Annotated in this window: 54 protein-coding genes, 1 tRNA gene and 2 pseudogenes (1 of these 57 only partly in view); 42 read left to right on the forward strand and 15 right to left on the reverse strand. The window is 72.6% G+C overall.

Annotated features, from left to right (window positions below; all coding sequences use genetic code 11):
• Window positions 1–352: 352 nt before the first annotated feature.
• The 7 genes and pseudogenes from RT054_RS01995 to RT054_RS16480 all read left to right on the forward strand — a co-directional run.
• Window positions 353–1,129 (forward strand): hypothetical protein, encoded by a 777-nt coding sequence (locus RT054_RS01995; RefSeq protein WP_312719749.1) that lies wholly within the window; start codon window positions 353–355, stop codon window positions 1,127–1,129.
• Window positions 1,126–2,562 (forward strand): TadA family conjugal transfer-associated ATPase, encoded by a 1,437-nt coding sequence (locus RT054_RS02000; protein WP_313021890.1) that lies wholly within the window; start codon window positions 1,126–1,128, stop codon window positions 2,560–2,562. Before RT054_RS01995 ends, RT054_RS02000 begins: the two co-directional genes overlap by 4 nt.
• Window positions 2,559–3,356, forward strand: a complete 798-nt coding sequence (locus RT054_RS02005; RefSeq protein WP_313021891.1) for a type II secretion system F family protein — start codon at window positions 2,559–2,561, stop codon at window positions 3,354–3,356. Before RT054_RS02000 ends, RT054_RS02005 begins: the two co-directional genes overlap by 4 nt.
• Before the next feature lie 31 nt (window positions 3,357–3,387).
• Entirely contained in the window at window positions 3,388–3,966 is a 579-nt protein-coding gene (locus tag RT054_RS02010; RefSeq protein WP_313021893.1) for a type II secretion system F family protein, read from the forward strand.
• A 219-nt stretch (window positions 3,967–4,185) separates the two neighbouring features.
• The gene (locus RT054_RS02015) at window positions 4,186–4,437 is read left to right on the forward strand and encodes a DUF4244 domain-containing protein (protein ID WP_313021895.1); all 252 of its coding nucleotides are present in this window, start codon (window positions 4,186–4,188) and stop codon (window positions 4,435–4,437) included.
• A gap of 157 nt (window positions 4,438–4,594) precedes the next feature.
• Window positions 4,595–4,945, forward strand: coding sequence for a TadE family type IV pilus minor pilin (locus tag RT054_RS02020; protein WP_313021898.1), 351 nt, complete (start codon window positions 4,595–4,597; stop codon window positions 4,943–4,945).
• A pseudogene (locus RT054_RS16480) lies at window positions 4,935–5,348 on the forward strand (Rv3654c family TadE-like protein); the annotation flags it as partial. The gene RT054_RS02020 and the pseudogene RT054_RS16480, both read left to right, overlap by 11 nt.
• Window positions 5,349–5,558: 210 nt before the next feature.
• Here RT054_RS16480 and RT054_RS02025 read toward each other — a convergent pair.
• Together RT054_RS02025 and RT054_RS02030 are read right to left on the reverse strand one after the other, a co-directional pair.
• Complete coding sequence (locus RT054_RS02025; RefSeq protein ID WP_313021900.1) at window positions 5,559–6,449, reverse strand: hypothetical protein; 891 nt, start codon at window positions 6,447–6,449, stop codon at window positions 5,559–5,561.
• A 531-nt stretch (window positions 6,450–6,980) separates the two neighbouring features.
• Window positions 6,981–9,308, reverse strand: coding sequence for a DEAD/DEAH box helicase (locus RT054_RS02030; protein ID WP_313021901.1), 2,328 nt, complete (start codon window positions 9,306–9,308; stop codon window positions 6,981–6,983).
• 196 nt (window positions 9,309–9,504) lie between these two features.
• Between RT054_RS02030 and RT054_RS02035 the strand changes: the two genes are divergently transcribed.
• The 5 genes from RT054_RS02035 to topA all read left to right on the forward strand — a co-directional run bounded on the left by RT054_RS02035 (window position 9,505) and on the right by topA (window position 18,197).
• Window positions 9,505–9,876, forward strand: coding sequence for an STAS domain-containing protein (locus RT054_RS02035; RefSeq protein ID WP_312719736.1), 372 nt, complete (start codon window positions 9,505–9,507; stop codon window positions 9,874–9,876).
• Between the two features lie 186 nt (window positions 9,877–10,062).
• Entirely contained in the window at window positions 10,063–10,833 is a 771-nt protein-coding gene (locus tag RT054_RS02040; protein WP_312719734.1) for a sigma-70 family RNA polymerase sigma factor, read from the forward strand.
• 245 nt (window positions 10,834–11,078) lie between these two features.
• Window positions 11,079–13,337, forward strand: coding sequence for an alpha-amylase family glycosyl hydrolase (locus RT054_RS02045; RefSeq protein ID WP_313021903.1), 2,259 nt, complete (start codon window positions 11,079–11,081; stop codon window positions 13,335–13,337).
• A gap of 117 nt (window positions 13,338–13,454) precedes the next feature.
• A complete protein-coding gene (locus RT054_RS02050; protein WP_313021904.1) occupies window positions 13,455–15,167 on the forward strand; it encodes an SAM-dependent methyltransferase in 1,713 nt (570 codons plus the stop codon).
• A 156-nt stretch (window positions 15,168–15,323) separates the two neighbouring features.
• Complete coding sequence (gene topA / locus RT054_RS02055; RefSeq protein WP_313021905.1) at window positions 15,324–18,197, forward strand: type I DNA topoisomerase; 2,874 nt, start codon at window positions 15,324–15,326, stop codon at window positions 18,195–18,197.
• Between the two features lie 212 nt (window positions 18,198–18,409).
• Here the strand turns inward: topA and ykgO are convergent, their stop codons facing one another.
• The 4 genes from ykgO to rpmB form a co-directional block, all read right to left on the reverse strand.
• A complete protein-coding gene (gene ykgO, locus RT054_RS02060) occupies window positions 18,410–18,532 on the reverse strand; it encodes a type B 50S ribosomal protein L36 (RefSeq protein ID WP_312719727.1) in 123 nt (40 codons plus the stop codon).
• Window positions 18,533–18,623: 91 nt separating this feature from the next.
• Complete coding sequence (rpsN, locus tag RT054_RS02065) at window positions 18,624–18,929, reverse strand: 30S ribosomal protein S14 (protein WP_313021907.1); 306 nt, start codon at window positions 18,927–18,929, stop codon at window positions 18,624–18,626.
• A 1-nt stretch (window position 18,930) separates the two neighbouring features.
• Window positions 18,931–19,101, reverse strand: a complete 171-nt coding sequence (gene rpmG, locus RT054_RS02070) for a 50S ribosomal protein L33 (protein WP_312719762.1) — start codon at window positions 19,099–19,101, stop codon at window positions 18,931–18,933.
• Window positions 19,098–19,334 (reverse strand): 50S ribosomal protein L28, encoded by a 237-nt coding sequence (gene rpmB, locus RT054_RS02075; RefSeq protein WP_313021908.1) that lies wholly within the window; start codon window positions 19,332–19,334, stop codon window positions 19,098–19,100. The genes rpmG and rpmB overlap by 4 nt, the downstream gene beginning before the upstream one ends.
• 53 nt (window positions 19,335–19,387) lie before the next feature.
• Between rpmB and RT054_RS02080 the strand changes: the two are divergent.
• The 8 genes and pseudogenes from RT054_RS02080 to RT054_RS02115 form a co-directional block, all read left to right on the forward strand.
• A pseudogene (locus RT054_RS02080) lies at window positions 19,388–19,627 on the forward strand (type B 50S ribosomal protein L31); the annotation flags it as partial.
• A gap of 95 nt (window positions 19,628–19,722) precedes the next feature.
• The gene (locus tag RT054_RS02085; RefSeq protein WP_313021913.1) at window positions 19,723–20,802 is read left to right on the forward strand and encodes a GTP-binding protein; all 1,080 of its coding nucleotides are present in this window, start codon (window positions 19,723–19,725) and stop codon (window positions 20,800–20,802) included.
• Window positions 20,803–20,996: 194 nt separating this feature from the next.
• Window positions 20,997–21,176, forward strand: a complete 180-nt coding sequence (gene rpmF, locus RT054_RS02090; RefSeq protein ID WP_312719718.1) for a 50S ribosomal protein L32 — start codon at window positions 20,997–20,999, stop codon at window positions 21,174–21,176.
• Between the two features lie 210 nt (window positions 21,177–21,386).
• Window positions 21,387–22,148 (forward strand): nucleoside phosphorylase, encoded by a 762-nt coding sequence (locus RT054_RS02095; protein WP_312719717.1) that lies wholly within the window; start codon window positions 21,387–21,389, stop codon window positions 22,146–22,148.
• 267 nt (window positions 22,149–22,415) lie between these two features.
• Entirely contained in the window at window positions 22,416–23,090 is a 675-nt protein-coding gene (locus tag RT054_RS02100; RefSeq protein WP_313021916.1) for a response regulator transcription factor, read from the forward strand.
• Complete coding sequence (locus RT054_RS02105) at window positions 23,087–24,394, forward strand: HAMP domain-containing sensor histidine kinase (RefSeq protein ID WP_313021917.1); 1,308 nt, start codon at window positions 23,087–23,089, stop codon at window positions 24,392–24,394. The genes RT054_RS02100 and RT054_RS02105 overlap by 4 nt, the downstream gene beginning before the upstream one ends.
• A 202-nt stretch (window positions 24,395–24,596) precedes the next feature.
• Complete coding sequence (locus RT054_RS02110; RefSeq protein ID WP_312719713.1) at window positions 24,597–24,791, forward strand: putative motility protein; 195 nt, start codon at window positions 24,597–24,599, stop codon at window positions 24,789–24,791.
• Between the two features lie 155 nt (window positions 24,792–24,946).
• Window positions 24,947–25,714 carry a RibD family protein gene (locus RT054_RS02115; protein ID WP_312719711.1) on the forward strand — a complete coding sequence of 256 codons (768 nt, stop codon included), beginning with the start codon at window positions 24,947–24,949 and terminating at the stop codon, window positions 25,712–25,714.
• 180 nt (window positions 25,715–25,894) lie between these two features.
• Here the strand turns inward: RT054_RS02115 and RT054_RS02120 are convergent, their stop codons facing one another.
• The 6 genes from RT054_RS02120 to RT054_RS02145 form a co-directional block, all read right to left on the reverse strand.
• A complete protein-coding gene (locus RT054_RS02120) occupies window positions 25,895–26,785 on the reverse strand; it encodes a lysylphosphatidylglycerol synthase domain-containing protein (RefSeq protein ID WP_313021918.1) in 891 nt (296 codons plus the stop codon).
• A complete protein-coding gene (locus RT054_RS02125; RefSeq protein WP_313021919.1) occupies window positions 26,782–27,657 on the reverse strand; it encodes a hypothetical protein in 876 nt (291 codons plus the stop codon). The genes RT054_RS02120 and RT054_RS02125 overlap by 4 nt, the downstream gene beginning before the upstream one ends.
• A complete protein-coding gene (locus tag RT054_RS02130; protein WP_313021921.1) occupies window positions 27,654–28,844 on the reverse strand; it encodes a glycosyltransferase family 4 protein in 1,191 nt (396 codons plus the stop codon). Before RT054_RS02130 ends, RT054_RS02125 begins: the two co-directional genes overlap by 4 nt.
• A 77-nt stretch (window positions 28,845–28,921) precedes the next feature.
• Window positions 28,922–29,302 (reverse strand): 6-carboxytetrahydropterin synthase, encoded by a 381-nt coding sequence (locus RT054_RS02135; RefSeq protein ID WP_312719706.1) that lies wholly within the window; start codon window positions 29,300–29,302, stop codon window positions 28,922–28,924.
• Window positions 29,303–29,361: 59 nt separating this feature from the next.
• On the reverse strand, window positions 29,362–30,348 hold the full coding sequence (locus tag RT054_RS02140) for a zinc-binding alcohol dehydrogenase (protein WP_313021922.1): 987 nt from the start codon (window positions 30,346–30,348) through the stop codon (window positions 29,362–29,364).
• Between the two features lie 405 nt (window positions 30,349–30,753).
• Window positions 30,754–31,008 (reverse strand): hypothetical protein, encoded by a 255-nt coding sequence (locus RT054_RS02145; protein ID WP_313021924.1) that lies wholly within the window; start codon window positions 31,006–31,008, stop codon window positions 30,754–30,756.
• A gap of 115 nt (window positions 31,009–31,123) precedes the next feature.
• Between RT054_RS02145 and RT054_RS02150 the strand changes: the two genes are divergently transcribed.
• From RT054_RS02150 to RT054_RS02175, 6 genes are all read left to right on the forward strand, one after another.
• The gene (locus tag RT054_RS02150; RefSeq protein ID WP_313021927.1) at window positions 31,124–31,690 is read left to right on the forward strand and encodes a CDP-alcohol phosphatidyltransferase family protein; all 567 of its coding nucleotides are present in this window, start codon (window positions 31,124–31,126) and stop codon (window positions 31,688–31,690) included.
• Window positions 31,691–31,976: 286 nt separating this feature from the next.
• On the forward strand, window positions 31,977–32,615 hold the full coding sequence (gene tmk / locus RT054_RS02155; RefSeq protein ID WP_313021928.1) for a dTMP kinase: 639 nt from the start codon (window positions 31,977–31,979) through the stop codon (window positions 32,613–32,615).
• Entirely contained in the window at window positions 32,612–33,754 is a 1,143-nt protein-coding gene (locus RT054_RS02160) for a DNA polymerase III subunit delta' (RefSeq protein WP_312720301.1), read from the forward strand. Before tmk ends, RT054_RS02160 begins: the two co-directional genes overlap by 4 nt.
• 285 nt (window positions 33,755–34,039) lie before the next feature.
• Window positions 34,040–35,590, forward strand: a complete 1,551-nt coding sequence (locus RT054_RS02165) for an alpha/beta hydrolase (protein ID WP_313021930.1) — start codon at window positions 34,040–34,042, stop codon at window positions 35,588–35,590.
• Between the two features lie 199 nt (window positions 35,591–35,789).
• A tRNA-Thr gene (locus tag RT054_RS02170) sits at window positions 35,790–35,863 on the forward strand.
• Between the two features lie 659 nt (window positions 35,864–36,522).
• Window positions 36,523–37,251 (forward strand): hypothetical protein, encoded by a 729-nt coding sequence (locus RT054_RS02175; protein WP_313021931.1) that lies wholly within the window; start codon window positions 36,523–36,525, stop codon window positions 37,249–37,251.
• Between the two features lie 157 nt (window positions 37,252–37,408).
• Here the strand turns inward: RT054_RS02175 and RT054_RS02180 are convergent, their stop codons facing one another.
• Both RT054_RS02180 and RT054_RS02185 read right to left on the reverse strand, forming a co-directional pair.
• Window positions 37,409–37,690, reverse strand: a complete 282-nt coding sequence (locus RT054_RS02180; RefSeq protein WP_313021932.1) for a DUF1540 domain-containing protein — start codon at window positions 37,688–37,690, stop codon at window positions 37,409–37,411.
• Window positions 37,691–37,868: 178 nt separating this feature from the next.
• Window positions 37,869–39,050: a M4 family metallopeptidase gene (locus RT054_RS02185; RefSeq protein WP_313021934.1), complete on the reverse strand. Its 1,182-nt coding sequence runs from the start codon at window positions 39,048–39,050 to the stop codon at window positions 37,869–37,871.
• 296 nt (window positions 39,051–39,346) lie between these two features.
• Between RT054_RS02185 and RT054_RS02190 the strand changes: the two genes are divergently transcribed.
• The 11 genes from RT054_RS02190 to cutA all read left to right on the forward strand — a co-directional run bounded on the left by RT054_RS02190 (window position 39,347) and on the right by cutA (window position 51,306).
• Window positions 39,347–40,771, forward strand: coding sequence for a sensor histidine kinase (locus RT054_RS02190; RefSeq protein ID WP_313021935.1), 1,425 nt, complete (start codon window positions 39,347–39,349; stop codon window positions 40,769–40,771).
• Complete coding sequence (locus tag RT054_RS02195) at window positions 40,768–41,460, forward strand: response regulator transcription factor (protein WP_313021936.1); 693 nt, start codon at window positions 40,768–40,770, stop codon at window positions 41,458–41,460. Before RT054_RS02190 ends, RT054_RS02195 begins: the two co-directional genes overlap by 4 nt.
• Before the next feature lie 155 nt (window positions 41,461–41,615).
• Entirely contained in the window at window positions 41,616–42,110 is a 495-nt protein-coding gene (nrfH, locus tag RT054_RS02200; RefSeq protein ID WP_312720317.1) for a cytochrome c nitrite reductase small subunit, read from the forward strand.
• Between the two features lie 5 nt (window positions 42,111–42,115).
• Window positions 42,116–43,636 (forward strand): ammonia-forming cytochrome c nitrite reductase subunit c552, encoded by a 1,521-nt coding sequence (locus tag RT054_RS02205; protein ID WP_312720320.1) that lies wholly within the window; start codon window positions 42,116–42,118, stop codon window positions 43,634–43,636.
• A 251-nt stretch (window positions 43,637–43,887) separates the two neighbouring features.
• Window positions 43,888–44,799 (forward strand): tetratricopeptide repeat protein, encoded by a 912-nt coding sequence (locus RT054_RS02210; protein WP_313021938.1) that lies wholly within the window; start codon window positions 43,888–43,890, stop codon window positions 44,797–44,799.
• A 3-nt stretch (window positions 44,800–44,802) separates the two neighbouring features.
• Window positions 44,803–45,543 (forward strand): cytochrome c biogenesis protein CcdA, encoded by a 741-nt coding sequence (locus tag RT054_RS02215; protein WP_313021940.1) that lies wholly within the window; start codon window positions 44,803–44,805, stop codon window positions 45,541–45,543.
• 11 nt (window positions 45,544–45,554) lie between these two features.
• Entirely contained in the window at window positions 45,555–47,153 is a 1,599-nt protein-coding gene (locus RT054_RS02220) for a cytochrome c biogenesis protein ResB (RefSeq protein ID WP_313021942.1), read from the forward strand.
• Window positions 47,154–47,158: 5 nt separating this feature from the next.
• Entirely contained in the window at window positions 47,159–48,088 is a 930-nt protein-coding gene (gene ccsB / locus RT054_RS02225) for a c-type cytochrome biogenesis protein CcsB (RefSeq protein ID WP_313021944.1), read from the forward strand.
• Between the two features lie 29 nt (window positions 48,089–48,117).
• Window positions 48,118–48,834 (forward strand): TlpA disulfide reductase family protein, encoded by a 717-nt coding sequence (locus tag RT054_RS02230; protein WP_313021947.1) that lies wholly within the window; start codon window positions 48,118–48,120, stop codon window positions 48,832–48,834.
• Window positions 48,835–48,932: 98 nt separating this feature from the next.
• Window positions 48,933–50,681, forward strand: a complete 1,749-nt coding sequence (locus RT054_RS02235) for a phospholipase D-like domain-containing protein (protein ID WP_313021950.1) — start codon at window positions 48,933–48,935, stop codon at window positions 50,679–50,681.
• Window positions 50,682–50,937: 256 nt separating this feature from the next.
• Window positions 50,938–51,306, forward strand: a complete 369-nt coding sequence (gene cutA, locus RT054_RS02240) for a divalent-cation tolerance protein CutA (protein WP_312720329.1) — start codon at window positions 50,938–50,940, stop codon at window positions 51,304–51,306.
• A 220-nt stretch (window positions 51,307–51,526) separates the two neighbouring features.
• Here cutA and RT054_RS02245 read toward each other — a convergent pair whose 3' ends face one another.
• Complete coding sequence (locus tag RT054_RS02245) at window positions 51,527–52,075, reverse strand: inorganic diphosphatase (RefSeq protein WP_313021955.1); 549 nt, start codon at window positions 52,073–52,075, stop codon at window positions 51,527–51,529.
• A 190-nt stretch (window positions 52,076–52,265) separates the two neighbouring features.
• On the opposite strand from RT054_RS02245, the gene RT054_RS02250 reads away from it, so the two are divergent.
• The 5 genes in view from RT054_RS02250 to folE are tightly spaced (at most 59 nt apart) and all read left to right on the forward strand, a layout consistent with a single transcriptional unit that may run on beyond the window.
• The gene (locus tag RT054_RS02250) at window positions 52,266–53,780 is read left to right on the forward strand and encodes a D-alanyl-D-alanine carboxypeptidase (protein WP_313021958.1); all 1,515 of its coding nucleotides are present in this window, start codon (window positions 52,266–52,268) and stop codon (window positions 53,778–53,780) included.
• 46 nt (window positions 53,781–53,826) lie between these two features.
• Complete coding sequence (locus RT054_RS02255) at window positions 53,827–54,897, forward strand: zinc-dependent metalloprotease (RefSeq protein ID WP_313021961.1); 1,071 nt, start codon at window positions 53,827–53,829, stop codon at window positions 54,895–54,897.
• Between the two features lie 48 nt (window positions 54,898–54,945).
• Window positions 54,946–55,959 (forward strand): tRNA lysidine(34) synthetase TilS, encoded by a 1,014-nt coding sequence (gene tilS, locus RT054_RS02260; RefSeq protein ID WP_312720337.1) that lies wholly within the window; start codon window positions 54,946–54,948, stop codon window positions 55,957–55,959.
• A gap of 59 nt (window positions 55,960–56,018) precedes the next feature.
• Window positions 56,019–56,570 carry a hypoxanthine phosphoribosyltransferase gene (gene hpt, locus RT054_RS02265; protein ID WP_312720339.1) on the forward strand — a complete coding sequence of 184 codons (552 nt, stop codon included), beginning with the start codon at window positions 56,019–56,021 and terminating at the stop codon, window positions 56,568–56,570.
• Window positions 56,571–56,613: 43 nt separating this feature from the next.
• Window positions 56,614–56,885, forward strand: partial view of a GTP cyclohydrolase I FolE gene (gene folE / locus RT054_RS02270; protein ID WP_312720342.1) — the 5' portion only. The gene runs 313 nt beyond the window's last position; only the first 272 of its 585 coding nucleotides appear in the window; its start codon is at window positions 56,614–56,616; the stop codon falls past the right edge of the window.

Genomic DNA, 56,885 nt, shown 5'->3' on the forward strand with positions numbered 1-56,885 from the left:
CAACCCGCACAATGGTGACAGCGCTCCCTTCGGGTTGAGCGCGGCGCACCAGCTCCTCCCCCCCGGGGCTAGGCGCGTTTGGCGGCCCCCGTTGTCCCCCCAGCGGGGGCCGCCCCATGTCCGCTTCCAGCTCGCGTCCAGCCGCATGCGCGGGTCTCTGCCGCCGTCCTCAGCGCGTCGAGGCGGGACGCAGTCGCGCGGGTGCCTGGGATGGCAGGGCTGCTCACCCAGGAAGGCCGGCCGAACCGTGCCGACCCGTGGCTCGTCCACACCCGCGCGCGGCACGCCGTCTCGTCCACAGCTCGCGCCGCGCCCGGGGCGCCGGGGGTGCCTGCGCCTGCAGGCTGCGCCCATGTCCCGTGTGATCTCCGTCGTCGGCACCGCCGGTGGTGTCGGCGCCTCCGTCCTCGCCTCCGCCCTGGCGATGCGTGCCTCCGAGCTGGGCGCGGCGGTCGTCGCCGTCGACGCCCGCCCGTACGGCGGGGGGCTCGACGTGGTGCTCGGCGTGGACGAGTTCCCCGGGATCCGCTGGCGAGACCTCGCCGACGCCGCCGGTCCCCTCGACGGTGTCGAGATCTTCGGTCGCCTTCCTCTCGCGGACCGCTGCGGGGTGCTGTCCTTCGACCGCGAGTTCCCCGTCGTGCCCTCGGGGGAGGTCCTGTCGGCGGTCGTCACGGCGTTGCGGTCGGTGAGCGACATCGTCGTCCTCGACGCCCCGCGGGCGGGGGAGTGCTGGGAGGGTGAGGTCGCCGGCGTGAGCGACGAGGTCATCGCCCTCACGGGCACGACGGTGTCGGCGCTCGCGGGGGCGGCGGCCTCGGTCCCGCATCTCGACGCCGTCCACGACGTGCTGTGGCTCGCCTGCCGAACCGACCGCGGTGCGGCCGCCGACCTCGACCAGCGCCTGCCCCACCTCCTCGACGTGCCGTTCCTCGGTGCCGTCCCCACCGACCCCAAGGTCGAGGCGTGTCTCACCGACGGTCGTCCGCCGCCGGACCGGGGACGTTTGGCGAAGGCCGTGGACGGGATCCTCACCCGTCTCCGGCCGATGCGACTCGACCGCGACCCCGTGGTCCCGGCATCGCGTCGCGGCCCCGTGCCGCGCCACTCCGGCCGGAGGTCGGCATGACCACCGCAGCGGTCTGGGATCACATCAGGCGCGGTCGCGGTCCCACCCCCGTCCGGGTCGCGGGGGCGGTGGGCGAGGACTCGGCGGTGCTCGGGACGGCAGGCGCCGCGAGGCGGGTGTCCTCCATCGAGGACGCGCTGCTCGGTAGTGGGCCCCTCGCCGATCTCGTCGAGGATCCCGAGGTCACCGACGTCCTCGTGAACGGCACCGACGGGGTGTGGATCGACCGAGGCGCCGGTCTCACTCGGGTGCAGGTGCACGTCGGGGACGCGACCGATCTGCGCCGCCTCGCCGTCCGCCTTGCGGGCTCGGCAGGTCGCCGCCTCGACGACGCGAGTCCGTTCGTCGACGGACTCCTCCCCGGAGGGGTCCGGCTTCATGCCCTGCTGCCTCCGCTCGTCGACGGCGCGGCGCACATCAGCCTGCGCATCCCGCGCAGTCACGCGCCCACCCTGGCCGCCCTCGAGCAGTGGGGTGCGTGCACCCCGTCGATGGCCGGCGTGCTGCGCGCCCTGGTGGCGCGGCGGTGCGCGTTCCTCGTGACCGGCGGCACGGGTTCGGGCAAATCGACACTCCTCGCCGCTCTGCTCGCCGAGGTGAGTGCGACTGAGCGGATCGTGCTCGTCGAGGACGTCAAGGAGCTGACCGTTCGGCATCCGCACGTGGTCTCGCTGCAGGCGCGTCAGCCCAACGTCGAGGGCCGGGGTGCGGTCGACCTCGCCACCCTCGTGCGGCAGAGCCTGCGCATGCGTCCCGATCGGGTCGCCGTCGGGGAGGTCCGGGGCGCCGAGGTCCAGGACATGCTCACCGCCCTCAACACCGGGCACGAGGGCGGCTGCGGCACGGTGCACGCCAACGCGCCCACCGACGTCGTGGCGCGCATAGAGGCGCTCGGTGCCCTCGCCGGCATGAGCCCCCCGGCGACGCGTAGCCAGGTCGCGAGCGCCCTGCAGGTCGTCGTGCACATGCATCGGGAGGGTTGCGCTCGAGTGGTGCAGTCGATCGGGGTGTTCGACGACGGCGCGAGAGGGCTGTGCGTCGTTCCGGCGCTCGTCCGCGACCGTGCGGGGGGCTACCGGGTCGAAGGTGGTCACGACCGTCTCGTCGACCTGCTCGAGACCAAACGGCTGGAGGGATCGGCGGATGTGGAGGAGCGTGGAGCAGCGGCAGCGCCCCCGCACCACGGAGGACCAGAAGGATGCGGGAGACCCGGCCGACCCGCGGGGCTCGGGCGACAGGGGCAGGACGGGGAGTCCGCACCGCCGAGACCGGGCGACCCGCCACAGCCGCCCCGGCCTCCCGCGAAGGACGGTCGACAGGCGCCGCCGGGGACACCCGCGCCGTCTCGACGGCCCACGGGAGACGGGCGCGTCGCTCGGGATCGGCGCCCGCTTCGTGAGCCGTCGTCGTGGAGCTCGGAGGTGGAGCGGTGAGCGGCGGGTGGGTTCCGCTCATCCTCGCCGTCCTCGTCACCATGGCCGCTGCGCTCCTTGCCACCGAGGCGCGCACCCCGAGGGTCTGGGCTCGTGCCACCGCGGGGCCGCGCCGCTCCGGCATCGCCGCCGGCGCCGGGGACGACGGCGGCAGAAGGGGCGGCGGCGGGCCCGACGTGGTGGGGGTCTCGCGTGTCGTCCGGGCCGTTCGCCGGCGGCCCGGCGTCAGAGGTGGGGAGTCCGAGAAGGAGACCGAGACGCTCCTCGCGTTCCTCGATGTGCTCGCCCCGAGTCTGCGTGCCGGCCGAGGCCCCGAGGAGGCGGCTCGGTTGGCGTGCCGGGTCGTGTCGGGCGGTGCGCTCATCGACGACATCCGCGCGGCCCTCGATCATGGTCGATCGGTGGAGACGGTCCTGGTGCGGCACGCCCGCACCCACGCCGACGTGCGGTTGTTCGCGCGGGCGTGGGAGTTGTCCGCACTCACCGGGTGCCCGCTCGCGGACACGGTGTCGTGCGTGTCGCGACTCTTGCGAGCCAAGCTCGCCCACCGCCGCCGGGTCGAGGCGGCCTCGACGGGGGCGCGCGCGTCGATCCGAATCCTCACCCTGCTCCCGCTGGGCGGACCCCTGCTCGCGATGGCCGTCGGTGTCGACCCGGTCGAGGCCTACGTCACCTCACCGACGGCCTGGGCCTGCCTCGCCGCGGGTCTGGGCCTCGTCGCGGTGGGTCGGTGGTGGGTCGAGCGGCTCGTGGCGCAGGTCGCCCGCGGGCCGGTCCTGGCAGGCCCGTCATGAACGCTGGGGGTCGGTGGCACGAGGCGTCCCCGTGACGCCTCTGGCCGTCGCCGTGCTCGTCGGCGTGGCCGTCACCCTCGTGCTCGCCGCGGGGGTCGGGTCCGGCGCCGGCACTCCCCTCGCCGGACGCGGCGGCCGACTCGCCCGACTCCTGCCGCCGCCCACCTCGGCTCCCACCCCGACGCTCGAGATCGCGGACGTCGCCGACCTCCTCGCCCTCGTCCTCCGCTCGGGCCGAGGAGTGACGTCCGCGATGTCGGTGGTCTCGGAGCGTGTGGGCGGACGGCTGGGTTCCGATCTGGCGGTCGTCGTCGCGGCGCGCGCATGGGGTCTCGAGGACGAACGGGCCTGGTCCGCCGTCGATCCGGCGTGGCAACCCGTCGCCCGTGCCCTCGTCCTCGCCGAGGCGGCCGGGGTGCCCCCCTCGCTCACCCTCGCCGAGGCCGCCGAGGACATCCGCCGGGCCGAGGATCATCGACTCGAGGTGGCCTCCGAACGTGTGGGCGTGCGTCTCGTCCTCCCACTCGGCCTCACGTTCCTTCCCGCCTTCGTGTTCACGACGGTGATCCCCGTCGTCGCCGCCCTCGCCCACGAGGTCCTGCAGCCGTGATCCACCGTCGGTGGTCGCGAACCGGGCGGCCATCGCTGCCGAGCCTGCGACGCACCCTGACCGGCGGGCCGTCGTCCACACGTTCGTGGTCCGGCGTCGCGCTGTCCACAGGTCCGGCCCGCTCCCCGAACCGCCTCGGCGGGGCGACGCACAGTCGAAGCGGCGCGTGGACGTCCACGCGCCGCAAGCCCATCAGCTCTTCCTCGAAGGAGTACGCCCATGTCGCTCGCTCTCGCCCGTCCCCAGCGCCGCGCCCCCCGCCGGATCGTCCGTCGCGCCCGCACCCACCTCGTCTCCCGATGGTCGGCCCTGCGGGGGGATCCCGAGGCCGGCATGACGACCGCCGAGTACGCCGTCGGCACCCTTGCCGCCTGCACCTTCGCCGCGGTTCTCATCGCCGTGGTGAAGTCGGGCGCGGTCACCTCGGCGATCACGAAGATCATCACCAACGCCCTGTCCATCGGCTCCTGAGATGAACCGCCGAGGGCGAGCCGGTCGGCAGCCGAACCGCATCGACACCCCCATGGACCCCCGTGCCGGGGTGGCCATCGCACCGGGGAGGTCGGAGCACACGACGGCGTCGTGCCGACCGCCGTCCCCGTCCCTCGCACGGGGCGGTGAGGCCGGGATGGTGACGGCCGAGATGGCGGTCACGATCCCCGTCGTCCTGCTCGTCCTCGCCCTCGTCCTCACCTCGGTGCGGGTCGGCATCGACCAGGTCCGCTGCGTCGATGCCGCCCGTGCCGGGGCGAGGGCGGCCGCACGGGGTGACGACGACGCAGCCGTCCGTGAGGTCGTGCTCCGGCAGGCCCCGCGCGACTCGTCGATCACCCTCGGGCGGACCGGCGGAGACGTGGTCGTCACCGTCGCCGCCCCGCCGGTCCTCGACGTGGCGATCCTGTCCTCCCTCCCCGCGCCTGGGGCCAGGGCCGTCGGCGCGATCGAGGGAGGGGTGGGGGGTGCCCGCAGTGATCCGTGACCTGCGGTCGCGTGGACGGGCCCTGGGGAGGTGTGCCCTCGGGGCCGCCGGCGACGACGAGGGAAGCGGCACGGTGATGGCCCTGGGCCTCATCGGGGTGTCGGCCGTGCTGCTCGTCGCCGTGCTCCTGCTCGGTTCCGTCTCTACCGCGAGTCACCGGGCGCAATCGGCGGCCGACCTGGCTGCGCTCGCCGGTGCCCGGGTGGCGGCGGGTGGCCCCGCCGCCTCGGCGATCGGCGTGGCCGGGGCCGTGTCGAGTCCCTGCGGCGAGGCATCCCGGGTCGCGAGCGTGCAGGGGGCGACGGTGCGCGAGTGCCGCGTCGAGGGGCAGGACGTCCAGATCCTCGTGGGCGTCGCCCCGTCGGGGCCGGCCGCTCGGTTCGGTCAGGCGTTGGCCGTCGCGCGGGCAGGCCCGGAGGAGACGATCACGGCCCCCTCACAGCCCTGGAACACCCTCCACGGGGATCACGAAGGCTCACGTCACCAGGGGCGGCGTGTCGTCGCGGCCCGCGGCGATGCCGACGGCCGACCAGCGACGAGCTCGCGGGTGGTGCCGACGTGGGCGGTGGTGCCGACGACAGCAGTGGTGTCGACGACGGCGGTGGAGCCGACGTCAGCGGTGGTGGCGACCGAAGCGGGCGGTGATCGCCGAGGCGATGTCGAGATAGGCCTCCCGGGTCTGGGACCGGAGCTGGTCCCACTCGAGGAGGGCGCCGTCGGCGACGTGTGGGTCGGCCGGCACGACGATGAGGTCGCCCGCCTTCCAGAGGTGCTGGGTGACGGCGTCCTTGTCGACGGACTTGCTCACGATGTCCTTCGCGGTGAGCACGACGATGCAGGTGCGGGCGAGGTCCTCGAAGCCGTTCTCCTCGAGCCACTCGATCGACTCCGCGGCACGCTTGGCGCCGGTGATCGACCAGGCCGCGGGGATGACGACGGTGTCGGCGAACTGGAGGATGCCCGCCATCAGCGGGTGGGTGACGCCGGTTCCACAGTCGATCTGGACGAACGAGTAGTACCGCTGCACCACCCGCATGATGTTCTCGAAGTCCTGGGAGCTGAGGGAGTTCCCCAACGTCGGGTTGGGTTCTCCCGGGAGCACGCTCAAGCGACCGGCGCTCACCGTGTACCGGGACAGCTCGTCCAGGCTCGTCACCTTGTCGACGTCGCGGGCGAGTCGGCTGATCCCCGCGAGCTTGCTGCCGACGAGCCGCTCCGCGAGGTCGCCGGCGTCGGGGTTCGCGTCGAGAGCGAAGACCGGGTCGGGCCGCAGGTCCGCGAGGGCGATCGAGGTCGCGGCCGTCGTCGAGGTCTTGCTGATCCCGCCCTTGAGGCAGAAGAACGCGGTGACGTGCCGGCCACGCAACTGCGTGGCGATGCGCGCCTCCCGGTCGCGCACGTACCGTTCCTTCGCCGACAGTCCCGGGTTCCACCGGCCCCCGGTGAGGGTGTACGCCGTCGCGCGCCACCCGCTCCGGGGCCGCCGCTCGCGGGGCTTGACCATGGGGGCGGTCCAGTCGGTGCGGGCGACCTCCGTGGGGCCACTCGTGGAGAGCCTCGACGACACCGCCGACGTGGGTGCGGGGTGATCGGTCGCAGGGGTCCCGGCGAGCGACCGGGAACCGGCGCCGTCGGAACCGGCGCCGCCCGAGTCGGTGTCGACGTCCGCGCTCGCACCCGCCCTCGTGTCCGCGGCTCGGCTCGCGCCGGCGCTCGCGTCCGTCCCCGCGCCCGCGTCCCCGTCTCGCGTGGGTCCGTCCGCCCAGTGCGCACCGGGCGCGGCCGGGGTCGCTCGCCCGGCCTCACCCGTACCCGGCGACGACGCCGCAGGCAGGTCCGTCGAAGTGGCGGAGCGTTCGTCGGCGGGCGGGAAGGCGGCGGTCACGGGATCCGTCCTCGGAGATGTCGGCTGATCGTCACCTGGACAGTGGTTCAGATCCGGGGCCCTGTCAACAAGCCCCACCGACGAGGCGTGGCCTCGTTCGCCGAACCGGCCGACCTGTGGGGCGCGCGGCGCCTCGGATGCCGCCTCCCCTCACCTCGCGGACTCCGATCCCCGCGTCGCCGAGAGAGGTCCGGCCTCGGCGTCGGCCAGCAGCCCGAGCACGCGGATCGCCCCGGCCTTGTCGAGCGGTTCGTTGCCGTTGCCGCACTTGGGAGACTGGACGCACGACGGGCATCCGGCCGCGCACGGGCACGACGACACGGCGTCGCGCGTGCGGGAGATCCACTCGTGCGCCCGTTCATACCCTTCGGTGACGAAGCCCGCCCCGCCGGGATGTCCGTCATAGATCATGATCGTCGGCAGCCCGGTGTCGGGGTGACAGGCGGTGGAGACGCCGCCGATGTCCCAGCGGTCGGCGGCCACGAGTAGCGGCAACAGGCCGATCATCGCGTGCTCGGCCGCATGGAGGGCGCCGGGGACGTCGGCGGGCTCGACGCCCGCCTCCTGCAACGCCTCCGGGGTGAGGGTCCACCACGTGGCCGCCGTGGTCATCGCCCGTTCGGGCAGGTCGAGAGGGTGCTGGCCGATCACCTCGCCGCCGGGCAGGCGCCGCAGGAACGAGGTGACCTGCGACCGCACCGACACCCTTCCCGTGGCCGCGGCGACCTCGTCCGCCGCGCGGTCCCGCGCGATGCCGAGGACGACGAACGAGCTCACCGATCGCGCCGTCGTGATCCACCCGGGGTCGCCCTGGACGACGTGGGCGCACCCGTCGTCCAGATCGAGTTCCCGCACGACGTACGTGCGGCCCTGGTGGAGGTGGACCGCCCCGGTGTGGAGGGCCGCGTCCGCCCGGGCCGCATCGACCGTGCCGATGACCCGGCCGGTGGCGTCCTCGACGATGCGGATCTGCGACCCGATGCCGCGCAGCGTCAGCTCGTCGTGCGGGCGCCCCTCGCGGGTCCAGAACCACCCGGCCGGGCGCCGCCGCAGCAAGCCGGCCTCGGCGAGCCTGTCGACGAGCGCCGCGGCAGTGGGGCCGAAGACGCCGTCGGGGGCGAGATCCTGCGGCAGCAGCGGGATCTCGTAGGCGGCGGCGAGCAGGTGGGGGCCGAGGATGTGGGGGTTGTCGGGAGCGACGACGCAGGCCTCGATCGGCCGGTCGAACAGGGCCTCGGGGTGGGAGACGAGGTAGGCGTCGAGAGGATCCTCGTCGGCGATGAACAGGACGAGGCTCGAGCGCCCCGCGCGGCCCGCACGACCGGCGCGCTGCCACCAGGCCGCCGTCGTGCCGGGCCAGCCCGCGAGCACGACGGCGTCGAGCCCGTCGATGTCGATGCCCAGCTCGAGGGCGCTCGTGGACGCGATGCCGAGCAGGCGCCCTTCACGCAGGTCGCGTTCGAGCAGGCGACGGTCCTCGGGCAGGTAACCCCCGCGATAGGCGGCGACGGTGCCCTCCCGACCTCCGGGGTCCTGCGCGAGTCGCCGCCGGGCGGTCTCGGCGACGACCTCGGCCCCAGCCCGCGACCGGGTGAACGCGACCGTGCGCACGTCGCCGGCGACGAGGTCGGCGAGCCGCTCGGCGGCGTGGGTCAGCGTGGATCGACGGTCCTCCCCGGGCGGGGGGGTGGGGTCGAGAAGCGCGAGGGTGCGTTCGGCGGCGGGGGATGCGTCGTCGGTGACGGCGACGACCTCGGCCCCGAGCAGTGCCCCGGCGTGCTGCGCGGGGTGGGCGACGGTCGCCGAGGCGAACGCGAAGGTCGGCGTGGCGCGGTGGTGGGCGCTCAGGCGACGCAGCCGACGCAGGATCGCGGCGACGTGGGTGCCGAACACGCCGCGATAGGAGTGGCACTCGTCGACGACCACGTACCGGAGGCCGGCGAGGAAGGCGGCGAAGTGGCCGTGACCGGGGAGGATCGAATGATGGAGCATGTCGGGGTTGGTGAGCACGACGTTCGCGTGCCGCCTGATCCACGCCCGCTCGTCCGTGGGGGTGTCGCCGTCGTACACCGCGGCCCTCACCCCCGGCAGGCCGAGCTCCTGCAGGTGGGCGAACTGATCGGCCGCGAGCGCCTTGGTGGGGGCGAGGTACAGAACGGTCGGCGCGCGACGGGCGGCGCGGGGTGGGGCGAGCACCGCACTCAGCGCCGGCAGCAGGAAGGCGAGGCTCTTGCCCGAGGCCGTGCCGGTGGACAGGACACAGTGCCGACCCGCCCACAGATGCTCGGCGGCCTCGACCTGATGGCGGTACGGGGCCACGATGCCGCGTTGTGCGAACGCGTCCCTCACCTCCGGCGCGACCCACGCCGGCCACGGGGCCACGGTGGCGTCCCGGGCCGGCAGGGTGCGCGTCGCGGCCAGACGTGGCCCGCTCGGCGGGAGCGCGTCCAGCGCGTGTCGGGGGTCGAAGGAGGACATCGCGGACACCGTACGGCCCTCGTGCGACAGGCGTTCCGCGGCGGCGCCCCGCATGTCCCGCCCTCGTCGTCGGGCGTGCCGTCGGGCGCGGAGACGCGGGCCCCGGAGGTCCCGTCGGGGGGACCCGGGATGGGAGGGGGAGTGCGACCGTGCGGGGCCGCGGTCTAGAGTGCGGACGGAGCGTGAGGAGGCGGCGATGACTGAGCTGACCGTGACCAGCGAGGACCTGGGGCCGTTCACGGTCGTCGAGACGACCGGGGACCTCGACCTCGTGTCGGCACCCGTGCTTCGGACGAGCCTCGAATCACTGTTCCGCGACGGCCGTATTCGCCTGATCCTCGATCTGCGCGGCGTCCCCTTCGTCGATTCCACCGGCCTCGGGGTCCTCGTCGGTGCGCTGCGGGCGGTCAAGCCGCACGGTGGTGACATCCGCATCGTGTGCACGGCCGAGCGCGTTCTCCGTGTGTTCTCCATCACAGGACTGGATCAGGTCTTCGAGGTCTTCGACAGTCCGCAGAGCGCCGTCGACGCCGCGGCTGCCGCCTCCCGAGGGGTGGGGTCCGCCTGACCGTCGACACGTGGACCACGATTGTCCGAACGTAGTCTGAACCCTGGCTGAGCTGCGGTGTCGTTGTGGGGGATGCACGTCTCACGCCGTCGGTCAACCCTTGCTACCGCCGAGAAGGGGCCGCTAGGTTGGACCCCGTGGTCGAGACTCGTGCCGCGACAGGGCCGGATGGACGGAGCTTCATTGGTGGCCTCCGAGGACAGCATCTCGCGTGAGGAACGAACGGAGCAGTTGTTCCTCCGTGCCTCCGCGATGAGCGACATCGCGAGTCAACAGGCGGTTCTCGACGAGATCGTCCTGCTCAACGCCGGGGTCGCCGAAGCCCTTGCGGGTCGATATGCACAACGGGGAGCGGATCTCGACGATCTGGTTCAGGTCGCCTACCTCGGGCTCGTCAAGGCGGTGCAGGGTTACCGCCTCGGTGAGGGGCCCGGATTCCTCGCCTACGCCGTCCCCACGATCTCCGGCGAGATCAAGCGGTACTTCCGCGACCATGGATGGATGGTGCGCCCGCCGCGCCGCCTCCAGGAGTTGCGCAGCGCGGCGGTCACCACGGCGGCCGACCTCGAGCAGGCCTGGGGGCGTCCGCCCACCAAGGCGGAGCTCGCCAAGGACCTGGGTGTCGCCGTCGACGAGCTCGCCGAGGCCGAGCAGTCCCGCGCGGGCTTCACGGCCATGTCCCTCGACGCGCCCGTGCGCGCAGAAGGATCGGTTCCCCTCGGCGACCTCCTCGTCGACGAGGCGGACTCGTTCTCCCGTATCGACGACGCCGAGATGTTGCGCCCGGCACTCGCAACGTTGAGTGCGCGTGACCGTCAGATCCTCCTGCTGCGCTTCGTCCGCGGGCTCACCCAGGAACAGATCGGCCGCGAGATCGGCGTGAGCCAGATGCAGGTCTCCCGCCTCCTCTCCCGGATCCTCGCCGGCCTCCGCGCGCAGCTCGAAGTCACGGCCTGACCCCCTCCTCCGGCGCCGACGTCCGCTCGACCGCGTCGGCGCCCCCTCGACGCACCGCCACGCCCGTCCCGGCCCGGGGGCGGGCGTCGTCGTGTCGGTGCCGTCCAGCGCAGTTCCCATGCCGCACAACCCTCCTCGGGCCCCGGCCGACGTAGCGTGAGGCCCTGTGCGCCGGGGCACGCGTCTCGTGAGCCGCCCCCACGTCGACGCGCAGGTGAGTTCTTCTGCCTCCCAAGGAGCCGCTCATGCCGATCTCACCCACGACCCCACCGAGTTCCACGCCTCCGGTCGTGCGTCGGCCCCGCGCTGTCGCACTCCTCGCGTCGGGGACGGGCGTCGCCCTCGCCGCGGCGCTGCTCGCCCCCGTTCCGGCCGCCGCGACGGACCGTCCCTCAGCTCGGCCGTCCCGACCCACACCTGCCGCCGCGCCCCCCGCGCCCGCTCCGGGCGCACCGGTCCGTCGGGCGCACGGGCCCGCCCCCGTGGTCTCCGCCCCCGTCGCACGGTCCTCCCTGCGGCAGGACCCGACCCGGGAGCGGTTCTACTTCGTCATGGCCGACCGCTTCGCCGACGGAGAATCCGGCAACGACCGCGGCGGCCTCTCCGGCGGACGGCTGGAGACGGGTTTCGACCCCACGCACAAGGGCTTCTTCCACGGTGGCGACCTCGTCGGCCTCATGGGCCGGCTCGACTACATCCAGGGCATGGGCACGACCGCCATCTGGCTCACCCCGTCGTTCAAGAACAAGCCCGTGCAGGGGCCGGCGGGGCAGGAGAGCGCCGGCTATCACGGCTACTGGGTCACCGACTTCACGCAGATCGACCCCCATTTCGGCACCAACGAGCAGATGAAGCAGCTGATCGCCGCCGCGCACGCCAAGGGGATGAAGGTCTATTTCGACATCATCACCAATCACACGGCGGACGTGATCTCCTATCGCGAGAACACGTACACGTACGTGCCCAAGTCGACGAAGCCGTACCGCGACGCCGCCGGTCGTGTGTTCGACGACCGCGACTACGCCGGCACCTCGGTCTTCCCGCGGCTCGATCCGACGACGTCCTTCCCGTACACGCCGACGTTCGAGAAACCCGCCGACCGCACCGTCAAGGTCCCCGCCTGGCTGAACGACACGACGATGTACCACAACCGGGGTGACACGACGTTCGAGGGAGAGAACTCCCTCTACGGCGATTTCTTCGGCCTGGACGACCTCTTCACCGAACGACCCGAGGTCGTCGACGGCATGGGGAAGATCTACGAGTCGTGGATCGACCTCGGCATCGACGGGTTCCGCATCGACACGACGCGGCACGTCAACATGGAGTTCTGGCAACAGTTCTCCCCGCGCATGCTCGCCCGCGCGGATCAGGGGGGCAAGAAGGACTTCTTCATGTTCGGCGAGGTCGCCGATCCCGACCCCCTCGAGATGAGCCGTTACTCCACCCGGGGACGTCTGCCCGCGACCTTGGACTTCGGGTTCCAGAAGGCCGCCCAGGGCTATGTCGCGGGTGGCTCGGCCGCGGACCTCGCCGCGTTCTACCGCAGCGACGACCTCTACACCGACGCGGACTCCAACGCCTATTCACTCCCCACGTTCACCGGCAACCACGACATGGGCCGGTTGCCCTTCCTCCTCAACTCCGGGTCGGCCACGTTCTCCAGGGCCGAGCTCCGGCGCCGCGTCGAGCTCGCCAACTCGCTCATGTACCTCACCCGCGGACAACCGATCGTCTACTACGGCGACGAGCAGGGATTCATCGGCACGGGAAACGATCAGGCCGCGCGCGAGGACATGTTCGCCACCAGGACGAAGCTCTACGCCCAGGAACCGAACCTCACCGGCCCGGCAGGGGCGCGTGATCGGTTCGACCGCGGCGCGCCGCTGTACCGGCAGATCGCCTCGCTCGCGCGGCTGCGGCAGGCGCACCCCGCGCTCGCGGACGGTGCGCAGATCACGCGTCTCGCGCAGAAGGGGCCCGGTGTCTTCGCGTTCTCGCGCGTCGGGACGGACAAACGCGAGTACCTCGTCGCCGTCAACAACGCGACGACCGCGAAGACGGTGAGCCTCCAGACCTACAACGCGCGGGAGCGGTACCGGGCGGTGCATGGGGCGCGTGGGTCCCTCACGTCGAACGCGCAGGGCAGGGTGACCGTCACCGTTCCCGCGATGTCGGCCGTCGTGAAACGCGCCGATCACCCGATCCGGCCGGCGCGCACGGCCCCCGCGGTGCGTCTCGACAGGGCGTTCACCAGGACCGAGGACGGCCGTATGCGGGTCGGTGCCGCCGTCTCGTCCGGCCGGTTCGTCGAGGCGACGTTCTACGCCCGCCGCGCCGGGTCGACCCGCTGGGTACTTCTCGGCACCGACGACAACGCCCCCTACCAGGTGTTCCACGACGTCGCCGACATCCGCAAGGGCACCCTGATGGAGTACCGCGCGGTCGTGCGGGACGAGTCCGGCCGCATCCGGACCGCCGGTGCCGTGGCGCGGGTGAGGTGAGCCCGCACCGCCTCACGCCGGGTGGCCCGGTCCCCGCCGGGGCGGGGCCACCCGGAGGGGGCGGCGCGGTGACCGGGTCGCCGAGGCTTGTCGGTGGGGGCACCTAGGGTAGGCGTCATGGAGACATCCCGGGACGCGCGTGCCGGTCAGGACGGCGTCGGTGGTGTGGGCCACAGGCGTGAGCGGGTCGGTGCCGGTGAGGATTCCGCGTCGCCGCGGGTGCCGGTCCTGCCCGTCGAACTCGTCGTGCCGTTGCGGCAGGACCTGGACGAGGCCGGGTATACGGCGGAGGGCGTCGCCGATCTTCTCGGACCGGTGGCCTCGGCGGCGTTGCGACGGGACCGTCTCGGGCCGGTGCGCCGCGCGCTCGACCGGGTCGGACGCACGCCGCTCACCTCGCTCCTGCGGTTGTTCGCGCTCGGGGAGACGGTGGCGGGTGAGGACCTCGATGCCGCCTGCCCGCGCGTGCGCGCCGACGGCCTGAACCGGATCGGTCTCGTCGTGCCGAGCGCAGAGGCGTCGACGCCCGGAGGTGGGCGGTGGCGCGCCGCGTGCGACCTCCAGCCCTACGGCGACGAGGAGCACACGTGGTGGGTCGCCTCGGACCTCGCCGAGGCCGTCACCGGGCGGCCGCTCCATCCCGATCACGTGCTCGGCATCGGTGGGGCCTCCCTCACGCTCGCCGCGTGGACGCCGCGGATCCCCGGGGGCCGTGTCCTCGACGTGGGAACCGGGTGCGGGGTGCAGGCGCTCCACGCCGCAGGCCATGCCGAGCACGTCGTCGCCACCGATCTGTCGCAGAGAGCGCTCGCGTTCGCCGTGTTCACCATGACCCTCGCCGATCAGCGGTGGGACCTGCGACGAGGTGACCTCTTCACCCCCGTGGGCGGGTGGGACAGCGGCGGGGGCCGCGGCGCACACGGCTCCGACGGGGACGGGGCGACACCCGAGCGGTTCGACCTCGTCGTCAGCAACCCGCCGTTCGTCATCACGCCGCGCGACACCGATCTGCCCCTGTTCGAGTACCGGGACGGAGGCCGGGAGGGTGACGCGCTCGTCGAGGCGTTCGTCCGCGGGGTCGGCACCCACCTCGCCCCCGGCGGGGTCGCGTGCTTCCTCGCCGACTGGGAGGTGCGTCGGGACGGCGACTGGCGTGACCGGTGGCGCGAATGGCTCGACACCCCGGAATGCGCCGGCCTCGACGCCTGGGTGATCGCCCGTGAGTACCAGGACCCGGCCGAGTACGCCGAGCTGTGGTCCCGCGACGGTGGCCACGCCCCCGGCACGCCCGAGTTCGACGCCTGGACCACCGCCTGGCTCGACGACTTCGACTCGCGCGACGTCGGGGCCGTGTGGTTCGGCGTCGTCGTGCTGCAGCGCCCCGCCGAACGGAGGGAGCGCTGGGTCGACCTCGACGAGGTCGTCGGCCGGGTCGACTCTCCGATGGGACCGCACGTCGCCCGCGGCCTCGCTGCCCGCACGCGTCTGCACGCGATGAGCGACGACGAGCTCTTCGCGGCCACGTGGGTCACGGCGCCCGATGTCACCGAGGAACGCCACTCCCGCCCGGGCGCGGCCGATCCGAGCGTCATCCTCGTCCGGCAGGGCGGGGGGTTCCGACGGGCGATCCGGGCCGACACCGCCCTGTCGGCCTTCGTCAGCGTCTGCGACGGTGACCTCACCGGCGAGGTCGCCGTCACGGCCATCGCCGCACTCACCGAGGAGGACCCGGTATCGCTGCGCCGGCGCCTCGCCGCACCGGTCCGGCGCCTCGTCGCCGACGGGCTCCTCGTCCCCCCGGCTGAGGGTCGACGGGGTGAGGGGTCGTGACACTCCGGGGTTGGAGGCGCTCGCGATGTGGGGACCTCGGGCTCGTTCGCCGGATAGGTGAGTGCCCGCCGTACGCGTTACGGTGTGCGGACCTGCGCGTCGGCGCAGAGGGGAAGGCAGCGGCACTACCGCTGCGAGGAAGGACGCCGGGCAGTCGTGACTGAGAGTGCATCCCGGCGACTCGTCATCGTCGAGTCGCCGGCCAAGGCCAAGACCATCGCCTCGTACCTCGGTCCGGGGTACGAGGTCGAGGCCTCCGTGGGTCACATCCGCGACCTGCCGAATCCCAGCGAACTCCCCGTCGACATGAAGAAGGGGCCGTACGGGCGCTTCGCCGTCGACGTCGACAACGACTTCGACCCCTATTACGTCGTCGACCCCGACAAGCGGAAGAAGGTCACCGAGCTCAAGCGGGCCCTCAAGGACGCCGACGAACTCCTCCTCGCCACCGATGAGGACCGCGAGGGGGAGGCCATCGCCTGGCACCTCCTCCAGGTGCTCAAGCCCAAGGTGCCCGTGCGTCGCATGGTCTTCCACGAGATCACCAAGGAAGCCATCCAGCGCGCCGCGAACGAGACCCGCGAGCTCGATCAGTCCCTCGTCGACGCACAGGAGACCCGGCGCATCCTCGACCGCCTCTACGGCTACGAGGTCTCGCCGGTGCTGTGGCGCAAGGTGCGTCAGGGTCTGTCCGCCGGTCGCGTGCAGTCGGTCGCGACCCGTCTGGTCGTGGAGCGCGAGCGGGAGCGCATGGCGTTCCGCGCCGCCTCGTACTGGGACGTGACCGGCCGTTTCGGCGCCGCCGGCGAGTCCTTCACCGCGCGCCTCACCGCTCTCGACGGCACCCGCATCGCGACCGGCCGTGACTTCGGTGACGACGGGCTCCTCAGGAGCAGCGTCACCCACCTCGACGAGGCCGGCGCCCGCGCCGTCGCCGAGGCGGTCGCCGCGGCCTCCGCCACCGTCGCCGACGTCAGCGAGAAGCCGTACTCACGACGCCCGTCCGCACCGTTCACCACCTCGACGCTGCAGCAGGAGGCGAGCCGCAAGCTGCGCCTCTCGAGCCGCAACGCCATGCGCGTCGCTCAGCGGTTGTACGAGAACGGGTACATCACCTACATGCGAACCGACTCCACGACCCTCTCGGAGTCGGCGCTCACCGCCGCTCGCGGCCAGGCCCGCGACATGTACGGCGAGGAGTACGTCCCCGCCTCCCCGCGCCGGTACGAGAAGAAGGCCGCGAACGCCCAGGAGGCGCACGAGGCGATCCGGCCCGCCGGTGACACGTTCCGCACGCCCGCGCAGGTCGCCGGGGAGCTGCGCGGCGAGGACTTCGCCCTGTACGAACTCATCTGGAAGCGCACCGTCGCCTCCCAGATGGCCGACGCCAAGGGGTCGACGGCCTCCGTCAAGCTGACGGTGCCCACGTCGGGCGCGCCCGTCGGCGGCGACGCCACGACCACGGCGGAGTTCTCCGCCAGCGGCACGGTCATCACGTTCCGAGGCTTCCTCGCCGCCTACGAGGAGGGGCGCGACGACGACGAGCGCGCCGCCGCCCAGCTCCGCGAGGAGGACCGGCGCCTGCCCAAGCTCACCGAGGGCGGCTCCCTCGACGTCACCGACGCCCAGGCCGACGGCCATGAGACGTCCCCGCCGGCCCGCTACACCGAGGCGACCCTGGTCAAGGCCATGGAGGAGCTCGGCATCGGGCGTCCGTCGACGTACGCGGCGACCGTCGCGACGATCCAGGACCGTGGCTACGTCGGCACCAGGGGTAACGCGCTCGTCCCGCGGTGGCTCGCGTTCGCCGTCACCCGGCTCCTCGAGGAGCACTTCTCGAGCCTTGTCGACTACCGGTTCACCGCGAGCATGGAGGCCGACCTCGACGCCATCGCCCGCGGTGACGCCGGCCGCGTGGAATGGCTGCAGAAGTTCTACTTCGGTGACTCCGCCGAGAGCGCCGCGGGCCTGCGTCACCTCGTCGAGAACCTCGGCGACATCGATGCCCGCGAGATCTCCACGGTGCGCCTCGGCGACAACATGGTCGTCCGCGTCGGCCGCTACGGGCCGTACGTCCAGGAGGAGGTGCCCGAGGGGGTCGACCCCGCCACCGGCGAGATCACCGGCGCCGACCCCAAGGAGGCACGTCGGGCGTCGATCACCGACGACATCGCCCCCGACGAGATGACCCCCGCGAAGGCCCGCGAACTGCTCGAACAGGCCTCCGACGACGGTCGCGTGCTCGGCACCAACCCGGAGACGGGCCGTGAGGTGGTCGCCAAGGCGGGTCGCTACGGGCCGTACGTCACCGAGGTCCTCACGGAGGCCGAGAGCGAGGCCAAGACCAAGGTCAAGCCCAAGACGGGCAGCCTCTTCAAGGGCATGGACCTCGCGACCATCGACCTCGACGTCGCACTGCGGTTGCTCTCGTTGCCGCGTGTGGTCGGCACCGACGCCGAGGGCGTCGAGATCACTGCCCAGAACGGTCGCTACGGGCCCTACCTCAAGAAGGGCACCGACTCCCGGTCCCTCGCGACCGAGGACCAGATCTTCGACATCACCCTCGACGAGGCCCTCGCCATCTACGCCCAGCCCAAGCAGCGTGGTCGCGCCGCGGCCAAGCCGCCGCTGGCCGAGCTCGGCGAGGACCCGGTGAGTGGGCGTCCCGTCGTCGTCAAGGACGGCCGCTTCGGTCCCTACGTCACCGACGGCGAGACCAACGCGACCCTCAAGCGCGACGACGACCCGGAGAAGATCAGTCCCGAGCGCGGGTACGAACTCCTCGCGGAGAAGCGCGCCAAGGGCCCCACCACCCGCAAGAAGACCACGAAGAAGTCGGCCAAGAAGACGACGAAGAAGGCGCCGGCCAAGAAGGCGGCGGCGTCGAAGAGTGCGACGGTGAAGAGCACGGCGTCGAAGAGCACGGCGGCGACGTCGGCGGGTGGCAAGGGCAGGGCGACCTCGAAGACCGGATCCGCGGCCGGGGCCGCTAAGACTGCGGGGCCGCTGCACACCTCATCCGAAAGCTGAGACAGCTGTCGCGAGGGCTCGCTCGGCCGCGCGCGTCAGGACTCCAGGCGGCGCCCGACGACGCCCACCCAAGCTCCTCGCGCCCCCGCACGAGGGGCCGGATCGGATGACGTCATCCGCCTGGAGGGGGCGGGGAGTGGGCATGACATGGTGAGGCCGGCCGTCCCGGGATGGTCACCGGGGACGACCGGCCGTTCCTGCCCTGCGACGGGTCAGCCCTGGCGGGCCTTGAAGCGCGGGTTCTGCTTGTTGATGACGTAGAGGTGGCCGCGGCGCCGGACGACCTTCGAACCGGGCGCCTTGGCGAGGGACCGGATGGAGGCGCGGACCTTCATGACGTTGCTCCTGTCTGCGGACCGTCGTCGGCCGTCATGGCCGGGGTGGCGGTGTGGGATGGGGGGTGAGGACCGACCTCGGTCCGGGCCTTCACCAGCTGGACTTGGTGACGCCGGGGAGTTCCCCGGCGTGGGCCATGTCGCGCAATCGCACGCGGGAGAGACCGAACCTGCGGTACACCGACCGGGGTCGTCCGTCGACGACGTCGCGGTTGCGCAGGCGGGTCGGGCTCGCGTCGCGCGGCATCTTCTGGAGCTCGCGCATCGCCGCGGCGCGGTCGTCGTCGCTGCCGGCGGGGGAGGCGATCGTCCGCTTGAGTTCGGCCCGTCGCTCGGCGTACCGGGCGACGATCTCGCGGCGCTGGGCGTCCTTGGCGATCTTGCTCTTCTTGGCCACCTCAGCGCTCCTCTCGGAACTCGACGTGCTTGCCGATGCGCGGGTCGAACTTACGGAGGCGAAGGCGGTCGGGGTCGTTGCGACGGTTCTTCCTGGTGACGTACGTGTAGCCGGTGCCCGCCGTCGAGCGCAGCTTGACGATCGGGCGTAGCTCGGTGCTCCGCGCCATCAGATCTTCTCCCCACGGGCCAGCAGTTCGGCGACGACGGCGTCGATGCCCCGCCGGTCGATGATCCCCATGCCTCGGGGGCTGACCTGGAGTGTCACCCGGCGACCGAGGCTGGGGACGACGTAGTTCTTGCGCTGGACATTGGGATTCCAGCGGCGCTTGGTGCGTCGGTGACTGTGCGAGATCGAGTTGCCGAACTGTGGCGTCGCCCCGGTCACCTGGCAGCGTGCGGACATCTGCCCTCCTGTGCTAGTAATGAGAACCGTTCCCATAACGTACAGGAGGCCCCGTGAGAAGCGGAATCCACCCCGACTACCACCCGGTCGTGTACCGCGACCGTGCAGCCGGGTACGCGTTCCTCACCCGTTCGACCGCGACGCCCGCGGCGACGATCGAGTGGGAGGACGGTCAGACCTACCCCGTCGTCGACGTCGAGGTGTCCTCGGCCAGCCATCCCTTCTGGACCGGCACGGCCCGTGTGCTCGACAGCGAAGGCCGCGTCGAGAAGTACCTGCGCCGCTACGGCCGCGCGACCAAGGGGGCCGCGGCCTCGACCGGCGCCACCGGGGCCGAGGGCGCCGACGGTGTCGAGCGCACCGACTGGCCCGCGACGAGGCACTCGCGGTGATCCCCGTCATCACCTGCTGCTCGGTCGACGAGGTGTTGCGCGCCTCGGTCGGTGCAGGTCTGCTGCTCGATCTCCCGGGGGCCGTCGTCGTCAGCCACGACATCGACCACGGCGGTGGCACCCTGCGGCGCCTCATTCAGGGTGCCGAGGGGATCCGCGACGACGAGACGAGGCCGCTCGATCACGCGTGCCTCGGCTGCGCTCTGAGGGAGGACATCCTCCCGACGGTGCGCGACCTCGCCGCGACGAACCCCGCGGCGATCGTCCTCGCCCTGCCCGTCACGGCCGAGCCCGTGCCCGTGTTGCGGGCGCTGGTCGAACTCGCCGACGAGGGGATCATCACGATCGGCGCCGTCATCAGCGCGGTCGCGACCGGCGACCTCGCGTGGGACGTGTGCGGCGACGACCTGCTCACCGAGCGGGGACTCGCCCTGTCCGAGGACGACGAACGCGCGCTCGGCGAGGTGCTCGTCCGTCAGATCGAGGGCGCCGACGTCGTGCTCCTCGACGGCACGCCCGACGCCCTCGGCGAGGCACTGCTCGATCACCTCTCGCCCGTGCGGACCGAACGCTCGCCCCTGCACGAGGTCGACGCGTTCGCGCTGCTCACCCCCCGTGACCGGGAGGACGTGCTCCACCGCGGCGATCCCCTCACCGATCATCGCGCCGGGGCCGACGGATGCGTGCCGTGCCGTGAGGGCGTGTGGACCGTCACGCTCGAATCGTGGCGACCGTTCCATCCGGAGCGGCTGCGCGAGAACCTCGAGATCCTCGGTGGTCGTCCCGGTCGCAGCCGCGGGGTCTTCTGGCTCCCGACCCGCCCGCACACCGCCTGTCAGTGGGAGGGCGCCGGAGGCCGGATCAGCCTCGGCGATCTCGCCACCTGGCAGGACGTCGGCTGCGACGCCTGCACCCGCATGGTCGTCACCGGCGTCGAGGGCGAGGCGGAGGAGGTCGTCGCCGCGTTCCACGCCTCCCTGCTCACCGACGTCGAACTCGCCGACGGGTTCCGAGCCTGGGCCGGTGAGGACGACGGCTTCGACCCCTGGCTCGGCGAGCGCCACCAGGCCGCCTGACCGGCACCGGCGTTCCGAGGTGCACACCATCGTCCAACGGTGCGTCCGACCGACGCACCGACCGACCGACCACGCCAGCGGCCCGACCACCCCGATCAGCCCGGCCGATCCGGCGCGGACCGGGATGGCCCGGTGCCGACCCGGCCCCCCGATGCGGCCGACGCCGCCCGACACGACACGAGAGCGAGACCCTCATGGCAGTTCCCAAGCGCAAGATGTCCCGCGCCAACACCCGCAGCCGGCGCGCCCAGTGGAAGGCGAGTCCGCCCGACCTCGTGCCCGTGACCGTCAACGGGCGCACCGTCGTCGTGCCCCGACGTCTCGTGCGCGCCGCGCGGCTCGGTCTCGTCGAGGGTGCCCCGCTCGATCGCTGACGTGCCGGGACATCGGCCTGGCGAAGGCCGCCGTCCGCGCACCCCATCGGCCTCGGGTGCCGCGAAGGCAGGGGACATCGCAGGTGAGGATGCGGTGAGACGGCGGTGATCACGACCCCTTCGCTGCGTCCTCACCTGCGTCCTCATCTGCGGTGAGCGGCGACCTTGCCGCGGGTCGGTCGTGGTGGGGCGGATGCGAGACTGGCGCCCATGCGCAGCGTCGGCAGCTTTCCCGTCCTCGATCACGACGACGACCCGGACGACCTCATCTCGGCCGCCCAGCGGGAGACGTCACGGGTCCGGCTTCCGGAGCGGGCGGTGTTGACGCTGCTCGGCGACGTGGCGACCCGATACGCCGAGGAGCACGGCTACGAGGTCGTGGACGAGGTCGAGACGATCATCCGGCGCCATCCCGTGCGCGTCGGGACTCACCGTGGTGTCGAGGTGGCCTTCGTCGAGATCCCCCTCGGCGGGCCGGCGGCGACCATCCTCTTCGAGCACGTCCTCCGGGGCGGCGTGCGGAGCGCCGTCGCGGTCGGCTCGTGCGGAGGACTGGTCCATCTCGAGGAGGGTGCGTTCGTCCTGCCCACCAGGGCGTTGCGCGCCGAGGGCACCTCCTATCACTACCTTCCGCCGGGGGAATGGGTCGAGACGAGCCCCCGGCTGCGCGACGCCTGCGCCGACGCCGTCGAGGCGGCCGGCCTCACCCACCACGAGGCGCTGACGTGGACGACCGATGCGTTCTATCGCGAGACCCGCGAGACCCTCGCGGCGCGACTGGCGCAGGGCTGCGAGGTCGTCGAGATGGAATGTGCGTCGCTCGCGGCGTGCGCTCAGTTCCGGGGCGTCGAGTTCGCTCAGATCCTCTACACGGCCGACACCCTCGCCGGGGAGGGGTGGGACGCGCGGGGATTCGGGCGTGACGCGCGCGAGGTCGCTCTCACCCTCGCCCTCGACGCCGTCGTGGGCTGACCGTCGGGGTGGCCGGGAGGCGCCGTCCCACGTGGCCGCGAGGGACCCTGACGGGCCCGGCCCGACGCGTCACGAAAACGTCATCAAGGGTGGGATAGAACTTTCAGTCGTCAGGCTCCGGGTGGCAGGTCCGGAGACCAGGATGTCGTGGTTCCCCGGGGGGAGGCGCGGCGGCCCGGGTCCTTACAGGGGAGGACCCGACCATTCGTCGGCCCCGGCGCAGTTCAGGGGAGCGCCGGGGCCGACGAACGCGCGGAGGGGTGGATCATGGGGGGCGTGCGGGTACTCCTCCTCGAGGACGACCACGAGTTGAGATCGTCCGTCGCCACGGCGCTCCGTCGTCAGTCCTACGCCGTCGACGAGGCGAAGACGATCGCCGATGCCGACGAACGCCTGTCGATCAACACCTACGACGTCGCCGTGCTCGACCGCAGCCTGCCCGACGGTGACGCCGCCGATCTCCTCCGCCGGGTGCGCAAGGACGGCTGCAGCGTCCCGGTCCTCTTCCTCTCGGCCCGCGCCGACATCGACGACCGCGTCCGCGGCCTCGACTCCGGCGGCGACGACTACCTCGTCAAGCCGTTCGCGATGGAGGAACTCCTCGCCCGGCTGCGCTCGCTCTCCCGCCGATGTCCCGACACCGTCGAGGGTGTCCTGACGCTCGGGGACATCGAGATCGACCCCGCTCGTGTGCGGGCCACGAGGGCGGGTCGGTCGATCCTGCTCACCCCCAAGGAGTTCGGTCTCCTCGCCTACCTCGTGCGCCACGCCGGCCGCGTCGTGTCCCGCACGGAACTGCTCGAGCACTGCTGGGACGAGTTCGCCGACCCGAGCAGCAACGTCATCGACGTCCGCATCCGACTCCTGCGGGGCAAGCTCGGCGACCCGCCCGTCATCCACACGGTGCGCGGTGCAGGGTTCGTCGCGGAGCTCCGGCGGTGAAGCCGGGCGGATCCGGCAACGACGTCTTCTCCCGCCTGCGCCGGCGTCTCACCCTGATCTTCGCGACGGTCGCGCTCGTCGGGCTCGCGGCGTTCACCGTCATGCTCATCCTGCTCGACGACGCCTTCGACAGCGCTCGCATCGACGCGATCCTGCGCGGTGAGGCGTCGCGCTCGGCGGCGCTCGTCTACAGAGACTCCGACGGTCGACCCACGGGCGAGGCGCTTGACGGCGATCACGTCGCGTCCCAGGTGAGCGGCCTGCTCGTCGTCTACCGCGAGGGCGGGGGGTACACGACGCTGTTCACCAAGGGGGAGTCGATCCAGGGCGATTGGCGCCATGCCGCCGACGAGTGCCTGCGCGACGCCGCCGAGTACGGCACCTTCGCCGACATCGGCAACCTGCGGGTGGCGGGGATGCCGTGGTGGCTCACGACGGAGGACGACAAACCCTCGGGGTGCGCCTTCGCGGTGACGCCCGCGCGTTCGATCCTGCAGACGGAGGTCGCGATCCCCGCGGCCGGGGGATCGGCGCTCATCCTCGTCGTCCTCACCTCGCTCGTGTGGTGGGCGGCGGGCCGCAGCCTCCGCGTGGCCTCGGAGGCGCTCGCGGACCGAGAACGGTTCCTCGCGACGGCGGCGCACGAGATGCGCGGACCGCTCGCCCGCATGCGCGCGATCGGGGAGACGACCCTCGACGGGCTCGCCCCCGGGCAACCGCAGACGGCGGCCGGGCTCCGCGTCCTCGTCTCGACGGCCGACCGCGCCGGCCGGGTCGCCTCCAACCTGTTGCTCGCCTCCCGGATCGACCACGCGGAGGTGCCCGTGCAACCGACGCCGGTGCGGCTCGACGACCTGGCGTGCGAGGTGGAGACCGTGGTCGACGGCGTCGTCGTCGACGTCTCCGAACCCGTCGAGGTGAGCGGTGACGCGATGCTGCTCCGGCAGGCGATGACGAACCTCGTCGACAATGCGATGCGCCACGGGCATCGCGAGGGTGTGCCGTCGCAGGTCATGCTCTCGGTGGTGTGCGACGAGGGGGTCCCGGTCATCCGCGTGGCCGACGACGGGCCGGGCTTCCCCGAGGGCGTCGACGTGCTGCAGCCCTATGTCGCCGGCACCGGTGGCGGCAACGGACTCGGTCTGCCGCTCGTGCGGTGGATCGCCGAGCGCCACGGTGCCCAGCTCTGGGTCGGCGACGCGAAGGGGCGCGACGGCCTCGACGGTGCCGCGGTGGAGATCCGCTTCGCTCCGGACGGGTTGTCCACATGGCAGGATCGCCGCAGGCGCCGGCCCCGTCCCTGAGCAGCCCTGCCGCCGCGCAGGTTTGGTGACGGGATCCCCACCTCGGAGGCGGTCGGAGCCCCCCGCCCTGCCTGCACCCGTCCTCGGAGGGTCAGGGTCGACCGTCCGAAGCCGATGAGTAGCCCGGATGAACTGCCATTCATCCACGACGCCGGACCGTGCCACGCGGCTGCGTCGACACGACGACGGAAGGTTCACACCCATGGACGTCGCGCTTGCTCAGAGCATCCTCAGCAGCAGGACAGCGGCCGCCTACCAGGACGCCCAGGTCTCCATGCTGCGGAAGACGATGGACGCGGAGAAGCAGGCTGCCGGCCGGCTCATCGACAGCATGATGGCCTCGATGCCCCTCGCCACCGAGGGCAGCCTCGGACGCCATGTCAACACCTACGCCTGATCTCGACCGCCTGCCCACCCCTGCCCCTGTCCCGCCGCGATGCGGGGATGACCTGCGAGGCCTCGCGATTCTCCGGGCGCCGCGTCCAGGGCCGTGAGCGCCCCCACACCCCGCCCGTCCTGGCGTCACCGGGGCGCGCCGGTTAGCGTGCCGGGGTGACTACCTCCGGCGCGGCGTCCGAGCCCACCACCGGTGATGCCCCGGGCGGGAGCGGTGCGGTCCCCGACACGGGAGACCTCCCCGAGTTCTACGCCCCACTGGCCACCGCCGATCCGCTGGTCATCGCCCAGCTCGGGCAGAGCCTCGACGGGTTCATCGCCTCCCGCACCGGCGACGCCGACTTCGTCACGGGGGTCGAGGACCGCCGCCACCTCCACGTCCTCCGTTCCCTCGTCGACGCGGTCGTCGTCGGCGCGGCGACGGCGATCAGCGACGACTGCCGACTCACCGTGCGCGAGGCGCCCCTGCGGGGTGTCCCGCCGACGCGGGTCGTCATCGACCCGAGGGCACGCCTGCCGCGCACGGCCCGTCTGCTCACCGAGCCCGACGCCCCGACGCTGTGGCTCGTCGCCGAGGGGCACGAGGCCGACGCCGCCGGGGTCGTGGCCGACCTCGGCTCCCACGTCGACCTCCTCGTCCTTCCCGAGTCCCGGCTGCGCGCCCCGGCGGCGCTCGTCGAGGCGCTCGGCGCGCGAGGGCTTCGACGGGTCCTCGTCGAAGGCGGCGGGCGGCTCGTGTCGGCGTTCCTCGCCGCGGGGGCCCTCGATCGCCTCTACGTGACGACCGCGCCGGTCCTCATCGGCGACGGCGTTCCGGGACTCCGGTTCTCGGGAGTCGACGTTCTCGCCGAGGCCCTCCGGCCGCCCAGCCGCCGCCTCGAACTCGGCGACGACGTGTGCACCGAGTTGCGTCTGCGAGGCTGAGTCCCCGGTCCCGGGCCCTCCCGCCGACGCCGCGTCGCCGACGCCGCGTTCCCCACGCCGGCCTCGCCGACGCCACGTTCGCCACGACGCGTTCGCCGCCACCGCGTTCGCCACTGCTCTGGTCGCCACCGTCGTCCTGGCCGTGCGGGGCCACGGCGCCTCATCGCTCCCGCGGATCCGTCAGTCGTCCCGACGAGCGCGCAGGAGCGAGGTGAGCAGTGGGATCAGGCCCGGCAGCGTCGAGACGAGCGCGAGGAGGCCGTAGGCCACCGAGGTCGTGAAGCCCACCGACGGGTCGAGGCCCGCGAGTTCGTAGGCCACGGAGGCCGCGCCCTCACGCGGACCCCACCCGGCGATGTTGACCGGGACCGACATCCCGGCGAGGGTCGCCGCGCCGAGCGTCGCGACCCGCGTCCCGGCGAGGGGAGGGACGACGTCGGCCCGCGCGAGAGAGACGTGGGCGAGGACGAACAGCCCCAGGAACGCGAGCCAGCCGATCACCGACCAGCCGAGGCAGGCCGCGACGGTTCGGGCCGGGAGACGGCGCATCGACCACCCGGCCACCGCGAGCACGACGACGGCGACGACGCCGAGCCCCGCGGCGAGGTCGGGCCGCCCGAGACGGACGACCGCCGCCGTGGCGGCGAGGACGACGACCGCCGTGCCGCACAGCCGTTCACCGACGACGGAGGTGAGTCCGTCCCACCCGGCGCCGGCCCGACCCCGGCGGGCGGCGCGGAGGGCGTCACCGGCGAGGCCCCCGGGGAGGGTGGCGTTGAGGAGCGCCGCCTCGAGGCACCGCGCGATGGCATGACGGGTGCTCATGTGATCGCCGAGGCCGGCGGCCACGGCACGCCACCGTAGCCCCTGCGCGGTGGCGCCGACGAGCCCCAGCGTGATCGCCCCGAGCGCGGTGAGCGGCGTGATCGCCACGCCCGCCGCCGTGACCGCCCGGGTGCCGAAGAGGTGGACGAGGAACGCGAGCAGCGCACCCGCCACGGCGATCTGGAGCGCCGCGCGCACGACCCGGCCACCCTGGCGGGGCGGGGAGGTGGTCGCGACGGTACTCACTGCGGCAGGACGAGGAGGTCGACGTGCCCGACGACCACGGCGAGGGAGCTGGCGTCGAGCCGAGCGAGGCGACGGTCGCGCCACGTGCTCGCGCGGGTCTCGAGGGTGGGGTCCTGCTCGATCGCGACCGCCGCTCGATCGGTGAGGTAACGGCGCAGCAGGGGGGCGTCCGCGCTGGTGAGGCGCCACGGTGTCGCCGCCTCGACGACCTCGGCACCGGAGGCTCGCAGTCGGTGCGCGAGGTGACCCGCCGCGCTGGACCCCGCGATGCCGTCTCGGCGCTGGTGGTCCTCGAAGGCGCGGGCGACGACCTCGTCGTCCTCGTCGTGGGGGACACAGGTCACGGCGCCGTCGACGCTGAGGGCGAAGAGCGCGGGTGTGCCGGTGCGCACGAGGAGGTCGGCGAGGTCGTCGAGCTCGGCCGCGGTGAGCAGGTCGAGCAGCGCCGAGGCGGTGACGACGCTCGCGCCGCCACCCTCGGACTCGCGGATCTCGGCGAGGAGGCGGGGGAGGACGTCGAGGCCACCGTGCACGCGCCGGGCCGCCTGGCCGGTGGCGGTGGGATGGGAGAGCAGGTCGGCGTCGTGGTCGAGCAGTGTCCAGTGGGAGGGGAACGGCAGGCGCGGGGCGAGCCAGTCCTGGTTGGCGCCCGTGCCGGAGCCGACGTCGACGAGGTGCACCTGCCGGGGCTCGCCCGGCTCCTCGTGGCGGGCCCGGAGATACCTCCAGAGCCGGCCGAGCAGGCGTTGGGTTCCCTCGCGTGCTGCCGCGTCGGCAGGTCGGCGCAGGGCGAGCCAGTCCGCCTCGACGGGTCGCGTCGGTGAGGGGGTGCTCGGATTCCCCTGTGGGGGGTGCGTTCTCTCGGTGGTCATGAGCTGCTCTCGCTCGGGGCGCGGGATGGGTGGCGCCGCGTCGACGGTGGGGTGGACGAGTCGGTGGGTCGCGGTGTCGATCCGCCGGTCCGTGATGCCGGGCTCGTGCGTTCGGCCTCGTGCTCGGCTCGTGGGGCGGTGAGGGGGTGGGGGCTCGCGGTCGGTGGATGGTCGGTGGTGGCGTCGCCGGGGGCAGGGACACGCGCGAGAGCCCCGGCGAGGACTCGGGCCGTGTCGGACCACCGTCGCAGACTCGTGCGGCGCCCGCGCGCGGCCTCCCGGTATCCCGGCTCGCAGAGGACTCGACGCACCCCGTCGGCCAGGGCCCGGGGAGACCTCGCGTCGACGGCCACCCCGGGGTCGGGTCCCTCGCCGTCGGTGAGGGCCTCGACCGCGCCGGTGCCCGCGGCGACGACGACGGGCACGCCGTGGGCGATCGCCTCGGTGACGACCATCCCGTACGTCTCGGCGAGCGAGGGCAGCACGAGGACGTCGGTGCGCCGCCACAGCGCCTCGAGATCCTCGCCGACGACGACACCCGGGAGGGCCACGCGGCCGCCGAACCCGGCCGCCGCGACGGCGTCGTCGAGGCGGGCACGGTCGGCGTCGGCGCCCGGTCCGGCGAACACGGCCGTCCACGGGTCGTCGAGCAGCGCGAGCGCTCGGAGCAGCGTCACGTGGTTCTTGCGCGGGGTCAGCGAGGCGAGACACAGCACGAGCGGTGGCGAGTCCGTACGCGGGTCGTCCCTCCCCGCAGGGTCGGTCGTGAGGTCGACATCGACGCCGGGTGGCGCGACGAGGACGTCGGGGCGTCCATACCGACGCCGGAGGTCGTCAGCGGTGGTGCGGCTCGTCGCGACGACGACGTCGGCGAGGGCGACCGCTCCACCCTCCGCCCTCGCCAGGTCGCGGGCGTGGTCGGCGGCCAGGCCGGTCTCGTCGGCGAGGGGGAGGTGCACGAGGAGGACGAGGCGGGTCCCGGATCGCTGCGCCGCGCCGAGGACACCGGGGTGGGCGGCGCCGACGAGACCGTCGACGATGACGTCGTCGGCGTCCCGCAGCGCCTCGGCCAGCGTGGAGGAGGTGCCGGGGCCGTCGGGCCAGGCCCCCCGCAGAGGGACATCGGTCGGCGGCGGCCCGGGCCACACCGCGAGGACGGCCTCGTCGTAGGCGGTGCCTCCGCTCACCACGTCGGGGGTGGGACGCAGGAACCGGACGCGCCGGCACCCGGGCTCGGCGCCGGCGCCGGCACCGCCCCCCGCGCTCACGGCAGGTCGCGGGTGTACGACGCCCAGGCGTCGGGGTTCTCGCGCAGGACGACCTCGAGGGAGGTGAGCGCGGGATCGGTGAGCCGGGAGGCGAGTTCGTCCGCGATGTGGCGGGCGACGACCTCGGTCGTCGAGATCCTGCCGGCGAAGGCGGGGTGATCGTCGAGGTTGCGGTAGCCGATGTCCCCGAGGACCTGAGCCAGCGCCTCGCTCGCCGCGCCGATGTCGAGGACGACGCCGTGCTCGTCGAGCTCGGGGCGGCTCCACGTCGCCTCGACGACGAACGTCGCACCGTGCACGCCCTGCGCCGGGCCGAAGAAGGGGTCGGGCAGGCTGTGGGCGATCATCACGTGGTCACGAACGGTGAGGCGGAACAAGGGGACTCCTTCATCGAGGTGGTCGCAGGTCGGGCGTTGCCCTGGCCCGGGTGGTCGGGTCAGGTGCGGCGGTGGCGCACGACGTGACAGATCGCGGGCGTGCGGCCGCGGGCGATGTCGTCCATCGCCTCGGGAAGGTCGTCGAGGTCGACCGGGCCGGTGAGGAGATGATCGAAGGCCGGGTCGGTGAGGGCGTCCAGGGCGATGGCCATGCGGTCGGCGGTGCTGCGGCGCGCTCGCCGGGACTCCGAGACCATGCCGACCTGGCTCGCGCGGATCCGCAACCGGCGCGCGTGGAAGTCCACCCCGAGTGGCACGTTCGGCTCGGTCGTGCCGTACCAGGACATCTCGACGACCTCGCCCTCGTCGCCGCACAGCTCCAGTGACCGGGCGAGTCCGGCTGCGGTGGAGGAGGCGTGGAACACGAGGTCGCACCCACCGGCGCCCTCGGCGGGGTCCCGCCACTCCACTCCGATGTGCCGGGCCCGTTCGGCGACCGCGGGATCGGGGTCGAGCAGCTCGAGACGCGCGAGGGGGAAACGACGCAGGAGCCCGGCGACGGAGATCCCGATCATCCCGCCGCCGACGACGGCGATGCGGTCGCCGAGGCGCGGCCCGCCGTCCCACAGCGCGTTCACCGCCGTCTCGACCGCGCCGGCGAGGACGGCGCGTTCGCTCGGGACGTCGTCGGGGACGGGGGTGAGCCATGAGACCGGCGCGACGTAGGCGTCGACGTGGGGGTACAGGCAGAAGACGCGGCGCCCGAGCAGGTCGCCCGGGGTGTTCGGCCCGACCGCGGTCACCTCGCCCACCGAGAGGTAGCCGTAACAGACCTCGCCCGGCAGGTCACCACGCTGGAAGGGGGCACGCATGAGGGCCCGGACGCGTTCGGGCACTCGACCGAGATGGACGAGGGATTCGGTGCCCCGACTCACGCCCGAGACGATCGTCTCGACGAGCGCCTCGCCCTCCCCGGGGTCTCCCACGGCCTCGCGGCGGATCTCGCCTCGCCCGCCGGGCAGGGTCCAATAGGATCGGCACTCCATGAACGCGATTGTGTCGGGTCGACGCGGCCTCCGCGACCTCACGGTCGTGGGGGCGCTCGTCGTCACCGCTCACGCGCTCGCCGCCGGGGGACCACCGTCCCGTCGCCTTGCCGGCATCGCCCTGGGGGGTGCCCTTCCCGCCGGTGTCGCGGTCGCCGTGTGTCGGCGCCGCCCTCCCGGACCCGACGCCCCCAGGCCGTCCTGCCCTCCCGTGCCGGTCCCTGACCAGCAGCGACGGGTCTGGTGTGAGTCCCACCCGGGGCATGGGGGAGACGCCGACGACGGATCGCTTCCTCCCGGGACGGCGGCAGAAGATCGTGCGCCGGAGACCACCCCCGTGCCCCACCTCGACCGGGCGTCGGGCTTGGGTTGGGCGTCGGGCTCGGGTCAGGCGTCGGCACTGTCTCAGGCGCTGGGCTTGAGCCGGGCGGCGGGTGTCGACCAGGCGTCGGGCTCGGGCCGGGTATCGGGCTTGGGCCGGGCGTCGGGCTTGGGCCGGGTGTCGGGCTTGGGCCGGGTGTCGGGCTTGGGCCGGGTGTCGGGCGTCGACCAGGTGTCGGGCCTGGGCCGGGTGTCGGGCTCGGGCCGGGCGTCGGGCTTCGGCCGGGCCTCGGGTCCGGACCGCCGCCCGGTGCCCGGGGATGCGGCCCGGCCCTTCACGACGCCCCACCAGTCGCCCGAGCTGGACCCACGCGCCGCACCCGCCTCTGCGACGTCACCGACGTCACGGACGTCGACGGACGGGGGCGTGACGCCCTGGCGTCCAGCCGACGTCGTGACGTTCGTGCGAGCCGTGCTCGCCGGATGCGCGTTCGCTGCCGCTCTGCGGCCGACATCCCTTCACGATCCTCGACGCACCTGGGCGGTCGCGGGATTCGCGATTCCGGCGCTCGTCCTCGACGCCGTCGACGGACTCGTCGCGCGGAGCACGGGGACTTCTCACCCGCAGGGGGCTCGCCTCGACATGGAGACCGACGCCGCCGTCCTCCTCGGCCTCACCGTCGTCCTCGCTCGCACGCTCACCCCGAATGCGCTCGTCATCGGGGCGGCCCGGTACGTGTTCGTCGCCGGCAGCCTGCTCCGCCCCGCGTGGGCCGGGGAGCTCGGTCCCAGCCGGCGGCGGCGCATCATCGCGGGTCTCCAGGGGACCGCTCTCGGGGTGGCACTTGCCCCGCCGGTCCCGGTCCCCCTTGCTCATACGGTGATCGGTACTGCCGAGGTGCTGCTGCTCTGGTCCTTCGCCGCCGACATCACCCTCCTCGAACGCCGAGCCGCCAGGGAGTGCGCCGCCGACGAGGGGACCCTGCTCCCAGCTGACCGGCCGCTGCCCACCCCAGAGTGAGTGCCGGTGCGCAGGCCGCCATAAGGGTGCCGTGTGAACCGTTGTGGCGGTGGACGGGGTGGGCGGGCCGTCGCGAGGGTGCCGAGTGAACCCTTGTGGTGGTGGCCGGGGTGGGCGGGCCGCCACGAGGGTGCCGAGTGAACCGTTGTGGCGGTGGACGGGGTGCGACGGTCGTCGCGAGGGTGCCGTGTGAACCGTTGTGGTGGTGGTGCGGGTGCGCCTCCTCGCACCGGAGGCGTCGGTCCTCCGAGGAAGGGTTGTCGGCCCTCTCGCCTAGTCTTTCGGCGTGGTGTTCATCGCGTTCGAGGGCGGAGACGGCGCCGGCAAGTCCACGCAGGTCGCGGCGCTGGCGCGGTGGCTGCGTGCCCGCGGGCGGGAGGTCGTCGTCACCCGTGAGCCAGGTGGCACCGAGCTGGGGGTCCGCATCCGCGAGCTGCTCCTGCACGGGGGTGAGGTCGCCCCCCGCGCCGAGGCGCTGCTGTTCGCCGCCGACCGCGCGCAGCACGTCGCCGCGGTCGTCCGCCCGGCGTCGGAGCGCGGCGCGGTGGTCCTCACCGATCGCTACGTGGACTCCTCGATCGCCTATCAGGGCGCCGGGCGTGACCTGCGCGCGGCGGAGGTCGCACAGTTGTCGGCCTGGGCCACCGGCGGACTCGTCCCCGACCTCACGGTCCTCCTCGACGTCACCCCGGAGACCGGCCGGGCCCGTCGCCACGACCGCGCCGAGGACCGCATGGAGACCGAGGCCGCCGAGTTCCACGCCCGGGTGCGCGCGGGGTTCCTCGGCCTCGCCCAGGCCGAGCCGTCCCGGTACCTCGTGCTCGACGCGGCCGAGCCGCCGGAGGCGTTGGCCGAGGCGGTGGCCACGCGCGTGGCACGGCTGCTCGACGACGCGACGAACGGCGAGGGTGGTGACCGGGGATGAGCGTGTGGGACGACCTCGTCGGGCAGAGCCAGACCGTGGCCACCCTGTCGCGGGCCTCGAGCGATCCCGACGCGATGACGCACTCGTGGCTGCTCACGGGCCCGCCGGGCTCCGGACGATCGACGGCCGCACGGGCCTTCGCCGCCGCGCTCAACTGTCCCCGGCACGGCTGCGGCACCTGCCGGGAGTGCACGACCGCGCTCGACGGCACGCATGCCGACGTCACCGTCGTCGCCACCGAGGGGTTGTCGATCCGTGTCGAGGACGCCCGCGAGCTCGTCGTCGAGGCGGCGCATCGGCCCTCGGTCGGGCAGTACCGGGTCATCATCGTCGAGGACGCCGACCGCCTCACCGAGCGGGCCGCCGACGCCCTGCTCAAGGCTCTCGAGGAGCCGTCGGCGCGCACGGTGTGGATTCTCTGCGCGCCGTCGCAGGAGGACGTCATCATCACGATCCGGAGCCGCTGTCGTCACGTCCGGCTGCGGACGCCGCCGACCAAGGCCGTGGCCGAACTCCTCATCAGACGCGACGGGGTCGACCCGGCGATGGCGATGTACGCGGCCCGCGCGGCTCAGAGTCACATCGGGCTCGCACGCCGGTTGGCGCGCGACGAGGGTGCGCGGCGCCGCCGACGGGAGGTCGTCCTGATGAGCGGGCGCATCCGCACCGTGCCCGACGCCGTCGGGGCCGCCGCCGACCTCGCCTCGATCGCCACCGAGGAATCGGGGTCCTCGGCCGCCGAGCGGGACGCCGCCGAGCGCTCTCGACTCCTCGAGACCCTCGGCGCCGACCCGGCGGCCCGCACCCAGCCACCGCACGTGCGTTCGCAGGTCGCCGCGCTGGAGAAGGACCAGAAGGCGCGGGCCACCCGGTTCGCCCGCGACATCACCGACCGCGCCCTCGTCGACCTGCTCTCGATGTATCGCGACGCGCTCGTCGTGCGCCTGGGCTCGGGAGTGGACCTCGTCAACGAGGATGCGCGCGCCGAGGTCGACGCCCTCGCCCGCGGCATGAGCGCCGACGAACTGCTCGCGGCGATGACCGCGATCGGACAGGCTCGCACCCGCATCGAGGCCAACGTCCCGCTGCTGTTGGCGCTCGAGGCGATGGCGCTGTCCCTGCGGCTGCCGCGGCGCTGACCTCGCCGGCGTCTCGGGGGCGAGGGGCGGGGCGGACGCCGAGAACAGGCGGCCGCCCGCTCATGGACACCCGTCGTGGGGCGAGGTCCGGCGCCTCGCCCGTGCGCGGCATGCGCGGCCGCCGTGCGGTCGTCGGGGCTGGTGTCGGGGTTGGGTACGGTGTTCCCGACGTCGCCTCCACGTCGCCGCGCGCGGGTGGGAGGGGCGTCTCGACGGCGAGTCTGCGGCGTCGAGGTGGCGAGGAAAGGGCATCCCGTGGGTGGGTTCGTGACGTCAAAGCGCCGCATGACCGGCCGTGTGTCGTCGGCGAGGACGGTCGCTGCGCTGCTCGGGGTCGCGGTCCTCGCGGCGGGGTGTTCGGTGCCCTCGCCCGGCGGCGACGGCACGACCGCGCCGCCGGCGACGCAGCCTCCGACGGGCACCGAGGGCCTCGGACGGTTCTACTCACAGAAGATCACGTGGGAGGACTGCGGCGCGGCGGGGGACAAGACGGCCCAGTGCGCGTGGGTCGAGGTGCCGACGAACTACGACGAGCCGCAGGACGGTTCGCTCAAGCTGCGGGTGCTCAAGGTGGCAGCCTCGGGTTCCTCCAAGGGGGCGCTGTTCGTCAACCCGGGCGGACCGGGCGGCTCGGCGGTGGAGTACGCGCGGGCGGCCGACGCCATCGTGTCGCCGACGATCCACCGCACCTACGACGTGGTCGGCGTGGATCCGCGTGGGGTGGGGGAGTCGTCGCCCGTGACGTGTGTCGACGGCCCGACGATGGACGACATGATGGCGCTCGACCCGACGCCCGACGACCAGAGCGAGTTGGCCGCGGCCCGGGAGTCGGCGCGGGCCTTCGGGCAGGCGTGCAAGAAGAAGTACCCGCAGGCGTTGCCGCACCTGTCGACCGTGGACGCGGCCAAGGACATGGACGTCGTGCGCGCGGTGCTCGGGGAGAAGAAGCTCACGTACCTCGGCAAGTCCTACGGCACGTTCCTCGGCGCGACGTACGCGGGGCTGTTCCCCTCACGGGTGGGCAACATGGTGCTCGACGGCGCCATCGCGCCGGAGTTGTCGAACGACGAGCTGAACCTCGGACAGGCGGTCGGCTTCGAGACGGCGACGCGTGCCTACGTGAGCGCCTGTGTGGCCGAGGGGGATTGTCCGCTCGGCAAGGACACCGACACGGGCATGCAGGGGTTGCGTGACCTCCTCAAGGAGATCGACAAGGAGCCCCTGCCCGTGACCGACGACGCTCGGGTCGAGGAGCTCACCGAGGGCTGGGCCAGCACGGGGCTGGCGCGGGCGCTGTACGACCAGGCGTCGTGGGAGGGCCTCACCGATGCGTTGCGTGCGGCGCAGGACGGCGACGGTGACCAGCTCATGCAGTTGGCCCGGGAGTACGCCGACCGTGACGAGGCGGGCGTCTACCACGGCAACATCATGCAGGTGATCTCGGCGGTCAACTGCCTGGACCGCCCCGCCGAGCCGGTCGACGAGGAGGCGATGAAGGCCCGCGTGGCGAAGTTCGAGAAGGCGTCGCCGACGTGGGGCGAGTCGATGGCGATGGCGACCTTGTCGTGCGAGGAGTGGCCGGTCAAGGCGACTGCGACGCCGCAGAAGATCACGGCGGCGGGCAGCGGCCCGATCGTCGTCATCGGGACGACGCGAGACCCGGCCACCCCGTACGAGTGGGCGCAGAAGCTCGCCGACCAGCTCGAGAACGGTCACCTCGTCACGTTCGACGGCGACGGCCACACCGCCTACATGCGCAGCAACAACTGCGTCGACAAGGCCGTCGACGCCTACCTCGTCAAGGGCACCGTCCCCAAGGACGGCCTCACCTGCTGAGCGCCGCGGCGTCGCCGATCCTCGGCGCCGAGCTTCGCCCACTGTTCAGGCCCGGGGTCGTCGGTGAGGCCGGGCTCCGAGCGGCCGCCTGGCTCGGGGTGACCGGCGGGCCCCCGGGCGAGCCCCTCCGCGCCGACGGTTTGGGCGCCGGCCAGGGCCTTTGCTATCCTCGACCCGCACCTCCCGCGCGGTGGTGCGTGCCGCTTTAGCTCAGTCGGCCAGAGCGATTCACTCGTAATGAATAGGTCGTCGGTTCGATTCCGACAAGCGGCTCAGACAACGCCTCCCGGCCTGCCGGGGGGCGTTTCTGCTGCTCAGGGCCCCGTGCGGAAATCGCAGAATGCGCGTCAGCACGGACGGCATAACCGCGAGCCCGGCCGCAAACACCGTTCCAGGGCAGGACTTGGGCAGATGGGGCATCCCTCTTGCGATGCGCGTAGACCGTCCAGGGCGGCGACGACGTCGAGTTCGTTCTCGTCGAGGTGGGCGTGGATGCGGGCGTGACGCGCCATCGCGAGGCCCGTCATCACGAGGTCGTCGGCTCGATACCGACAAGCGGCTCATGTGGGCCCCTCGCCTCGGCGGGGGCCTTTCTGGTGCCGTGGGGCGCCGCCCTCATTGCCGTGACGTCGGAGGGGCCCCGCCGCGTCGCAATGGCTCGCACGGCCGGCCACCAGAGGAGCAAGGAGGGAAGTGTTGCTCACCGACCTCACGATCTGGGTGGCGAGGTGCGCCATCGGCGGACGGTGGGAGGGGGAGGCCGATGGAGAGCCCTGGCCGCCCACATGATGATGAGGTTAGGCTAACCTGACCAAAGCATCACGGTCGTCGACGAAGGGCACAGCATGGCGTCTCCCACGGTCCGTCCCACGGCATCGGTTCTGCGCGAGCGGTCCGTGTCCACGGCGCGACGGCTGGTGTCCGGGGCCGGCATGGCCTCCTTCGTCGCCTATCGGCATGACCCGGAGCGCGCGGTTGCCGTCGCAGCCCACGGGGTGACGGCCTCGGGTGATCTGGTCCTCGCGCTGCTGGGCGATTCCGCGCCCTGTCCGACCCACGGCAGTCTCGACGTGCGCGTCGACATCCACCGCGAGGCGACCGAGGCGCAGGTCCGCATCCTGTCGGCGTCGGCGCACATGCTCGCCACCCTGACCTGGCTGTCGCCGACCGACGTGGCGGGCGCGCTGGCGACGGGCGCCCTGCCCGAGGCCGTGGCGGTGGTGGCTCAGGTTCCCGGCGCGGCGCTTGCCGTCGTGACCGGAGACCGGCTCGTCCTGCATGACGGCTCGGGCGTCACGCCCCTGGACTACGCCGAGGTGGCGGCGGAGACGAGCGTGCCGGTCTACCCGGGTGCGGCGGGCGAACTCGAGGCGCACGAGGCCGTGGTCTCGCTGCCCGAGGGAACGTTGTTCGACGTGTTCTCGGCCGTCACCCGTGGCGCCCTGCCCGGGGCGGTCCTCAGCGAGCGGGCCGTCGCGCCCACGTGTGCGGCGAGCATCGGTGCGGTCTACATCGTCGACGTCGACGGCCACGGGCTCACGTTGATGCACGTGGGAACGCCGGCGACGTCGGTCGTGTTCGCCGCCTTCACCGAGCCGGCCCTCGACGCGGCGACCCTGCGGGTCCGCCTCGCGGGCCTGCTCCCCTCGACTCGGTCCTGACGCCTCCGCGCATCTGACAACAGGGCCGGGAGCGCGCGTGGTCCCCGACAGCCGGGGGCCACGCGCGCGTCACGGGTGAGAGACATCCGCGGCCGGGCGGCCCGGCCACGGGCGTACGGGATCGACCCTCGGTTCGGATCGAGGGACGACTCGACGATCAGCGAGCCTGGTACAGCTCGCAGTTCGCCGCCTCGCCGCCCACGGTGATCGCGTCGGCGGTGCACATGAGGTTGTCGTTGTGGGTGCATTCGAGGCGCTGACAGGCACCCACGTGGCTGTCAGCGGTTCCCTGGCCGCCACGGGCGTCCAGGGCGACGAAGGTGCCGCACGAGGCAGCACCCTGAGCGCCACCGACGGTGATGGCGTAGGCGGTGCAGCCGTCGGAGTTGTAGGAGCAGTCGGTGGTGGAGCAGGACTTCACGGTGGCGAGCGCAGCCATGAGCGTGGCCTTTCAGTTCGTCGGAAGGTCCCGCGTATCTGACACGTCCGACGCTACGGGGGCCCGCCGACCTCGATCAAGCAAGGAAAGCCTGGCCTGAGCAGCGCAGAGGCCGTCGTCGAGCCCGGTTCGAGACGGTCACGACATTCCCTCGGTCGGGTCGACGACCCCGCGCGGCTCACCCCCGCGCGGGGGGCGCGGGTCGCACGCCGACGGCGTCCCAGGAGGCACGCAGCGCGTCGAGGACGTCACCGTCGCCGTAGCGGTCGCGCGCCGCGGTCACGGTGACGGCGGCGAAGGTGGCGAAGTCGGCGTCCTTGGGCATGCGCCGGGTGATCGTGTCGTACCAGACCTTGCCGGCGCGCTCCCAGGCGTGACCGCCGAGTGCGGTGGCGAACCGATAGAAGGCGTGATTGGGGATGCCCGAGTTGACGTGGACACCGCCGTTGTCGCCGGTGTCGTCGTGCGGGAGGTCCTGATAGTCGCGCATGTGGGCCGGCTGAGGGTCCTTGCCCAGACGCGGGTCGTCGTACGCGGTGCCGGGAGCCTTCATCGAGCGCAGCGCGACACCCTTCACCCCCGGGCAGAAGAGCTTCGCCCCGATGAGCCAATCCGCCTCGTGCGCGGTCTGACCGGCGGTGTACTGCGCCGTGAGCACCCCGAAGACGTCGGAGATCGACTCGTTGAGCGCTCCCGCCTGGGCGAGATAGATGAGCCCTGAGGTGTACTGCGTGAGGCCGTGGGCGAGTTCGTGACCGATGACGTCGACGGAGTCGGTGAAGCTCGCGAAGATCACCCCGTCGCCGTCGCCGAAGACCATCTGCTCCCCGTTCCAGAACGCGTTGTCGTACCCGCGCTCGTAGTGCACGCTCGCGACGAGCGGCAGCCCCTCGCCGTCGAGGCTGTCGCGCCCGTACACCTCGTGCAGCAGGCGCCACGTGTCACCGAGCCCGTCGTACGCCTCGTTGACCGACTCGTCGGCGACCGGTGGCTCGCCTTCGGTGCGGGCGCGGCGACCCGGCAGCGTCGAGCCCTGCTGGGCATCGTGGACGAGGCGGTGCGGCGTGGCCGGTGAGGTCTTCTCGGCCTGTCCCTCCGCGGACTGAGGGCGGGCCGGTGGGCGCGGCCCCCGCAACGTCGTCGGTTCACCGAGCCGGGACCGCAGGTGGGGCGGGACGATCCCCTCCGCCGCCGGCCTCGGAGACGGCGGAGAAGGGCGGGCCGCGCGCACCTGTCGTTGCGCACGCATCGACTGCTCGAGTCGAAGAGTGAGCGCGGCGCGTGCGGCGACCTCTCCCTCGCACCGCTGCGCGACGGAATCCAACAGGTACGGCGGGACGATGCCCTGACACCTCGACATGTGCCTACTCTGCCGCCTCCCACCGACAACCGATCCTCCAGCGTCTGCCGATCGCGTCCGCCGGTCGCTCTGCCGATCGCGTCGGCGGCGACGGCCTCGCCGCATCCACCCCGGTCGGGCGTCGTCGCGGTGGTGGCGGCGGCGTGCCGCTCACCGGAACCCGGGGAGAGGCCCGGAACGTGGCGAGGGCCACGGCCGATCCGGCGGGCCCACGCCCCGAAGCGCCGGGTTTTTCGCGCCCGGACCGGGTAAATTCCGTCGAGGGACACGAGGCACCCCGAAGGAGACCGATGGCGATGCTGATCAGAGGCGGTGAGAGGCCGTCGCCGGGCGAAGTGCTGACGGTGCCCGATCTCGCCGGGCCTCTGCCCCGCCTCCGCCTTCTCGCCGTCACCCTGCCGTGCGTCGCGGTCGTCGCCCTCACCGTGCTGCGCCATACCGTCGTCGCCGACCGATGGCCCGCGCACGGGCATCTGCTCCTCGACGGGTTCCTCACCATCGCCACGGCCGTGTTCGCCGTGGCGATGGCGGCGACGGTCGAACAGCGCCACCGCCAGGTCGTCCAGCGCAGTCTCGACCTCGCGGCGATCGAGACCGTCGCCGCGGCGGCACGCCGCGCCCACACCCCCGACGACGTCGCGCACTCCTGTCTGCGGGCGGTGCTGGACGCCACTGGCGCGGCCTCGGCCCGACTCGACGCCCTCGACCGCCTCGATCCCGAGTCCGACACGACGACATGGCAGTTCGACGACCATCCCGCCGCGACCGGGGCGCCTGGCCGCACCCTGCCGCTCACCTGCGCCGACGACCCGCTGGGCACCCTCACCATCGTCGGTGAGGACGCGGTCGCCCACCCGCTCACCGACGCCGCGCACGCCGGCATCGCGACGACCGTCGCCTCGGCGCTCCACCGGGCCCGCCACCTCGCCCACCTCCACCACGAGTGCCACGACGCCGCCCTCGCCGAACGCGACCGCATCGCCCGAGAGATGCACGACAGCCTCGCGCAGGCCCTCGACGCCGCCCACCTGCGGATCCACGCCATCAGCGCCCACCCCGACCTCGCCACGTCCCCCGACGTGGCCGACGAACTCGACGACGTCGCCTCCCTGTGCGAGGAGGCCTATGCCGACGTCCGCGAGGCGATCCTCGGGCTGCGGACCAGCGCCGCCCCCACGCACACCCTCACCCAGGCGCTCGAGGGCTACCTCGCGGCGTGGTCGCGGCGCGCGGGCGTCCCGGCCCGTCTCGACGTCGAGACCGACTCCGCCGACGCCCTGCCGCCCCACGACCAGAACCACGTCCTGCGCGTCGTGCAGGAGGCCCTCACCAACGTGCGCAAGCACGCCGGCGCCGGATGCGTCGAGGTGCGGATCGGCCACGGCCGCAGCCGTACCCACGTGACGATCGTCGACGACGGATGCGGCTTCGACCCCGCCGACCCCACCGAGGACCGGTACGGTCTGGCCACGATGACCGAACGCGCCCACCTCCTCGACGGCACCCTCGCCGTCGACAGCGCCCCGGGCCACGGCACGCGGATCACGCTCGACCTCCCCACTCCGCCGCCTGCGCCGCACCCGTACGTCCCCACCCCCGAGAGGACGACCGACGCGTCGATGTCCACGAGCACGATGTCCACGAGCACGATGTCCACGACCACCCCCAGGGCGACGACGATCCCGGGCACGCGTCACGCCCACGCCCGCGCGACCTCATGATCGCCGCACCCACCGAGCCCATCCGCGTGCTCGTCGTCGACGACCAGAGCCTGTTCCGCGGCTCGCTCGCCGCCGTCATCGACGCTCAGTCCGACCTCGACGTCGTCGGGGAGGCCGTCAACGGCATCGACGCACTCGAACAGTCCCAGGCGCTGAACCCCGACGTCGTCGTGATGGACGTCGAGATGCCCGTCATGGACGGCCTCGAGGCCGCCGCCCTGCTGCGCGAACAGCTTCCCGCGGCCAAGGTCGTCATGCTCACCGTCGACGACGACGACGATCACCTGCTGCGCGCGGTCCGCCTCGGCGTCCACGGATACCTGCTGAAGAACATGCGGCCCACCGAGCTGTTCGACATGATCCGCTCCGTCATGCGGGGGGAGACCCCCGTGGCGCCCGCGCTCGTCGGTCGGCTCGTCGCCGAGCTGCGCCAGAGCGACCGCCGCCCCCGCACCCCCGAACCGTCCCGTCCCGAGGATCTCCTCTCGGCGCGGGAGCTCGAGATCCTCCGACTCGTCGCGCAGGGCCTGTCGAACAAGGAGATCGGCTCGCGCCTGTCCATCACCGAGGGCACGGTGAAGAACCACGTGCACAACGCCCTGCAGAAGCTCGGGATGGAGAACCGGATCCAGGCCGCCGCCTACATCGTGCGGCAGGGCCTCGGCGCCCCCTCCCACCTCCGCGGATAGAGGACCGGCCGGCCCGCCTGTACCCGATTTCTACCGGGAGAGGGGTGGGGAAACCCCGACCCCGCCGGGAGAATCGGCCTCATGGACGCCGTGGGTGCCCTCCCCAGGTCACGGACGCCGCGCCCACGACCCGTTCGAGAGGCGAGGTGGACGACATGAGCAGGCCGCGGTGGTGGACGGGACTCGCCCGCACCGTCGGGATGCGCGGACTGGTCTACTCCACCCTCACCGTCCTCGTCGGCGCCGTCCTCGGCCTCGGGGTCTTCACCTTCGGCTATGCCGGCGGCTGGGCCTACTTCGGCAACAACCCCCAGACGTGCGCCCAGTGCCACGCGATGGGCGACCAGTACTCGGGATGGCTCAAGGGCAGCCACACCAACGTCGCCACCTGCAACGACTGTCACGCGCCGCACGGCAACTACGTCGCCAAGTACATCAACAAGGCCGACAACGGGTTCTGGCACTCGTTGAAGTTCACGACCCGTGACTATCCGGAGAAGATCCAGATCCGCCCGCACAACAAGCAGATCACCGAGCACGCCTGCCTGTACTGCCATGAGGACCTGACCGACCGGATCCACGTCACGCGCCCGGAGGGCGAACAGATTTCCTGCATCAGGTGTCACACCGACGTCGGGCACAAGAGGTGATGAGCATGAGTAGTTCCACGGCCGAAGAGCCGACGGGCAAGGGGCCGAAGGGCGACGAGACGACCGCCGAAGGACCCCGGCCGTCGGAACCGTCGAAGCGGACCAAGACCCTCATCGGGTTGACGATCCTCGCCGTCGCGGCGGTGACGGTGGGCGTGGCGGCCCTCCTCATCAGCATCATGGACCGGCGCCACGAGGCGCAGGACCAGTACGTCCGCGTCGCCGAGATCGACGAGACCACCGTCGACCCGGCGATCTGGGGCCGCAACTGGCCGCTGGAGTACGACTCCTACCAGCGCACCACCGACCAGGCCAAGACCCAGCACGGCGGCTCGGAGGCGCTCCCGCACAACCCGACCGCGGAGGACCCGCGCACGGTCGTCACCGAGCAGAAGATCGAGGTCGATCCTCGCCTCGTGCAGATGTGGAAGGGCTACGCCTTCTCGGTCGACTATCGCGAGAAGCGTGGTCACGCCTACATGCTCGTCGACCAGCGCAGCACCCGCCGGGTCACCGAGTTCAAGCAGCCGGGCGCCTGCCTCAACTGCCACGCGTCGATGACGAAGATCTACAACGACCTCGGCCAGGGCGATGCACACGCCGGCTTCGCCAAGCTCAACAAGATGACCTACGCGGAGGCCACCAAGCTCGCCGAGCACCCCATCAGCTGCATCGACTGCCACGACCCGGCGACGATGAAGCTGCGCATCACCCGGCCGGCGTTCGAGAACGGCATCAAGGCGCTCAAGGCCTCCCAGGGCGTGAAGGACTACGACGTCAACCGTGACGCCTCGGCCCAGGAGATGCGCACGTTCGTCTGTGCCCAGTGCCACGTCGAATACGCCTTCCCCGGCGAGGGCAAGACACTCACCTTCCCGTGGAAGTACGGCAACACCGTGCGCGACGAGGAGCGGTACTGGAACGAGACCGGGTGGAACGACTGGACCCACGAACTCACCGGCGCCAAGATGCTCAAGGCCCAGCACCCCGAGTTCGAGCTCTACAGCCAGGGCATCCACGCCCGTTCCGGCGTGAGCTGCGCCGACTGCCACATGCCCTACAAGCGCGAGGGCGCGCAGAAGGTCAGCGACCACCAGGTCCGCAGCCCCATGTTCAACATCAACGCCTCCTGCCAGACCTGCCACAAGCAGACCGAGCAGGAGATCAAGGACCGGGTCACCCAGATCCAGGAACGCCACCTGCACACCCGCAACCAGGCGAGCCAGGCGCTCTCGGAGTTCATCACCGACCTCGAGAAGGCGGCGAAGGACCCGAAGACGAATAAGGACGACCTCGAAGCCGCCCGCGCCTACCAGCGCAAGGCCAGCTTCTACATCGACTGGATCGTCTCGGAGAACTCCAACGGCTTCCACGCCCCCGGCGAGGCCCTGCGCGTCCTCAACGACGCGAACGACGCCGCCCGCAAGGGACAGCTCGTGCTCCGCGGCGTGCGCAGCGCCGACCTGCCGGACGACGCCCCGGCGAACGCGCCCACGGCCGTGACGACGGGAACGCCCACGCACTGACCGCGTCGCGCCGACGAGGGGAGGGGACCGGAGTCCCCTCCCCTCCGGTGTGTGTGGGGAGGTGGCCGCGAGGGCACAGGGACCTCCCCCGTGCACAGGCCGATATACGCAGGGTGCAGCCGGGGAGTATATCGAACGTCCTGGGCCCCTACCGGAAACATGTCGGCCGACGGATGGCCGGTGCCCACGGGAGCCGGGAGGGTGGGGGAGACCCGATCACCCCCGATCCATGCCGAACCGCCGAGGACACGATGATCCGCGACACCCCCGACACACGGGCCTGGCTCGGCCTCGACGCCGACGCCGACGAGGCCCACGTGGAGTCCACCCGTGAGGCCCTCGACGCCTTCCTCGCCGGCGCTCCACCGGAACTCGACGGTTGGGCTCACGGTCAGCGCGAGGCGCGGTTCGTCCACCCGGCCGGCGCCGCTCGCCCCGCGTCCCCCGCCGCGGCGCGGGGAGCCGTCGTCGGGACGGGCACCGCCTCCGTGCGGCGTCGCCGCTCGCGCCTCGTGCCCCTCGGGATCGCCGCCGCGCTCGCCCTCCTCGTCGTCGGTGTCTACCACCTGGGTGACACGGGTGCCCCCGCCGCAGCCGGAGGCGAGGCGCAGGCCGCAGCCAACCCGCACGCGACCGGGATGCCCACGGACATGCCCACCGAGATGGCCACACAACCGCCGCTCGACCAGGCCAAGGTCGACGGGCTCACGAAGAAGATCGCCGCCGAGCCCACGAACACGACGGCGATGAAGGAGCTCGCGAACGAGTACTCCCGCGCCGGTCACTACCGCAAGGCCTCGGAGACCCAGGCCCGCATCGTCGAGCTCGAACCGGACAACGTCGACGCGCTGCTCGCCCTCGGCGTCGCCCACTTCAACATGGACGATCTCCCCACCGCGGAGAAGCACTGGAACGAGGTGCTGAAGAAGGACCCCAAGAACGTCGGCGCCTACTACGACCTGGGGTTCCTCTACTTCGCGAAGAACCCGCCGGAGCTCGACAAGGCCGAGGCCGCGTGGCAGAAGCTCGTCGAGATCGCCCCCGACTCCGAGCTCGCGAAGAACGTCGAGAGCCACCTCGCGCGCTTCAAGAGCGGCGCCGCGGGGGGCACGGGGAGCACCTCGCCCACCGCCGTCCCCACGGCGACCGCGACGCAGGGCTGACGGATGGAGGTCACGTTCCTGCTCGCGCTGGCCGCCGGGATCGTGGCCTTCGCCTCGCCGTGCTTCCTCCCGATCGTCCCCGTCTACCTCGGCTATCTCGCGGGCTCGCTGCCCGGCGAGGTCACCGTGAGCCGGGAGGTGCGGCGGGCGGCCGTCTGCCAGGCGGTGATGTTCGTCGCCGGCTTCACCGTCGTGTTCGTCGGGTTGTGGGCCTCGATCGGACTCGTCGGGTACGTCGTCGGTGACCTCCGCGGCCCGTTGCGCCTCGTCGGCGGGGCGATCCTCGTCCTCATGGGGCTGCACGTCGCGGGCCTCGTCGAGATCCCTCTCCTGCACCGACAGCTGCGCGTCCCCACGACGCGCGTCCTGGGCGGCGGTGCTCAGGGCATCGACGTCGCCACGCTCACCCCGAGTTACCGGCGTTCCGCGCTGCTCGGCCTCGCGTTCGGCGCAGGCTGGACCCCCTGCATCGGCCCCATCCTCGGCGGCGTCATCGGCCTCGCCTCCGCGAGCGACACCGTCCTGCAGGGCGTCGCGCTCCTGCTCACGTTCTCCCTCGGGCTCGGCATCCCCTTCGTCCTCATCGCCGCCGGGGCGACGCAGGTCGGTGCGCACCTGTCCCGCCTTCGCCGCCACGAGACCGCGGTGGCCCTCGCCTCCGGCGGGCTGCTCGTCCTCACCGGCTTCCTCATGATCACCGGCCTGCTCGACACGGTCGCCGCCCTCACCCCCACCCTCCTCTGAGCGAGACGCCCATGACCGACACGCACACGCGACCCGAGATCGTCGACGACGACCTCGACCCGCTCCCCGCCGAGCCACCCTCGCGTCGGCCGCGCCGGGCGGACACCCCGGTCGAGGCCGTCTTCCACCGGGTCTTCCGCCTGTTCCACCACAAGAAGTTCGGGCTGCTGCTCATCCTCGCGATGGCGGTGTGCACCCTGCTCGGGGTGCTCGTCGCGCAGGTCCCCGCCGACGTCCGGGCCGACCCGCAGGCCTACGCCGACTGGCTCGCCGCGCAGCGTCCCAAGTACGGCGGGTGGGTGCCGATCCTCGATGCGCTCGGGGTGTTCTCGACGTTCTCCTCGTGGTGGTTCAAGCTCCTCACCCTCCTGCTCGCGCTCTCCATCGTCGCGTGCACCCTGCACCGGCTGCCCGGCATGTGGCAGAAGGCCACCCGTCCCCACCTGCACGTCACCGAACCGTTCTTCGACCACGCCAAGGCGCGGGAGAGCCTCGTCGTCACCGCCTCGCCGGAGGAGACCCTCGCGCACCTGCGGTCCGTGCTCGGGCGCCAGCACTACCGCGTGCTCGACGACCCCAAGGGCGCCGGTCACAGCCTCTACGCCGACAAGTACCGGTGGATGCCGTTCGGCACCGTCATCGCCCACGCCTCCTTCGTCATCCTTCTCGGCGGCATGCTCGTGAGTGCCAACACGGGCTTCTCGCTCAACGTGCCGGTCACGGTCGGCAGTACGACCGACATCGGCCACGGCACCGGGCTCACCCTCGAGGTCAAGGGGTTCTCCGACACCTACCACCCCGACGGCCGCCCCCTCGACTACGTGAGCGACATCGTCCTCTACGACGACGGCACGCAGGTCGCCCGCCAGGACGTGCGGGTCAACGCCCCGTTGCGTCACGACGGCGTGAAGATCCACCAGTCCTGGTTCGGCACCTCGGCCGTCGTGACGATCACCGACGGGAACGGCGGGCGGGTCTTCTCCGGCGGCATCCCGCTGCAGTTCACCTCCGACGACGAGCAGAACTCCATCGGCCGCGTCACCGTGCCCGGCACCGACCTCGACCTCTACGTCGTCATGCCGGCCTCCGGGCAGGTGCGAAGCGACATCCCCGCCGGTCAGGCCCACATGGAACTCCAGCGCGTCGGTACCGAGGAACCGCTCGCGAGCGAGCGCCTCGTGCCCGGCTCGCCCGTCCAGGCCCAGGGCTACACGTTCACCCTCGACCGGGAGGCCAAGTTCACCGGCCTCATGATCACCCAGGACCCCGGAGCGCCCTGGGTATGGGCCGGGTGCGCCCTCATGATGATCGGCCTCGTCACGACCATGGGCTTCAAGCACCGCCACGTGTGGGTGCGCGTCGACCCCGTCGAGGGCGGCACCCGGGTGCGGGCGGCGACCTCCGACAAGGCCGACCTCGCCTTCCGCACGTGGTTCCGCAGCTTCGCCGCCGACATCGCACAGCTCGGCGAGGTGCCCCCCGACGCCAGGGCGAGCGGCACGCCCCACACTCCCGGCTCCAGCCCCGCCGGCCCCACCGGCACCAGCCCCACAGTCAGCACCGCCGGCACCACCGTCATCGCAGACCTCGACCACGACACCAGGGTGTGAGCGCCATGTTCGCCATCGGTCAGTACCTCCTCGTCGCCGCCACGCTCCTCACGATCGTGGCCCTCCTCACGAGCATCGTCGGGTTCGCTCGACGTCACGAACACGCCGCCGCGCGCGCCGGCGTCCCCGTCGCGGCCGGGTCCGCAGGCGGCACGGGCGGTTCCGTGCTCACCGTCGAGCGGCCCGCCGTGGACACGATCGGACACGGGGCCGGCTCCGGCGAGGTCACCGGGCTCGTCTGGTACGCCAGCCGGATGGTGTGGATCGCGCTCGCGTGCCTCACCGGCTCACTCGTCGCCCGCGTCCTCGTCACGGGTCACGGACCCTTCACCAACCAGCACGAGTTCGCGACGTCGTTCGCCTGGGGCGTCCTCGTCGCCTACGTGTGGTTCGAGTGGCGCTACCGCGTGCGCACCCTCTCCCTCGCCGTCCTCCCCGTCGCCGCGGGGATGCTCCTCTACGCCCTCGCGCAGCCCAGCGAGGTCAAGCCGCTCATCCCGGCCCTCCAGAACAACCTGCTGCTCACCCTCCACATCGCGACGGCCGTCCTCGCCTACGGCGGCGCCGCGGTCTCCTTCGCCGCCGCGGTGCTGTACCTCATCCGCCCCAAGGTCGCGTGGCGCGGGCTGCCGAGCCGCGACCTCCTCGACGAGATCGGGTACCGCGGCGCGATCTTCACCTACCCGATGCTCACGGCGATGCTCGTGCTCGGCGCGATCTGGGCCGACATCGCGTGGGGTCGCTACTGGAGCTGGGACCCCAAGGAGACCGCCTCCCTCGTCATCTGGCTCATCTACAGCGCCTACCTCCACGCCCGCGTCGTGCGCGACTGGCGGGGCGACCGGGCCGCGTGGCTCCTCATCGCGGGGTTCGCGGCGGTGCTCTTCACCTTCTTCGGCAACCACTTCTTCACCGGGATGCACGCCTACGGGTGAGGCGCGCAGGCCCGGTGAGGAGTCGGGCGGTGACCCCGCCCGTGATCGAGCAGGAGGACGGCATGAGCACCGAGCACACGACGAGAACGTCCGGCCCGACCCCCGGCGCGGACGCGACGAGCCCGGACGCGTTGGCGACCGAGCGGGGTGCGGATCTCCCCGGCCGCCCCGACTGGCGGACGCGGCTGCGGGAGAGCAGGTACGGCACCCTGGGGGTCCTCGTCGTCACCACCGCGTTGATCCTCGTCGGGGCGTGGTTCGTGCGCGACGCCACCGCCCCCGACGTCTCGGAGGTCTCGACCACGGCGCAGGCCTCCGGGCCGGCGCCCGCCGTGGGGCAGCCGGCGCAGGACTTCACCGCCCGCACGATCGACGGTCGCACCGTGCAGCTCTCGGACTACCGCGGCAAGCCCGTCTGGCTGCTGTTCGGTGCCTCGTGGTGCGCCTCCTGCCGCGCCGAGGCCCCCGACGTGCAGGCCGTGTACGAGCAGGCGCGCAAGGACGGCGTCGAGGTCCTCGCGGTCTACCTCGGCGAGGACGCCCTCTCGGTCCGTGACTACACCCGCGACGTGGGACTCACCTACCCCCACATCCCCGACCCCGACACCGCCCTCTCCGGTCGCTACCGGGTCATGGGCATCCCGGCCCATTACTTCATCGCTCCCGACGGCACGATCGCCTCGATCCAGGTGGGGTCCCTCGACCGGGAGCGGATGACCGCGACGCTCGCGGACCTCCGGCGCTGAGGGCGCGGCGAGGGCGTCGGCACGCCTCGGCACGCTGAGCGCCCGCGACGGTGCACGTCGAGACACGGAGATCGGACGTGCCGGGGTACAACGGAGGCATGGAGCTCGACTGGTCCACGATCCTGAGCACGATCTACGTCGTCCTCGACTTCGTCATCAAGGTGCTCGCCGTCGGCTTCGTGCCCGAGAACAGGCGCCCCTCCTCCTCCACGGCGTGGCTGCTGCTCATCCTCTTCCTGCCGATCGTGGGGCTCCCGCTGTTCCTCCTCATCGGCAGCCCCTACATCTCCCGTCGGCGCCACGAGATCCAGGCGCGGGCGAACGAGTCCCTCGACGACGGCCTCGCCCACCTGCCCACCGTGCCGGAGGGCATCGAGGTGCCGCCTGGCATCGCCACGCTCGTCACGCTCAACCGACGACTCACCGCGCTGCCGGGGCTCACGGGCACGATCGAGGCGATCCACCACGACTACGTCGGCTCGTTCCAGGCGATGGCCGCGGCCGTCGACGGGGCCCGCGACTACGTCCACGTCGAGATCTACATCACCGCCTGGGACGACACGAGCGACATCCTCCTGTCGGCCATGAGCCGGGCCGTCGAGCGCGGCGTCGAGGTACGGCTGCTCTTCGACCACATCGGCTCGATGAAGTACCCGGGGTTCCGTCACCTGGGCAGACGTCTCGACGCCGCCGGCATCGCCTGGCGTTACATGCTGCCCATCCAGCCGCTGCGGGGCCGCTGGCGCCGGATCGACCTGCGCAACCACCGCAAGCTCGTCGTCGTCGACGGGGACGTCGCGTTCGTCGGCAGCCAGAATCTCATCGACTCCTCCTATCTGCTCCGCGGGAACGTCCGCGCGGGACGGCACTGGTACGACGCGATGGCCGAGCTCACCGGCGACATCGTCGCCGAGGTCGAGGCCGTGTTCGCCGTCGACTGGTACACCGAGACCGAGGAGCGGCTCGACCCGGATCACTACCTCCACATCGAGCAGCAGCCCGCCCGTGCGGACATCCCCGGCCGTCGGCCCACGCGACCGCTGCCGGCGGCCGTCCGGGCCGTGGATCGAGACGGCGACCGTGAGGCCCACGAGTCCCGAGAGGTGCAGAGTCCTCACGCGGCGCACGGGTCGCATGGGCCGCAGGGGGCGGACCGGTCGCCCGCGTCGGTGGAGCCGCGCGAATGGCTGGGGTCGGAGGTGTACCACCGGTCCGCACCGCGCGGATCGACCGTCGCGTCGGCGTCGGGCGCCGGGCTGGAGCGACACCGGGGCGGAGTGATCCCCGGGCCGCACCTCGCCGCCCTCCAGATCGTCCCCTCGGGTCCGGGGTTCACGACCGAACCCAACCTGCGCCTGTTCACCAGCCTGCTCCACCTCGCCGAGCGACGGATGACGATCTGCAGCCCCTACTTCGTGCCCGACGAATCGCTGCTCGCCGCGGTGACGACCGCCGCCTACCGCGGCGTCGAGGTGGAACTGTTCGTCAACGAGCAGGCCGACCAGTTCATGGTCGGCCACGCCCAGGCGTCGTACTACCGCGCGCTGCTCGACGCGGGCGTCGTCATCCGCCTCTACCCGGCGCCGGCGGTCCTGCACACCAAGTTCGTCGTCGTCGACGGGATCGCCGGGGTGTTCGGCAGCAGCAACCTCGACATGCGCTCGTTCGGTCTCAACTACGAGATCAGCCTCTTCGGCTACGGCGGCGGATTCGTCCGGCCCCTCGACGAACTCGCCCACGTCTACCGGGAGCGCTGCCGTGTCCTCACCCCTGAGGAGTGGTCCGAACGCTCGCTCCTGCTGCGCTACGTCGACAACGCCTGCCGGATGACCTCGGCCCTCCAGTGACGGCGTCATGGCGCCCGCCCATCAGGGGCGGCGGGAGGGCGCCCGGCGCGAGCGGCGGACGGCGCCGTCGCGAGCGTGGACGGACACGTCCAGGAGGGGACCTCCGGGCCCGACGGCGGGTGGACGAGGGTGGCCCACCACCCTTCCCGCGCCACCCCCGGGCGTGACACGCTTGACGTGTCGCGGCCCGACCGACCGCGGTGCGAGCGACGGCACCCCTGCGGGAGCGCCGCCCCGATCCTTGGGAGGAGTCAGCGTGACCGAATGCGCCGAGGTCGTCATCACGGGCCCCACCCCCGAGTGGGCCGAGGACCTCGCCCAACTGCTCGTCGAGGAACGCCTCGCCGCCTGCGTCCACATCGTCCCGGAGGTGCGGGCGGTGTACAGGTGGGAGGAGGAGATCAACGACGACCCGGAGAGTCGCCTCGCTCTCCACACCCGGGCCGATCTGGTCCCGGAGATCAGCCGCCGCGTGTGCGAACTGCACTCCTACGACGTGCCGTGCCTGTTCGCCCTCCCGATCATCGGCGGGCTGCCGAGTTACCTCGACTGGGTCGTGGCGATGACTCGGGAACCGGGTCAGGCACCCCCCGCCGTCGCGCCCATGGCCAGCCTGCTGGGCTGAGGCCGGGTACCCCGGCGCCGACGGCCACAACCGCCCGCGCAGTGACGACCGCCCGCGGAGACCGAGGTCACCGCACCCGCGTCGGACGTCACGACGGGGACGGGACGACCCGTCTCTGGACGCCGGATTCCCCACGCATGCCGACGGCCCCGGTGCAGCACCGGGGCCGTCGCAGGCGTGGCGGGCAGGACGGCCGACGGGCCGACCGCGTGCCGAGGGCTCAGTGCGCGTGCGGCGCGGGCCAGCGGCTCGTCGTGACGTTGTTCTCCTCGGCGCGCTCGACGGCCTCCTGGATGATGCGCTCGGCGTCCTCCTTGCCGGCCCAGTGGGCGCCGACGACGGACTTGCCGGGCTCGAGGTCCTTGTAGGTCTCGAAGAAGTGCTGGATCTCGAGGCGGTCGAACTCGCTCACGTCGTCGAGGGTCTGCACGTGCGAGACGCGGGGGTCCTTGGCGGGGACGCAGAGGATCTTGTCGTCGCCACCGGCCTCGTCGCGCATGTGGAACATGCCGATCGCGCGGCACTCGATGACCACGCCGGGGAACGTGGGGGAGTCGAGCAGCACGAGCGCGTCGAGCGGGTCGCCGTCCTCACCGAGGGTGTCCTCGATGTAGCCGTAGTCACTGGGGTACTGCGTCGACGTGAACAGCATGCGGTCGAGCCGGATACGCCCGGTCTCGTGGTCGACCTCGTACTTGTTCCGCTGACCCTTGGGGATCTCGACCGTGACGTCGAAGATCTTCGGCGATGACGCCTCGTTGCCGGTCATGCTCGGACTCCTCCTGAGGTGGCGACGTATTCTCGCTGCACAGCATGTCATGGGTCCTGCCCCGACGTGCCGCGAGCAGCCAACCCGGGCACAATCACCTCGCCGACGAGGTGGTGGACAGACGGGCACCCCGCGACGCGGGACGCGTGCGGCGGTGCTCAGGGATGCAGGGGGAGTTCGGAGGGGTGTGATGGGCGCGACACGTCGTGACGCCGGTGGGTCGCCGGCGGGCCGGTCACGTCGCGCGCTCGCGGGAGCCGTCGCCGCGGTGCTCGCCGTGGGCGGATACGTCGCCCTCGACGTCGTCGACGTCGTCCCCGGAGTCCTCACCCTCGACTCGCGCGAGGAGGCGCCGCCCCCGTCCGCGCGCCCCCAGGACGGCGACGGAACCGACGTCGACGGCGGCGCCCTCGGCGTCGAGCCCGGGGGGCGGGAGACCCTCGTGCCGCTCGCGGCGTTGTCGTCGAGCGCACCCGCCCCCACCACGGCCGGTCTGACGGCCACGCTCGGGCAGGCCCTCGCCGACCCCGCCCTCGGGCCCGCGGTCGGGATGGACGTGCGCGACGGGCTCACGGGCGAGCGGCTGCTCGACCACGGCGCTCAGAACCCGCTCACCCCGGCATCGACGGCGAAGCTCCTCGCCGCCGCGGCGATCTCACGGTCGACCGACCCCGCGACGACGTTCGCGACCCGTGTCGTCGCTGGCGCCGGGGGCGGGGACGTCGTGCTCGTCGCGGGCGGGGACACCCTCCTCTCGCCGGGCAAGGGCGACCTCGGCTCGGTCGCGGGACGGGCCGGGCTGCGCGACCTCGCAACCCAGGTCGCGGCCTCGCTGCGGGCCGAGGGCCGAGCCCGGGTGAGCGTGCACCTCGACGACACCTTCGCCCGCGGCCCCGCGCTCGCCCCGACCTGGGAGCCCGCGGACGTCGGCCTCGGCCTCGTCGGGCCCGTGACGATGCTCGGTACGACCGACGCGCGGGCCCTGCCCGGCCACCCCGCACCCGACGACCCCGCCCTGCACGCGGCCTCGCTCTTCGCCGCCGAACTCACGCGCGCGGGGATCACCGTGACCGGAGGCCCGGGTCGCCGCGCCGCGCCGGCGGACGCCAAGGAGCTCGGCGTCGTCCACTCGGCGCCGCTGGTCGACGTGCTCGCCCTCGCCCTCGACGAGTCCGACAACACCCTCACCGAATCGCTCGCACGCAGTGCGGCGGTCACCACCGGGGGTGTCGCCCCGGGGTCGGACGACGCCGGGTCGACGACGGGATTCCCCGCCGTCGCCGACTGGGTGCGCGGCCGGCTCGGTGAGTCCGGGCTCGACATCCGCCATGTCGTCCTCGTCGACTCCAGCGGCCTGTCCCGCGCCACCCGGGCCCCCGCCTCGGTCCTCGCCGACCTTCTCGTCGGGGCGACGACGGGGGCGGACCCCCGGTTCGCCGACATCGTCGCCCGCCTGCCCGTCGCGGGTCTCACCGGCACCCTCGACGACCGGTTCCTCGGCTCCGGGGGCCGGGACGCCGCCGGGATCGCGCGCGCGAAGACCGGCACGCTCACCGGGGTGCACGCTCTCGCCGGGACGGTCGTCGACGCAGACGGCAGACTGCTCGTGTACGCGGTGCTCGCCGACCGGGCGGGTGGAACGCCACAGGCACGCGCGGCGTTGGACTCCGTGGTCGCGACGCTCGCCGCGTGCGGCTGCCGATGATCCCGCCGCCCACCGGGGGCGGTCGGGACGCCCAGGAGGTGTCTGGATGACCACGTCCACCGCGACGACCCCGTTCGTCGACTGGAAGCTCGCGCGCTCGACGTCGCGACGCCTCACGCCTCCCGGCCCCGTGGTGAGTACGGCGGACGCGGCCGCCGCCGTCGCCGAGCTGCGGGCCGCGGCGGCGCGAGCCCACGGCCCGGTCGCCGAGACCGCGCGCCTCGACACCCCGTCGGACCTGCCGCCTGCGATGGTCGTCGACCGTCCCACGTGGTCGGAGGTCAACCTCACCTCGTTCGCGGGACTCATGGACCCCGTCGTCGCCAAGCTGGTCGACCGCCCCGGGCGGCCGATGGCCCGGCCGATGCGGGTGGTCGGCGGCACGATCTCCGGCGTCGAGGTGGGCACGCTGCTCGCGTTCATGGCGACGAAGGTCCTCGGTCAATACGACATCGCGCCGGCCGGGTCGATCGAGGACGCGCGGCTCCTGCTCGTCGCGCCCAACATCGTCGACGCCGAGCGCTCGATGGGCGTCGATCCCACCGACTTCCGGCTCTGGGTGTGTCTGCACGAGGAGACCCACCGGGTGCAGTTCACCGCCAACCCCTGGCTTCGGGAGTACATGATCGGCCGCTCCCGCACTCTGCTCGACGAGCTCGCGCCCGACCTCGACACCCTGCGTGAGCGCCTGGGCACGATCGCCCGCGGCCTTCCCGACGCCTTCAAGGAGGGTGGCACCGGGCTCATCACCCTCTTCACCACCCCGGAACAGCGGGAGCGTCTCGAGAGCCTCACGGCGATCATGTCGCTGCTGGAGGGCCACGCCGACGTCGTCATGGACGAGGTGGGGCCCCGCATCGTGCCGAGCGTCGCGCAGATCCGCGCGCGCTTCGAGCAACGCCGCGACGGCCTCGGGCCGGTCGACATCGTGCTGCGGAGGATGCTCGGCCTCGAGGCCAAGATGCGGCAGTACCGCGAAGGCGCGGCGTTCGTCCGCGGCGTCGTCGACCGCGTCGGCATCGACGACTTCAACGCGATCTGGACCTCGCCGGAGACCCTCCCGAGCGCGGCCGAGATCGCCGACCCCTCGCGTTGGATCACCCGCGTCCACGGCTGACGGATCGTGGGCGAGGACGATTCGACGAGCAACGGAGGAGGACGCGACGTGCCCGGCCCGCACCCCGCCGTCGCGGCCACCCGCGTCGCCGTGCGTCGTGTGCTGAGCGAGACCCCCGCCCCCCGGCGTGTGCTCGTGGCCGTGAGCGGCGGGGCCGACTCCGTGGCCCTCGCGGCGGCGGTCGCGTTCGAGTGTGACCCGAGGCGCCCGTCGGCGGTCACGGTGGGGGAGGCCCTCGCCGGCGCCGTCGTCGTCGACCACGGCCTCCAGCCCGACTCGGCGCAGGTGGCCGCGAGGGCTGCCGCGACGTGCCGGGACCTCGGGCTGCCGACCGAGGTCGTCCGGGTCGCCGTGCCGGGCGTCGGCGGTGGCGGTCCGGAGGCCCGTGCCCGCGAGGCCCGGTACGCCGCCCTCGAACGGGCGCGGAGGGCGGCCGGTGCCGACCTCGTCCTCCTCGGCCACACCCGCGACGACCAGGCCGAGCAGGTGCTCCTCGGCCTCGCGCGGGGTTCGGGGGCGCGGTCCCTCGCCGGGATGCCCCCCGCCCGGGGGCCGCTGCGGCGGCCGTTCCTCACGCTTCCGCGCGCCACCACGCGGGCGGCGTGCGAGGCCGCGGGCCTCTCGCCGTGGGACGACCCGCACAACGAGGACCCCCGCTACCTGCGGGTCCGGGCCCGGCGCCTGCTCGCCGAGGCCGAACGGGGGCTCCCCGGGGTCTCCGCCGCGCTCGCCCGCAGCGCCGACCTTCTGCGCGACGACGCCGACGCGCTCGACGCTCTCGCCGACCGGATCCTCGATCGAATCGGCGAATCACCTTGTCCTGTCTCGCTCGTCGCCGACAAGCCCGTCGCCGTCCGCCGCCGGGTGTGGCGGGGTCTCGCCCTTCGGGTCGGGGTCTGCGCGAGCGAACTCCGGGCCACCCACCTGGCCGCGATCGACGCCCTCGCCACCGACTGGCACGGCCAGGGACCCGTCGACCTGCCGGGCGGGGCGCAGGCCCGGCGAGAGGACGGCCCACCGGGCATCCGCATCGGGTACTTCTCGACCCCGCGCGTCCGATAGCCTCGCGGCATCCGGCCCCGCCGTACCGCCCCATCAGCACCAGCCCCGCAGGAGGAACCGTGGACGCCGAGCACATGTCGGGTGATCTCGAGAGGGTGCTCCTCACCGAGGAGCAGATCCACGACCGACTCGACGAGATGGCCGCGGAGATCTGGCGCGACTACGAGGGCAAGGACCTGTTGCTCGTCGGCGTGCTCAAGGGCGCGGTCATCGTCGTCTCCGACCTCATGCGTGCCCTACCGGGGACCGCCCCGATGGACTGGATGGCGATCAGCTCCTACGGCTCGGGCACCAAGAGCTCCGGGGTCGTGCGGATCCTCAAGGACCTCGACACCGACATCACCGGCAAGCACGTCCTCATCATCGAGGACATCATCGACTCCGGCCTCACGCTCAGTTGGATCAAGGCCAACCTCGCCTCCCGCAACGCGGCGTCGGTGGAGATCTGCACGCTGCTGCGCAAGCCCGACGCCGTCAAGGTCGACGTGGGCGTCAAGTACGTCGGGTTCGACATCCCCAACGAGTTCGTCGTCGGCTACGGCCTCGACTACGACGAGAAGTACCGCAACCTGCGCTGCATCGGCACCCTCGCCCCGCACGTCTACTCCTGATCGGCGCCCCGGCGCACCCACCCTCCAGCGACAGAGAACCGTCATGGCCGTCCCGCCCCCCGTCGACGTCGAACGCGCCGAGCGCGCCGTCCGAGAGATGCTCCTCGCCGTCGGTGAGGACCCGGATCGCGAGGGGCTGCGCGAGACCCCCGCCCGTGTCGCCCGCGCCTACGTCGAGCTGTTCGCGGGGCTGCGGATGGATCCCGCCGAGGTCCTCTCCACGACGTTCGACATCGACCACGACGAGATGGTCCTCGTGCGCGACATCGAGCTCTACAGCACGTGCGAACACCATCTCGTGCCCTTCCACGGGGT

Source organism: Mobilicoccus sp., from assembly GCF_032060985.1.
Classification (GTDB): domain Bacteria; phylum Actinomycetota; class Actinomycetes; order Actinomycetales; family Dermatophilaceae; genus Mobilicoccus.

Bases quoted from the DNA above. Each gene is read 5' to 3' on its own strand.
- RT054_RS02180 (WP_313021932.1), bottom strand. From the start codon at position 37,690: ATGGCTGCGCTCGCCACCGTGAAGTCCTGCTCCACCACCGACTGCTCC.
- RT054_RS02035 (WP_312719736.1), top strand. From the start codon at position 9,505: ATGACTGAGCTGACCGTGACCAGCGAGGACCTGGGGCCGTTCACGGTC.
- RT054_RS02195 (WP_313021936.1), top strand. From the start codon at position 40,768: ATGATCGCCGCACCCACCGAGCCCATCCGCGTGCTCGTCGTCGACGAC.
- RT054_RS02165 (WP_313021930.1), top strand. From the start codon at position 34,040: ATGACCGGCCGTGTGTCGTCGGCGAGGACGGTCGCTGCGCTGCTCGGG.
- RT054_RS02095 (WP_312719717.1), top strand. From the start codon at position 21,387: ATGCGCAGCGTCGGCAGCTTTCCCGTCCTCGATCACGACGACGACCCG.
- RT054_RS02030 (WP_313021901.1), bottom strand. From the start codon at position 9,308: ATGTCCTCCTTCGACCCCCGACACGCGCTGGACGCGCTCCCGCCGAGC.
- RT054_RS01995 (WP_312719749.1), top strand. From the start codon at position 353: ATGTCCCGTGTGATCTCCGTCGTCGGCACCGCCGGTGGTGTCGGCGCC.
- ykgO (WP_312719727.1), bottom strand. From the start codon at position 18,532: ATGAAGGTCCGCGCCTCCATCCGGTCCCTCGCCAAGGCGCCCGGTTCG.
- RT054_RS02255 (WP_313021961.1), top strand. From the start codon at position 53,827: ATGACCACGTCCACCGCGACGACCCCGTTCGTCGACTGGAAGCTCGCG.
- RT054_RS02050 (WP_313021904.1), top strand. From the start codon at position 13,455: ATGGAGACATCCCGGGACGCGCGTGCCGGTCAGGACGGCGTCGGTGGT.
- RT054_RS02025 (WP_313021900.1), bottom strand. From the start codon at position 6,449: ATGGTCAAGCCCCGCGAGCGGCGGCCCCGGAGCGGGTGGCGCGCGACG.
- RT054_RS02015 (WP_313021895.1), top strand. From the start codon at position 4,186: ATGTCGCTCGCTCTCGCCCGTCCCCAGCGCCGCGCCCCCCGCCGGATC.
- RT054_RS02045 (WP_313021903.1), top strand. From the start codon at position 11,079: ATGCCGATCTCACCCACGACCCCACCGAGTTCCACGCCTCCGGTCGTG.
- RT054_RS02020 (WP_313021898.1), top strand. From the start codon at position 4,595: ATGGTGACGGCCGAGATGGCGGTCACGATCCCCGTCGTCCTGCTCGTC.
- RT054_RS02210 (WP_313021938.1), top strand. From the start codon at position 43,888: ATGATCCGCGACACCCCCGACACACGGGCCTGGCTCGGCCTCGACGCC.
- RT054_RS02100 (WP_313021916.1), top strand. From the start codon at position 22,416: ATGGGGGGCGTGCGGGTACTCCTCCTCGAGGACGACCACGAGTTGAGA.
- RT054_RS02185 (WP_313021934.1), bottom strand. From the start codon at position 39,050: ATGTCGAGGTGTCAGGGCATCGTCCCGCCGTACCTGTTGGATTCCGTC.
- RT054_RS02175 (WP_313021931.1), top strand. From the start codon at position 36,523: ATGGCCTCCTTCGTCGCCTATCGGCATGACCCGGAGCGCGCGGTTGCC.
- RT054_RS02190 (WP_313021935.1), top strand. From the start codon at position 39,347: ATGCTGATCAGAGGCGGTGAGAGGCCGTCGCCGGGCGAAGTGCTGACG.
- ccsB (WP_313021944.1), top strand. From the start codon at position 47,159: ATGTTCGCCATCGGTCAGTACCTCCTCGTCGCCGCCACGCTCCTCACG.
- RT054_RS02140 (WP_313021922.1), bottom strand. From the start codon at position 30,348: ATGGAGTGCCGATCCTATTGGACCCTGCCCGGCGGGCGAGGCGAGATC.
- RT054_RS02110 (WP_312719713.1), top strand. From the start codon at position 24,597: ATGGACGTCGCGCTTGCTCAGAGCATCCTCAGCAGCAGGACAGCGGCC.
- RT054_RS02000 (WP_313021890.1), top strand. From the start codon at position 1,126: ATGACCACCGCAGCGGTCTGGGATCACATCAGGCGCGGTCGCGGTCCC.
- rpmB (WP_313021908.1), bottom strand. From the start codon at position 19,334: ATGTCCGCACGCTGCCAGGTGACCGGGGCGACGCCACAGTTCGGCAAC.
- RT054_RS02125 (WP_313021919.1), bottom strand. From the start codon at position 27,657: ATGACCACCGAGAGAACGCACCCCCCACAGGGGAATCCGAGCACCCCC.
- RT054_RS02235 (WP_313021950.1), top strand. From the start codon at position 48,933: ATGGAGCTCGACTGGTCCACGATCCTGAGCACGATCTACGTCGTCCTC.
- nrfH (WP_312720317.1), top strand. From the start codon at position 41,616: ATGAGCAGGCCGCGGTGGTGGACGGGACTCGCCCGCACCGTCGGGATG.
- RT054_RS02250 (WP_313021958.1), top strand. From the start codon at position 52,266: ATGGGCGCGACACGTCGTGACGCCGGTGGGTCGCCGGCGGGCCGGTCA.
- RT054_RS02215 (WP_313021940.1), top strand. From the start codon at position 44,803: ATGGAGGTCACGTTCCTGCTCGCGCTGGCCGCCGGGATCGTGGCCTTC.
- RT054_RS02220 (WP_313021942.1), top strand. From the start codon at position 45,555: ATGACCGACACGCACACGCGACCCGAGATCGTCGACGACGACCTCGAC.
- rpmF (WP_312719718.1), top strand. From the start codon at position 20,997: ATGGCAGTTCCCAAGCGCAAGATGTCCCGCGCCAACACCCGCAGCCGG.
- RT054_RS02245 (WP_313021955.1), bottom strand. From the start codon at position 52,075: ATGACCGGCAACGAGGCGTCATCGCCGAAGATCTTCGACGTCACGGTC.
- RT054_RS02205 (WP_312720320.1), top strand. From the start codon at position 42,116: ATGAGTAGTTCCACGGCCGAAGAGCCGACGGGCAAGGGGCCGAAGGGC.
- RT054_RS02160 (WP_312720301.1), top strand. From the start codon at position 32,612: ATGAGCGTGTGGGACGACCTCGTCGGGCAGAGCCAGACCGTGGCCACC.